This window comes from Streptomyces sp. NPDC058619 (assembly GCF_042717785.1).
Lineage (GTDB): Bacteria > Actinomycetota > Actinomycetes > Streptomycetales > Streptomycetaceae > Streptomyces.
Genome location: NZ_JBHXQN010000048.1, coordinates 1 through 49,223, shown reverse-complemented (window position 1 = coordinate 49,223; position 49,223 = coordinate 1). Strand labels below are relative to the sequence as shown.

Here is a 49,223-nt window from a genome sequence, read left to right as displayed (position 1 = left end):
GGTACCTGGAGGACGTTGCCGGACAGGACGCCGGGGGAGCCGATGGCAGCGCCTTCGGCGGTGGCGTCCGCGGCGGCCATGCCGGCGCCGCCGGCGAGGACGGCAGCGGCTGCGGCGGTGACGGCTACGGCCTGTGCGATACGCGACATCAAGATCTCCTAGAGGAGGGGGCCTGCCGCAGGGATTGCGGCATCGGCTCCGCTCAACAGCGCGAGCAGGCGGCCGGTTACGGGCATACGGCCGACACGGTGACCTCCGGCAACCTCCGCGGCCGGATCTACGCCAGGACCACGACGATCCCCGTCGTGCCCGCGCCGCAGCCGGGCATACGCCGAGCTGGTCGGCGGCCCGCTGGACGGCCTGCTGCTCGACATCACTGCCGTCAAACTGTCCCGCCGGCGGGTCGGGGAGTGTCGCCGAGCCATAGGAACGGGCCGTTGGGATCCGCCTCGATGGGACTGTAGAGCGCCCGGCCGCCGGCTCCGTACAAGCCCAGGCCTGTGATCAGGAGCGCACCTTCCGCCAGCTGCTCGCCGGACCAGCCGGTGACGTCGAGAAGCTGCCCGTCGAGGGGGCCACCAGGTCCGCGTACGTGTGCCCCGGGGCCGGCCCACACTGCGCGTCATCGTCGCTGCCGTGCACCCGTCGCACATTCGTCCCAGCGGCGCCGCTCGCCGGTGCGAGGTCTGGTGACACACCATGAGTGCCCACAGCGACGGGCCGCACGCAAGGGTCCGTGCGACCCGTTGATGACTGCTCCCGGCTGCTCGGGCAATGCCGCGCTTCCCAAGTGAGCGGCTGGACTTGGCGCGCCCGCTCTGGGCGGCGGTGGTATCGGCGAGGGGCAGCAGGTCGCCGGCTATCGCGGGGCGCCCTCGGCCCAGGCGTCCTCGAGACGCGGCTATTTCTTGAGCAGGTGTTCGCGGGCGCCGACGGTGGACGGTCAGGCCTCAGGCCCTCTTCACCAGTGCCGAGTAGGCTCTCTCGAGGCCTTGCGTGTAGCCGGCCCCCATCTCGATGTAGATGTGCCCGCTGGCGGCACAGGCTTCACGTAGGGCAGTGCTCTGCTCCCTGACCCACGCGGCGATCTTCCGGTAGGTAGCGTCATCGGCTCCATCGAGCCAGTCCGGGACTGCCCTCAAGTGTTCGGTGGTCAGCTCCGTGTTTCCGAGGAAGACGCAGCTCCCACAGCGGGCTGCGCGTCTCGGTCTCTCACAGTTACCCCCAGGTCGTCACGGCCACTGAGACGCGATGGCGGCACCACGATCCAGGTGTGACCACGTTCGCGACATCGGACGGCGTCGGGTGAAGCTGGAGCAGGCCCTGCCGGCCCCATGAAACGCCTGTTCTTGAATCTGTGCGGGCGTCGTGACCTGATCCCCGGAGACGGGGAGAGTCTCGGCTTCGTCCTCTTGCAGTCCGCCGGACTGGACAGAGCGGCTCTACGACGCTTCCCGAGGCTGTGCCGGGGATGTCACCGTTGGTGCTGAAGTGCGTCGGCGCCTGCGGCGATGACCTCGGCGAGCCGGTTGGCGAAGTCGGCGTTGCATCCTCCGAGCCGGACGAAGCCGTGGCCTGCCACCGGCCCGTCATTACTCAGGGAGGGAAGGGCCATGTCTGCGAGCGCAAGCGCTGCCTGAAGGTTGCTGACGGCCTCGTTGCCGGCCTGGTAGGCGGCGTCTTGGCGCCGCTTGTACCGGATGCGTTCGGCGTGGGTCATCTCGTACGCCATGTTGCTGACCTCTCGTGATTCATGTGGGTGTGAGCCGCCGGAGCCCGTTGTGGATTCGGTCCAGCGAGTTGTGCCCGTGCCCGTGCGCCAGCCCCTTGCGCGCAAGGTCTGTGGCTGCCGCGCCGCTGATCAACTGACCGCGGCGCGGCAGCCACAGAAACCGAGAGCTCTGTTGCCGGGCAGGGCATGACCATTGCCCGTGGGACGTTGTTCGGGTGTGCCGGGGACCGGACGCTGGTGGGCGACGGGGCGAGGTTCGAGTCGCATCGTGGTGGGCGGGTCCCGGCGCGGCTCATGAGGGGACGGTAGGTAGGCCGTCGGGCTGAGTCTGCGTAGGGCCCGTGACCATCGCTTTCGATCTTCGTTTCAAAGGTGCAGGCGAGCACCCCTTTGACGTGTGGGAAGGACCGGGTTGGCCAAGGAGTCAGCGGCTGCTACCGCCTCAGCTCTTCGCGGTCGCCGCCCGTGTGAAGTCCGATCGACTCGACTGCCAGCCGGCAAGTCCGCACCGACGGTACGTACTTGCGGCCAGCGCCACGGGACTTCACCGGCCTCTCGCGAGCAGGTAATCGGAGAAGGCCCCAGCCCCATCCGCGTGACACCGCTCGTCGGTCCGAGTGACCGCCACCCGTTGCCCGGGCTGGGGCCATGAGACCGACTGGCACGAGTGGTGCTGTCGTCCGCGTACGGCCGATGTGCGTCTCACCCGAACCTGTGACCGGGGGACGCGGGGCGGACAGATCTGTTGTCTGCTGCGGGGTAGCCGGGAGCGATCTTGTCCTGGCTATGTCTGGCCGCAGCCGTCTGCCTGAGTGCCGGGTTTCGGTGTCGTGGAGCGGCTTGGCGTGGCGGTCGGGTGAGGGTGATCTGGCGGACCAGCTGTTGGAAGCATGCCAGTGCCGCGATGGCGGGAAGGGCAGAGGCTGCCCCGGCGGCGATCGTTCTGGGTGCCTGGGCTACGCACAGCAGTGTGGCCATGGTGGAGAACAGCAAGACGATGGACCAGGAGTGGAGTGCGCGGCGCTGGTGCAGAGCGGATCTGAGGATGGACAGGGAGGCAACCATCCAGGGGCCGTAGATCAGTAGGGGCCACCAGATGACCACTTCACGGGCCGTGTGGGGCGCGGCGCTGTGGCGCAGGGCGTCGCAGATGGCCAGCCCGCTGAGGATGCTCACCACAGCGGCGATGGCGGCGACCAGTACCGCGGTGAACAGGCTTCCCGTGTGCAGCAGGGTCCCTACTGGAGACTTCGACCGGTTTCGGCGGTGCCCGCTGGAGGCGTGTACGGGCGAATGCTCGGTCGGGGTGTGCGGCAGCCCCGCGACGAACCCGAGGGTGCCGGCCGTCTCTCCGATGCCGTCGAAGCCGACTCGGGTGAAGGGCTCCGAGAGTCCGAGCGCAGCGTTCTCCTGGAGGAGGCCGGCGAGTTCCGTCGCCGGGTCCCACGGAGGATGCCCCTCACCAGGCCCGCCGAGCGGGTGTTCGGTGGAGGAATGCTGTAGGTGCTCTGGCCGGGCCCAGTAGGCAGAGGGCTCTGTCTGGGGTGAGAGGCCGCGGGGGCCCGGGTATCCGTACGGCTCATACACGGAAGCTGCCACCCGAGCACTCATCGACAGCCGGGGCGCATGGGGCCTTACCCGACCGTCTGCCGAAGTCGATCTGGATCATGCTCATCGTATGGAGGAAGTCTTCAAAGATCGAGGAGGAGTAATGAAGATCGATTTCCAGACTCTCGTGTCCCAGCGTCGCGTTCCGGGGTGCGCCACAGTCGGTTGAGGGTGGAGTGAACATCCACTTCCCGATCCGGGTGGCCCCGGAGTGAAGGCTTCCTCCTCGTCCGTCTTCTCCTGCAGTCTTGCGGAGCGAGACGGCGAGCTTTGCTGTTGTCATATTCCATAAACGCTCTCGATGTTGGTCTGGGTGTGTGCCATTCGGGTGATGGTGGTCGACGGATAAGCGTTGACGCTGGCTTATCGGTTCTGCAAACGAGCCGAAAGTGCGACATCCGCGCCTGCTTTCGCGCCGTCATGCCGCGACACGGAGACGCTGAGCTTCGGATGGATGCAGCCATCGACGGACTTTCTCGCCCTTGGAGATCTCCCGCGCGGTGTAATCGCTGCGCCCGGAGCCTGCTCGTGCGGCATGCCGTCATCCCCCCTCCTCCCCTGATCAGCGGAACCCCAACGACGGCTCCGTCGACCTCTGGGATGCGGACGGTCACGCGCCCACAAGAGCGCGCCGGTCCCCGGCCGGACTCCTGCCGCGCCAACGGCCAGCCTTCCTGTGGCCACGACTTCGCCGACTGATCATAGGTAGATACATCAAGATGCCCGGCGGATTGCTGCGCATGGATGCAATCGGACGAGGGGGCACATCCCTGCATATGCCAGCGCGTTATGCCGGGGGATCGTCGGGCCTGCTTCTGTGGGCTCGTTTGTACCTCAGCCTTCGAAAGGGCGAGTTGTGGGGAGCATCTTCCTGTGGATCATTCTGATTTCGGCTGCACTAGGCACAGGTTTCACCGCGGTGAGATCATCAGGGACTGGCCGACTCTGGGGGGTGGACACCCAGGAACTCAGGCGCCAGCAGCGCTTCGAACGCGTTCTGTCCCTCCATGTGCACGCCGCCCGGTTGTCTGGTGCAGCAGTCGTAGTGCCGGTACAGAGAGGGGAGAGGGCTGTCAGCTCCCCTCGCCTGAGTGCGGAGCCGCTCGGATCGGTCCACGGCGCGTGTCAACCACCGTGCACACCAGGCGGCGACAAGGCGCCTCGCCGGGGCCCGGTGTCACCCGCTAAGCGATCACGCGGCTGACGATCCGCCAACCCCGATTCCTCCCGGCGGCGACGGGTTGGCGCGGCTTGCGGCACGTCCATGCCCCCGCGGCAAGCGCACGATGGCTGCGCAGGGTGGTGCTGGCTCTGGGGTGTGTGCGACTGCAGAGCCAGTGACGGGAGGGCCTGCGGGGGCAAGCCCGCACGCCACTCATTTCCATAAACCCGTAGTCCCTCCATCGCCCCTTCTGATCAAGCGCATCCCAAGGCGGGTTGCCATTGCTGAGAAACCCCGGCAATGCGGCACATTGTCGCGCGTACTAAAACCCCGGCAATACGGACACGGGAAGATGCGCGCGGAAACCCCGGCAATCAGTGCATTGCTCGTTTCTGGATGATAAATGGGTGGTACTAAAGCGCCGGCTGCCTGGTGGCTCCTTCCGGGCGCCCCCGGTGTCGGGCATCAAAGGAAATGTCTAGACGTGTCAAAACCAAAAGAGTTATCATCCTCCTATTGCTGCCGAAGTCCGCTCAGGCAACTGGTGAAAGATCTGGCCCCCCTGCGTCAGGGGCGCCCACGACGGCAAGTCCTGTCCCCACGCCCCGCGGCGGAGGTAAAGTCCATGTCTCGTCCTCCGTGCGACCAAAGCGACTGGCTCTCCCCGAAGAGCCGGCACAGTCCGCGAGGAGGGTTGCGCGAGGATGCCCCCTGGCAGTAGTGGAACCGCTCGCCGTCCATGGTCGGCAACACGGATCGCGCATGCAGTGCGGGCGGCACTGGTGCAGGTCACGCGCCGTCTGGCCGTAGCAGGCACCGCCGGCAAAACCACCCCGCCCCGCACGAACAACACAAGCTCGACATCGGCACTTCAGGATGAGTACAGGGCAGGCTTCTCCCTGCCTTTGCTCCCGCCTTCTTCAGCGACCGCAACGAGCGACCGCCGCGAATGTCCATGGTGCCGACTCCTTCGGGATGCCCCGTAGAGGATCGTTCGGTCGGTGTGGCGGAAGCTGATGCGCCGCCTCGACACAGCGGGCCCGCGGCAGCCGGGCGTGATCCCACACCCTCGACGAGCCGCCCGCTCGAAGAACCGGCGGCCCGCACCCGCTACGACGTCGGACGAGTCCTCGCCACCGGCGAGTCCTACACCCGACCCCACACCACAAGGTCGGCACCAAACCCCGCCGCAGCTCAGAACCAAGTACAGCAGCGTGACCGGACCCCCGCACGGAGGGTCCCAGCCAAGGGTCCCGGCCAAGGGTCCCGGCCACCGGCCCGGGGCGGTTTCGCGCCCGGCGGCGGGCCCGGTTCAGCCCACGAGGTCCGGCGCCCGCAGCACCGCGGACGGGATGCCCCACGCGTCGACCAGGTCGACGGCAAGGGGACGCACCTTGCGGCACAGGTCGTTCACCTCGCGGCTGATCGCCTTGGAACGCTGGCCGGTCAGCCGTCCGTGTTCCATGAACCAGGCCCGGTCCGCCTCGATCGTCGACAGGGCGAACAGGTCGCAGAGGAGTGCGAGCGCCGCCTTCTCGCCCCCTTCGGGCAGCGCGCGCACCTGGTCGACGAAGGCCTCCGTCACCAGTCGCTCGACGTGGGCGCGCGCGAGCGCGATGACGTGGTCCTGCACCTGCGAGAAGACGGCGCCGGGAGCACGCTTCTGGTCGATCCCGCGCTTGATCCGCCGGGCCAGTCCGGCGAGCATGTGCTCCTCGCGGAAGCGGACCATGGCGAGCTGGTACTCGGAGTCGAGCAGACCGGCCTCGCGGTCCCACTCGTCGCCGCCGGGCAGCAGGTCGCGTACCCGTTCGAGCAGCTTGTGGGCCGACGTCCGCTCGATGACCGTCTCGACGGCGAGGCCGGTGACGTAGCGGACCATGCCGAGCTGGTCCAGGTCCTCGAACTCGCTCGCGTGATCGGTGAGCAGCCCCTTGGCCACGAGCTGCAGCAGGACGTGGTTGTCGCCCTCGAAGGTGGTGAAGACGTCGCTGTCCCCCTTGAGGGCGGCGAACCGGTTGACGGCCAGATATCCGGCGCCGCCGCACGCCTCGCGGCACTCCTGGACGACCCGGGTGGCGTGCCAGGTGCCGAGCGCCTTGATGCCCGCGGCGCGCGATTCGAGCCTGCGCCGCGCCAGCGCGTCGTCCTCGGTGCCGGAGAAGACCTCGTGCAGCTGCGTGCGCACCACGTCCTGCGCGGCGTGCAGGGCGTACGTCCGGGCGATGAGCGGCAGCAGACGCCGCTGGTGCAGGCCGTAGTCGAGGAGCACCTGCTCCCCGCCGTCCGAGGCCGCCTCGAACTGACGGCGCCGCACGGCGTACTTCGTGGCGATGGTCAGGGCGACCTTGGCCACGTTGATGCCGGCGCCGGAGACGCTGACCCGGCCCTGCACCAGGGTGCCGAGCATGGTGAAGAACCGCCGGCTGGGGTTCTCGATCGCACTCTCGTAGACGCCTTCGGGCGTGACGTCGGCGAACCGGTTCAGCAGGGCCTCGCGCGGCACCCGCACGCCGTCGAACCAGATGCGGCCGTTGTCCACGCCGTTGAGCCCCATCTTGCGGCCGTCGTCCTCGATCCGGACGCCGGGGACCGGCCGGCCGCCGACCCGGAGGGGGACGACGAAGGCGTGCACGCCCTGAGACCGTCCGTCCACTTCCAGCTGGGCGAAGACGACGGCCAGTTCGGCATGGCGGGCCGCGTTGCCGATGTAGTCCTTGCGCGCCTGGTCGTCGGGGGTGGTGATGACGAACTCGCGGCTCGCGGTGTCGTACCTCGCGACGGTGCCGAGCGCCTGAACGTTGGAGCCGTGCCCGGTCTCCGTCATCGCGAAGCAGCCCATGAGCTTCCCCGTGATCAGGTCCGGGAGGTACGCGTCGTGGTGCCGCGCGGTGCCCAGATGCAGGATCGCGCCGCCGAAGAGCCCGAACTGCACGCCGACCTTCACCAGGACCGACAGGTCGCCGAAGGCCAGCGTCTCGAACGCGGCGATGGAGGCGCCGACGTCGCCGCCACCGCCGTACTCGGCGGGAAAGCCCATGCCGGTCTGGCCCGTCGCGGCCATCTTGACGACGACCTCGCGCACCCGCTCGCGGAACGCGTCGATGCCGAGCTCGTCGGCCTCCTCCAGGACGGAGGCGTACGTCGCCAGGTTGGTACGGACAAGGTCGCGGATCGCGGCGTACTCGCCGTCGAGCACCCCGGTCAGTGAGGAGACGTCGATCTCGGGCTGTACGTAACCGGTCGCGGGCGCGGAAGCGTTCTCGGGAGGCATGCCGCTCCGCTACCCCCCAGCGGGACGATCAACCGGGGACGGGCGGGTGACGGCCGGTACACGAGGCGGCGGACCGCTCCGGCAGCGGGGCCGACACGGTGGGAGGCGGGCGGGGGCCGCCGGACCGATGAGTTCTCGCGCGGCACGATGTCCAAGAGGGAGCGAGCATCCCCGCCGAAGAGAGAGCGGTACGCGATGAGACTGGTACTGCAGGAGTTCCTGTCGCTGGACGGCGTCTACCAGGGCCCGGGGTCCCCGGACGAGGACACCAGCGACGGATTCACCCGGGGCGGCTGGTTCGTACCGCACCTGGACGAGGAGTTCGAGCGGCAGGCCGGTGTCTGGCTCGCAGGGGCGGACGCGTTCCTGTTCGGCCGCCGGACCTACGCGAACTTCGCGCGGGACTGGCCGAAGATGACCGAGCACCCGTTCGCCGGCACCCTCAACGGCCTGCCGAAGTACGTCGCCTCCCGCAGCCTGACCGAGGCCGCGTGGGACCCGACCACGATCCTGTCCGGCGACGTCCCCGCCCAGGTCGCCGAACTGAAGCGGCAGCCCGGCCGAGAGCTGCAGATCCACGGCCGCGGCCGGCTGGCCCGGTCCCTGCTGGCCGCCGGCCTGATCGACGAACTGCGCCTGGCGATCGCCCCGGTGGTCGTGGGCAACGGCCGCCGCCTGTTCCCGGACAGTGGCGCTCCGGCCGGCCTGCGGCTGGTGAGCAACGGGACGACACCGGGCGGACTGGCCGTGCAGGTCTACGCATCGACAGGCCGCCCGGAGTACGGCACCTACGGCTCCGACGCATAGCCACTCCACCCGGCCCGGCCCCGCCCGGTCACCGCCGCGGACGAGGCCGTTCCCCCGAGGGGGGACTGGCCCCTTCGTTGCGCGGGTCCGGCCGAGGGGCAGGCCCGCGCCCGTCGTGCAGGAGTACGGGGTCAGCGCAGGCGGGTGAGCCGGGTGCCGAACGATGGCTCCGCCAGGGCGCCCTCCACCGCCACCGGCACGCTCTTGGCGCCCGCTCCGTCGCCGACGGTCAGCGCGCCGATCTCGGTGCCCGCCTTCGCCGCGTGCGGCACCGCCTCGGACCCGGCCGCGGCGGCGAGCGAGATCCGCAAGGCCTGACCGGGTACGCCGACCACGTTCAGGTCCTTGGTGGCGACGAGCGGGGTGCGCCCGCCGAGCCCGTCGTCCACGTACCCGACCTTCTGCCCCTTGCGGATCACCGGGGCCGGGGCCAGCGCCGCCCGTACGGCCTCGATGATCTTCTTGCTGTTGGCCTTCACCAGGATCAGGCTGTTCGAGGCGTCCGGGTCCGGTCCGCTCGCCACGCGCTGGTCCATCAGGGTGCCGAGGATCAGCGGCGTCTCGTCCCCGACCGACTTGTACGCCGCCCACATCAGGGTGCCGCCGGCGGGCGTGCTCGAACCGGTCTTGATGCCGCGGATGCTCAGACCGGGTGCGGTGAGGAGGTCGTTGTTGTTGTAGATCGGCTCCGGCAGTCCCTTGATCTGGGCGTCGGGCAGCGCGACCACCGCGCGGAACGCCTCGTCCTTCATGACCGCCTCGGCCAGCTTCAACTGGTCCGAGGCCGTGCTGACGGTGCTCGCATCCAGGCCGCTGGGGTCGGTGTAGGTGGTGTCGTTCATGCCGAGCTCCTTGGCGGCGGCGTTCATCTTCTCGACGAACGCGGCCTCGGAGTCGGTTCCCGTGTCCCAACGCGCCAGCAGCCGGGCCACGTTGTTTCCCGACGGGATCATGAGCATCTTGAGCATGTCCTGCTGGGTGTACTTCGTACCGGCGACGAGGCCCGCGATCCGGGACTCGCTCTCGGAGGTGCCGTCCGCCACGGCCTTGGCGTCGACCGCAATGTCGGGGCCGGCCTCGCCCTTGCGCAGGGGGTGGCTCTTCAGGACGACGTACGCCGTCATCACCTTGGCGACACTGGCGGTGGGGACGGGCTTCTGCTCGCCGAAGGTGCCGACGTCACCGGAGCCGGACACGCGGACGGCGCCCTGGCCCTTGGCGGGCCAGGGGATCGTGAACTGCCCGTCGATGGTGTGGAGGGACTCCGTACCGACGATCTTCGTGTCGGGCAGGGGGCGCAGCAGCTGCGCGCCCGCCACGGCTCCCGCCAGCACGAGCAGGATCGGCGTCCAGATCTTGACGCGGCGCAGCGCCGTGCGGCGGGGGGTCTCGTGCGGGGGAGCGGTGTTGGTGAGTTCGGCCAGCAGGTCGAGCGGTGCCTCGGCCGGCGGCCGGGTGACCACGGGCCACGGCGCGGGGGCGGTGGCCGTGCCGGGCGCGGTCGCGGGAGCGGGAGCCGGTGGCGCCGCGAGGGGGAGCGCGACCGTGGGCTGCGGGGCGGGCGGAGGGACGTCGAGCGGCTTGAGGGCGACGAACCGACTCGTCCGCTCGGCGTCAGATTCGGAGTCGGGTTCGGACTGGGGGGTGGACGGGGGCTTGGGGTCGGACCTGGGCTCGGGGTCGGACGGGGGCTCGGGTTCGGGCTCCGGCTCGACACCGGATTCGACGTCGGGCTTCGGCGCTGCCACGGGTTCGGCGCCCTGCGCCCATGACGGCCGCCGGCGCGCCGCGTCGGCCGGTGCCGGCTTCCTCCCGCCGGTCCCGGCCGCCTCCGTGTCCGCGGCCGGCGAACCGGTGCGGTCCGGGTCGTCCTCGGCGCCGGGTTCGCCCTCGGCGGGCGCGTCGGTGTCGTCGGCGGCGTCTTCGCCGGTGTCGGCGTCGGAGACGGCTGCGGCCTCGGGGTCGGCATCGGCCTGGGCGCCGGTCGCGGGGGCCGCGTCGTTCTCGGAAGCGGGGTCCGCATCGGTGCCGGCCTCGGTGCCGGCTTCGGCTTCGGCCTCGGTGCTCGCCTCGGCCGACGGGGTGGTGTCCGGGTCGCTGGGGTCGTCTTCCGCGGTTTCGGTGTCCGCGGTCTCGGTGTCCGGGCCGTCCGGGTCGGTGGCCGCGGAAGCGGGGCCGGAGTCGGCCTCCGCATCAGGGCGTGCTCCGGTCGGGGTTTCGCCCGACCCAGCACCCGACCCGGCGCCTGCGTCGGCTCCGGCCCCGGCGCTGTCCTCGTCGTCCAAGTCCGCCGCTCGGTCCGGCTCCGCCTCGGGCCCTGCGTCCGCCTCGGCGGGCTCGCCGTCCCCGCTTCCGCCGGCCGGGCCGCCCGCGCGTGCGGGACCCGGGTTCCCGTCCGCGTCCTCCGGCGCGTCACGGCCCGTCGCCCCCGCGTCGGCGTCCGTCGCCGCGGCCGTGTCCCCGTCCGGCAGGTCCGCCGTGGACGGGGTGCTCGACTCCTCCGGGGGCTGCGGCCCTTCCTCCGGTACTTCGACCTTCGGATTCTCCGAGGAACCGCCCGCCACCGTTACCGCTTTCATTTAGCCCCGCCTTGCCGTTCGCACCCGGCAGCCCGCCGGTCTCCGCTGATGTCATCACACCGGCGGCACCCGCGCGCGGGCCCGCCTCTCCCCTAGATGACGACCGTGCCCGCCCCGTTCCCGTCGCCGCATCCTGTGACCGTTCGGTCATACTTCACCCCGCCGACCAGCGGATAGCGACCCCACCCCGCGGTGCGCCGGTGGCGGACGCGCGGCGGCCGGTGCGGGATCCGCACCGGCCGCCGTTCACCGCCCGCTCCGCACTACGGGGCGTACACCTCCACTTCGGACAACTGGCCCGCCGGCCAGCCGGTGTTCGCGGTGAAGACGAGGCGTACGTACCGCACACCCGTCGCGGACACCGGGACGGTGACCGTGTTGTTCCCCTCGGTGAAGGTGTGGCCCGCGGACGCCTTCAGGGTCGACCAGGCGGCGTTGTCGGCCGAACCGAGGACCGACAGCGTCTGCGTACGGGTACCCCAGGCCGCGGGCAGCTTCAGCACCAGGCGGCCCACCGTCCGCTGGGTGCCCAGGTCGACCGTCAGCGACTGGGGGAACGCGTTGTTGGCGCTCTCCCAGTACGTGCCGGCGTTGCCGTCGGTGACGTGGGCGGGGACGTACCCCTGGCTCTGCCCGGTCGCCGTGGCGGCCCGCCCGTGCGCCAGGTTCGTTCCGGCCGGGGGCGTGGTCGGGGGCGGGGTGGTCGGCGGGGCCGTCGGGCCGGTCCCGGCGGCGTACACCTCGAACTCCGCCACCTGCCCGGCCGGCCAGCCGGTGTTCCCGGTGACCTGGAGCCGGACGTGGCGCACGGAGGCCGAATCGAAGGTCAGCGTCGCGGTGTTGCCGGACGCGGGGTCGAAGGTGACGCCCGCGGACCCCTTCAGCGTGGTCCAGGAGGAGAGGTCGGTGGAGCCGAGCACCGAGAGGGTCTCGGTCCGTGTCGCCCAGTCCGCGGAGGGCGGCAGCCGGAGCGTCACCTTCCCCACCGGCCGGGCCTCGCCGAGGTCCACGGTCAAGGTCTGCGGGAACGCGCTGCCGGCGCTCTCCCAGTACGTGGCAGCGTTGCCGTCGACCGCGTTCGCCGCGTTGTACGACTGGACCGCGGAGGAGGCGGTGGCGGGCCGGCCCTGGGCCAGGTTGCCGTTCGGGGGAGTCGTGGGCGGCGGAGTCGTCGGAGGAGTGGTGGGCGGGGTCGTCGGCGGGGTCGTGGGCGGTGTGGTGCCCCCGCCGCCACCCGGTACGCCGCCGTTCGTCCACACCGGGGCCGGCCACACCCCGGAGCAGGTCTGGCCGGTGTTCCAGCCGGAGTTCCCGCCGCCGTCGGTGATCTGCAGGCCGGTGCCGATGCAGTTGTGGATCGGGGTCGCGGCCTGTGCGATGTTCTTCGCGGTGACGCGGGTGAACTTCATCGCGATGTTGGCCTGGGCCTGGACGGCGTAGGTGCCCGCGCCGTCAATGGTGATGTCGGTGAAGTTGACCCCGCTGATGGCGCCCTCGATCGAGTGGATCGCGGCGTACGAGGAGTCGAGGATGTCGGTGTCGGAGATGTTGATGGTCGCGCCCTGGACCGGCTCGTTCAGGCCGGAGAACCAGATCGCGCCCACGCCGAAGTTCCAGTTGAAGTCGCTGTTTCCGGCCCGGATCAGGATGTTGCGGGCAGCGGTGATGGTGCCGGCCACCGCCGTGCCCTTGCCGGAGTTGACACCCGGGTAGCGGTTGGCGATGTGCAGGCCGCCGCCGTTGCTGACGGTGTCGGACATGACGTTGTCCGAGATGGTGAAGTCCTTTCCGCCGTAGGTGACGATGTTGTTCGCCAGGATCGGCAGTACCACCGTGTTGTGGTCGAAGCTGATGTTGACGTTCGGCTTGTCCTGCGGCCAGGAGGCCAGGCCGTCGTCACCCGCGTTGCGCACGAACGTGTTGGTCACGCGAGAATTCGTGACACCCGTGTGGAAATTCACGCCGTCGGCGGTCATGTCGAGGAAGCGGCTGTCCTTGATCGTGAAGCGGTCCATCGGGCCGTCCATCCAGGCTGCGACTTTGACGTGCTGGATCCACAGGTTGTCGACCGTGGAGTCCGACATGGCCCCGCCGATGGCGTTGACCTGGTCGTCGTCGATCCGCTCCCGGATGTCGCCGATGATCGCGAAGTCCTTCAGCGTGACGTTCCGGCTCGGCCCGTTCGCCTCGTGCGGCCGCACCGGGCCGGTGTAGCCGCCGCCGGGCACGTACTTGCCGTAGAACCCGGCGGCGCGGTTGCGGTTCACCGGGTCACGGCCGCCGAAGACCGTGTACCAGGGGCCCGCGCCCTGGACGGTGACCCCGTCCACGACGACGTGGTCGTACAGGGTGTAGTTGCCCGGTGGCACGTAGACCGCCTTGCCCTGGGCCTGTCCGGCATTGACCGCGGCCTGCATCCGCGCGGTGGAGTCCGTGGCGCCCGTGGGGTCGGCGCCGAAGTCCGTCATGGCGTCGAGGGCGCCGGCCGGCTTGGCCACGGCCGCGCCGACCAGCTCGAAGTCGGCGAGGTCGACCGTGAACGTGGGCGACTGCGCGGTCGACGTCACCTGCACCCGGACCTTGGTGCCGACCGGGTAGGTGGAGCCCAGCAGGGTGCGGGACTCGTCGTAGAAGTGGTGGGGGTTGGTGTCGCCGGGGTTGTTGTTGAAGGGGTAGCCCCCGTAGTACCAGCTGTACTTGGAAGTGACCGGCAGGGTCCGGACCGACTGGCCGCCGACCCGGACGTCCAGGGAGGCGTCGCGTCCCTTCCCGTCGGCGGTGTCCGGAAGGCTGTAGCGCAGGGTCATCGCGTTGGCGGGCTTGGTCAGCGTGAACTCGACGTACTGGCCGGGGGCGTTCAGCGTCACCGCCTGGCGCCCGGAGGCCTCCGAGGGGAGGTGGCCGTAGTACCGGTCGGGGCCGATGAGCGTGCCGTTCGTACCGGCGTACTCGGCCTCCAGCTCGGTGAACGGGACCTGCGCCCCCCGTCCGGGTATCCCGATGGGCGACGGGGCGGGCACCCCCGCGGCGTGGGCGGCGGGGGCGCTGCCGAAGGTCAGGGCCGTCAGCGCGGCGGTCGCGGTCAACGACAGGGCCAGGAAGACGGCGGCGCCCCGCCGTCTTGTCCGGCGCACGTGGTCAGGGCTCGGAGCTGGGCTTTGCGGCAGTTGGGACACGGGCACGCACGTCCTTGCGGCTCGATCGGCGGGAAAGGCGGGAGGGGTGAGTCGGCTCAACGCAGGAGGCTACGACTCCGCCAGCAGGAAGTCCATGAAGAGTTGCAAGAATTCGACTCTGATACGCAATAAACCCGTAGTTCGATGGCTGGACCGGCTGCTCCGCCGCGACGGGCGGTCGGTTCCCGACCCGGGCGGTCCTGCCGGGCATGATGGGCCGCCGGACCAGCGCGCGGACGGAGCGCGCACGGGAGACGAGGAGCGGCCCATGACGACCGAGACGACGGCCCGGGCGACGGTGCAGTACGAGGACGACCGGGCCCGGGTCACGCGCTGGGACTTCGAGCCGGGCGCGAGCACGGGGCACCACCTGCACGCCTACGACTACGTGGTGGTGCCGGTCGCGGACGGCAGCGTCACCGTGATCGGCCCCGACGGTTCGGCGACCGAGTCGGTGCTGCGCACGGGGGAGACGTACGCCCGACAGGCCGGAGGCGCGCACGAGGTGGTCAACTCCGGCACCGGCCCGCTGGCCTTCGTCGAGATCGAGTTCAAGCAGCCGCCGACCCCCTGACGGCCGCACCCCGTCGGGTGCGGGACACCGGAGTGCGCTGACCCCGGCCGGCCCGTAGCGACCTGCCTCGGCGGCCGTGCACGCGTACTCCCGCGGCCCGGCGGGCGTACTTCCCCGCCTGTGCCGATGGCCCCCACGCCGGTTGAGTACGCCTACTCATGTGGTTGCCGCCCCACCCGCCCGATCATGGGGAGGACCAGCTCAGCGAGCCACAGCACCACCGAACGGGGCCGTCCATGCTCAGCCGAATCGCCGCCGCCGTCGTCCCCGCCTTCGGCCGGCTGACCGTCACCGCCCACCCCGCCGGGGTGCCCGCGGGCGGCGGCATCGTCGTTGCCAACCACACCTCGCTCGCCGACCCCGCCGTCGTCGTCGCGGCCCTGCGCCGGCACGGGATCGAGCCCGTGGTCCTGGCCACCGCGGGCCTGTGGAGGGTGCCCGTGCTCGGGCCCGCGCTCCGGCGCGAGGGCCACATCGCCGTCCACCGGGGAACCGCCCGCGCGGCCGAGTCCCTGGAGGCGGCGGCCGCCGCCCTCGCCGCCGGCCGCAGCGTGCTGCTCTACGGTGAGGGCCGGCTGCCGGGGCGGCGGGACGCGGGGGAGTCCGCACCGGGTCCCTTCCGCAGCGGCCTCGCCCGCCTCGCCGCCGCGACCGGTGCCCCCGTCGTCCCGGTGGGCCAGGCGGGGGTGCGCCGCCTGTGCTCCGGCGGACGCGCGAAGCAGCTCGCCGGTACCGTCACCGCCCCGCTCCGGCGCCCCGGCCTGCACGTCCACATCGGGGCCCCGCTCCGGCTCCCCGCCGGGGTTCCGGAGGCGACCGACCGTGCCCGGGAGGCCGTCACCGAGGCCTGGCGGACCGCGGTGCTCGCCCTCGGCGAGCCCCTCCCCGGTCAGCGCCGGTGCAGCGTCTGCAGCGCCTCGACCAGCACCCTGGGGTCGTGCTGCCCCTTGTAGACGGGCGGGGGCTGCCGGTCGAGTCCGAGCAGGGTGGCCACCGCCGTCCAGGCGGTGCGCACCGAGTACTCGACGGTGAAGACCACGTCGTCCGGGACCTCCGCGTACTGCCCGATGAAGGCCAGGTTCGTCGCCCCCTCGGGAACCACCTGCGGCCGGTCGCCCCCGGAGCGCACCAGGAACTGGCTGGTGATGTAGGGCATCAGGGCCGGGATGACGACTGATCCGTCGAGGATCTGCTGCCGCTGCCCGAACCGCAGGTGCCGGAGCACCTCGTCGAGGATCTCCCGGCCCGTGCACTGCGTCATGGGCTTCTTGACGAAGTCCCCCTCGCGGTCGGGGAACAGCGCGTACCCCCACCACACGAAGGTGTCCTCGGGCTGGTCGCGGAAGTGCGGCTGGTGGTTGAGGACGATGGTCAGCAGCCAGCCGGAGTCCTTGAAGGTGATCAGGCCGCCCTTTCCGGCCTCGCTGCCGCTGAACTCCTGCATCAGCTTGAAGAACGTCGGGTCCTTCGTGGTGACCGTGAAGGACTCCCACGTCGAGTCCGCGACGGAGGAGTGGAAGACCTCGGGCCGTCCCAGTGCCGGCCGCCCGGCGGCGAGGGTCTCCCACAGCGCCCACGACCCGGCCGCTCGGGAGGTGTCCGGGACGGGTGCGGAGTCGGTGGTCCCCAGCGTGGAGTCGGCGGTCATCGACCCGTTGGTGACCATCACGAGGTCGTCAGGCCCGACCTGGGTCTCACCGCGGCGCCCGTCGCTCTCCCATACCAGCGCCTCGACGGTCAGCGCGTCGCCCGCGGCCAGCCGCAGGTCCGTGACCCGGGTGCCGAGCCGTACGGTCACCCCCTGGTCCGTCAGCCACTTCATGAGCGGGCGGACGATGGAGTCGTACTGGTTGAAGCGGGTGCGGTAGATCCCCGACATGGTGTCGAAGGTCTTGAACAGGTGGATGAACCGGTTGAGGTAGCGCCGGAACTCGATGGCGCTGTGCCACGGCTCGAACGCGAAGGTCGTGCACCACATCCACCAGAAGTTGGTGGTGAAGAACTCCTCGCCGAAGCAGTCCGTGATGCGCTTCCCGTCGAGCTGGTGCTCGGGGGTGGCGACGCACCGGACCAGTTCGAGGCGGTCCCGCTCGGAGAAGGTCATCGAATGCGCGTCGACGACCCTGCCCCCGCCGTCGACGAGACGGGCGTGGTCATCCCAGGCGAAGTCCTCGTGGAAGACGAAGGTGTCCTCGGTGACCGACTTGGACGGGTCGTCGAGGGACGGGATCGACCCCAGCAGGTCGTACGTACAGTCGAAATGGATCTCGAACATGCGGCCGCCCCGCATGGTGTATCCCGCCTCCGGAGAGCCCGCCGCGTCCAGGCTCCCGCCCTCGCGGTCCTGTTCCTCCAGGATGGTGATGTCCCGGCCCGCGAAGCCTCCGTCGCGGATCAGGAACGCCGCCGCGGAGAGTGAGGCGATCCCGCTTCCCACCAGATGGGCCTTGGCCATCCCGGTACCTTTCTCGACCGCCAGGGGAGTCCTGGACGACCTCGACAGTACTGATTCATCCCGTTCTGCCCTGGTGTGGCGCGCGTTCCGGCCTGACCTGCCTCATCGGGTCATGTGGACGAGGTTCAAGCCCTCGGCTCGGACCTCCCCGAGGGCGAGCGCCGAGCCGCCCGTGAACAGGGACGGCGGCTTGCGGTCGTTGGCGAGGCGCAGCACGGCCGGTCGCCCGGTGCCGGAGGCCGGGTCGCGCCGTTCCAGGTCGAACCCCGCTCCGGAGCCCGCTGCGCCGCCGGATCCGTCGACGGGGGTTTCCATCTGGAACGAGACCAGGAGGCGCTCCGTCGCGGGGCGCACCGGGCGCGGTTTCGGCAGGATGGGGAGTGCCGCCGGGCCGGTCCGGTTCCCGCCGGTCGAGGAGGCGCCATGTACAGCCTGCAGATCGAGCACCCCGTCACGGACTTCACCGTATGGAAGGGCGCCTTCGACCGTTTCGCACCCGCTCGGCAGGAGGCCGGTGTGCGCGGCCACCGCGTGCTGCGCCCCGTGGACGATCCGGCGTACGTGGTCGTGGAGCTCGACTTCGACACCCCGGAGCAGGCCGAGGGCTTCCTGGAGTTCCTCACGGCCCGGGTCTGGTCCTCGCCCGAGGCCGCCCCGGCCCTGGTGGGCACGCCGCGGACCCGGATCCTGGCGTGCGAGGAACGGCTCTGAGCCTGCCGCCCGGGACACCCGCGCGCATCGCACCCCCCGTACACCCGCCCCGTCAGACGCGCAGGACCGCCTCCAGGACGGTGACCGCGTGCCCGGTGAGGTGGACGCGGTCACCGTGGACCGCGGCCCCGACCAGGCCGGTCCGCGCCGAGGCCTGGAAGCCGGTGAGGCGGTCGGTGCGACCGAGCCGGGCCGCCCAGTACGGGGCCAGGGCCGTGTGGGCGCTGCCGGTGACCGGGTCCTCGGGGATGCCCTCGGCGGGGGAGAAGAACCGGGAGACGAAGTCGTGCGCGGGCCCGCCGGACACCGAGGCCCCGCCGGACTTCGCGGCCGCGGCTGGGGCCGGTGCCGGGGCCTGAGCCGGCGCGGCGGCCGCCGTGACGATGACGCCGCGCAGCTCCTCGCGACGGGTCAGGGCGGCGATCGCCCCGAGGTCGGGCCGTACCGCCCGCACGGCCGCCTCGTCGGGCAGCACCGTGAGCAGGTCGCCGAGCGCCTCGGTGCGCAGGGTCGCGACCGGCGCCACCCCCAGGGCCGCGGCCAGGCCCCGGGGGACCGGTACCTCCGTCCCGGGGGCGGCCGGGAAGTCCAGGGTGATGGACCCGTCCCGCCCGGCGTACGCCGAGAGGTCACCGCTGAAGCGGCTGCGGAAGCGGACCGGGCCGGTCAGCAGCCCCTCCCGCCGCAGGGTGTGCGCCGTGGCCAAAGTGGCATGACCGCAGAGATTGGTTTCGACGAGGGGAGTGAACCACCGGATCTCCCAGTGCGCCCCGGCACTGGCCGGGAGCGGCAGTGCGAAGGCCGTCTCCGAATGGTTCAGCTCGGCGGCGATCCGGCTCAGGCACCGGTCGTCCGGCCATGGCCCGGCCGGGAGCAGGCAGACGCCGGCGGGGTTACCGGTGAAGGGGCGGCTGGTGAAGGCGTCTACGATCTGGATGCGCATGCCGCGAACGTACCGAGGCCAATCCGGATCGGGGGAAGGCCAATTTCCGGAAAGTGGCCCGCGCGGGCGTCAGGCGAGCCGCTTCTCGAAGTTGAAGGCGGTCACGGCCAGCCGCTCCCGGAAGTAGAACCGGTGGGCGTCGGTCCGCTGAGTGCCGGAATCGAGGGTGAGCGCCGTGCACGCGGCGGCCCGGGCGTGCTCCTCCAGGTGGGCGAGGAGCGCGCGGCCCACGCCGGTGGAGCGGGCGCTCTCCCGGGTGACCAGGTCGTCGACGTAGAGCTTGCGGACCTGGTAGGTGTTCGCGACGACCCGCCAGCCGGCCGCGCCCACGCAGCGGCCCTCCGTGTCGTACGCGCCGGAGAAGCGCAGCCCCTGGCTGTGACCCTCCTCCAGGATCGAGCGGAACAGGTCCTCGTTCAGGTGGGTGCGCAGCTCCAGCAGCACCGGGAGCAGGTCCTCGGTCAGCCGGGGATCGCCCGGCTCGAAGTCGATGATCTTCATGGGGCCAGGCTAGTGCGCGTGGGATGCGCGCCCTCTGCCGCTGTGCCGGGGACGGCCTGCCGGCCCTCATGCAGGGGTTCGGCCAATCGGCTTGCTGTTGGCCGGCCCCGGCCGTGCGGCGGGACAGCGGGACGAGTCCTCTCTAGGTTCTGGGGTGCGATTAATCCCCTTCTGTCTCCCTGTGAAAGGTGGAATCATGCGTTCTGCGCGCACCCTGTTCTCCGTCCTCGCCGCCGGTGCCATCGTGTTCGGCGGCGCGTCCGCGGCCGCCGCCGACGTCACGGTCAACGTCGCCCCGCAGAACTCCTACACGCTCGTCTTCGGTGACTGGCTCCAGTTCGCCGGGGACGACGTGTTCAACGCGGGCCACGACAACACGGTCGGCTCCAACAACTGATCCCCCTGCTGTCACGCCTCCCGGCCGCTCGCGCGCTGCCACAGCCGCGGAGCGGCCGGGGGTCAGGGAGTCGGTGGCCGACGGGCCCCGCGGGCTCAGCGGGCCGGGAACGAGGCCCGCGCCGTCAGTCCGCCCTCGGGTCGCCGCCGCCGTGACGGTGCCCCGGTGGGCCACCGCTGTCGAGCGGACGAGCGCCAGCCCCAGCCCGTGCCCCGACGGTGTTCTCCACCTCCAGGACCAGGCCGTCGTCGTGGTACACGGCGAGCTGCGCCTCTCCGCCCGCCACGTTGTGGCCGACCGCGTCGTCGAGCAGGTTCGTCACCAACTGCCGCAGCAGCGCCGCGTTTCCCGTCAGTAGACAGTCGGCCCCCGCATGCGTCCGTACTGCGAGGTCGACCTCCTCTTCGCCGACGAAGCCACAGGGGCACTCGACCACGAGACCGCCGCGGACATCATCGAGGTGTTCCGCAGGTTCGCCGCAGGTGGCCTCGGCCTGCGACGAGGTCCTCCGGCTCGAGCGGGGCAAGCTGTCGCTCCCATAGGCGGCATTCCGACGGAACCGTCGCGCGCGGCCGCGGCCGACGTGTCGAAATGGGAGGAACGGCTCCGACGTCCCGTGCGAAAGGCCCCCGCCCGTGTCGGGGCCCGCGAACAGAAGGAGTGGCACCCCATGAAGTACATGCTGATGGTCCTCGGGAAGCAGTCCGACTACGAGGCCATGGCCGGCCGAGCGAGCGAGGGCAGCCCCGCCTGGTCCGAAGCCGACCTGAAGGCGATGTTCGACCACATGGGCGCCCTGAACGACGACCTCGCCGAAGCGGGCGAGCTGGTCGACGGCCAGGGACTCGCCGAACCCCGGCAGGCCCGTCTGGTCACCGCCGGGGCCGACGGCGCCCCGGTGGTGACCGACGGTCCGTACGGGGAGACCAAGGAGGTCCTGGCAGGCTATTGGATCGTCGACGTCCCGGACTTCGCCCGGGCCGCCGAGATCGCCGCCCGCGCCCACGCCTGCCCCGTGCCCGAGGGCGCACCGAATCCCCCCGTCGTCGTCCACCCCGTCGGCGGTGCCCCGGGGACCGAGATGTGACCGAGGCCCCCGGCCCCGGACGCGGTACCCCCGCGTCCGGGGCGGCCGCCCCGGACGAGGACCTGATGCGCCGGCTGGCCCCGCAGGTCCTCGGCGCGCTCGTCCGCCGCTACGGACACTTCGACGCCGCCGAGGACGCCGTACAGGAGGCCCTGCTCGCCGCCGCACGGCAGTGGCCCGGCGAAGGCCGCCCCCGCAACCCGCGCGGCTGGCTGATCCGGGTCGCCTCGCGCCGGCTCGTCGACCAGCTGCGCGCCGACGACGCCCGTCGGCGCCGCGAGGAGACCGCCGCGGCGCTGACCCCGCGCGACGCGTTCACGGCCCCGCCGCCGGGCGAGGACCGGGCCCCCGCCGAGGAGGACACGCTGGCGCTGCTCTTCCTGTGCTGCGGCGCCGAGCTCTCCACCGAGGCCCGGACCGCGCTCACCCTGCGCGCCGTGGGAGGCCTCACCACCGCCGAGATCGCCCGGGCCCACCTCGTCCCGGAGGCGACGACGGCCCAGCGCATCAGCCGCGCCAAGCGGCAGATCAAGGCCTCGGGGGCGCCGTTCGGCCTCCCGGACGCCCAAGAGCACGCCGACCGGCTCGCGGACGTGCTGCACGTCCTCTATCTGATCTTCAACGAGGGCTACACCGCCACCTCCGGCCGCGACCTCCAGCGCCCCGACCTCGCCGCCGAGGCGATCCGCCTCACCCGCTCCGTCCACCGGCTGCTGCCCGCCGACGCCGAGGTCGCCGGCCTGCTCGCCCTCATGCTGCTCACCGACGCCCGCCGCGCCGCCCGTACCACCCCGGACGGCAGCCTCGTGCCGCTCGCCGAACAGGACCGCACCCGCTGGGACCGCGCGGCCGTCACCGAGGGGGTCGCCCTGCTCACCGACGCGCTCACCCGCGCCCGGCCCGGCCCCTACCAGCTGAGCGCCGCGATCGCCGCCGTCCACGACGAGGCCGCCCGCGATGAGGACACCGACTGGCCGCAGATCCTCGCCCTGTACGAGGTCCTGATCCGGGTCGTGCCCGGCCCCGCGGAACAGCTCGGCCACGCGGTCGCCGTGGCCATGGTGCACGGGCCGCGCCGGGCCCTCGCCCTGCTGTCCGCCCTGGACGGCGACGGCCGGCTGGCCGGCCACCACCGCCTGGAGGCCGTACGGGCCCACCTGCTGGAGCGGGCGGGCGACCTGCCGGAGGCCCGCGCCGCCTATGCCAGGGCGGCCGGGCTCACCCTGAGCATCCCGGAGCGCCGCTACCTCCAAGCCCGGGCGGCCCGTATCGGCGAGTGACCGGCGGCGTCCGCATGACGGACACGGCACCCGGCTGTCAGACCCGCCGCCTACTCTTGATCACGTGAGCCCGACCCCTGACACCACCGCCCCCGAGCGTCCCCTCGCCGAGATCAACGCCGACATCCGCTGCCTCTTCGCCCGCGCCGAGGGCCGCCTCTCCGACGCCGAGCGCGTGCGCCACGCGACGCTGCTCCAGGAGTGGGCCGCGGCGATAAGGGCCTCGGTCGTACCCGCGGCCTGACGACTCCCGGGGAACCGCGCGCCCCGCCCCTCGCGGGCGCGCGCGGGGAAACCCGTACCCGCCGACCTCGCGCCGGACCGATGAATCCACGGCCCGGCGGCAGTCTTCTCCCACGAGTCCTACGCGTCCCACGAGCACCCGTACGCGAGAGAAGCGAGATGGTGGACATGAGCGACCTGCACGGCCTCCTCCGGGCACACGTCGAGGAAGGATCCCTCCCCGGCGCGGTGGCCCTGGTGGCCCACGGCGACGACGTCGAAGTGGCGGCCGCCGGCTCCGTCGACACCGCCGGATCGGCCCCCATGGCCCGCGACTCCCTCTTCAGGATCGCCTCGATCACCAAGCCCGTGACCGCCGCGGCCACGATGATGCTGGTCGAGGACGGCCTGCTCGCCCTAGACGCGCCCGTCACGCGCTGGCTCCCCGAACTCGCCGCACCCGTGGTGGTCCGCACGCCGTCCTCGCCCGTCGACGACGTGGTCCCCGCCGAGCGCCCGATCACCGTCGAGGACCTCCTCACCTTCCGCGCCGGATACGGCTTCCCCTCCGACTTCTCGCTGCCCGCCGTCCAGCTGCTCTTCAGCGAGCTGAAGCAGGGCCCGCCGCAGCCCCAGCAGGTCGCCGACCCCGACGCGTGGACGGCGGCCCTCGCCCGCATCCCGCTCCTCCACCAGCCCGGCCGGGCCTGGCTGTACAACACCTGCTCCGACATCCTCGGGGTCCTCCTCGCCCGCGCCGGCGGGCAGCCGCTCCCGGACCTCCTGGCGGAGCGCGTCTTCGAGCCCCTCGGCATGACCGACACCGGCTTCGCCGTACCGCCCGCCCAGCTCCGCCGACTCACCTCGTACTACCGGTCCGCCCCGGGCGGCGGCGCCCCCGAACTCGTCGACGCCCCCGACGGCCAGTGGGCCCGTCAGCCCGCCTTCCCCTCCGGGGCGGGCGGGCTCGTCTCCACGGCCGACGACTGGCTCGCCTTCGGCCGGATGCTGCTCGCGGACGGCGCGTACGCGGGCGGCCGGCTGCTGTCCCCGGAGTCCGTGCGCCGGATGACCACCGACCACCTCACGGCCGAGCAGCGCGCGGCGGGCGCCCTCTTCCTGGAGGGCCAGGGCTGGGGCTACGGCGGCTCCGTCGACGTGGACCGCACCGACTCGTGGAACGTCCCGGGTCGCTACGGCTGGATCGGCGGGACCGGCACCGCCGCCCACGTGGTCCCCGCCACCGCAACGGTCGCCGTCCTCCTCACCCAGCGGGAACTGAGCGGCCCGTCCTCGCCCGACCTGATGCGGGACTTCTGGAGGTACGCCGCGACACGCCGCTGAGGGGGGTAGCGCCGCGCGGACGGGGCATCCGGAGGGCATGCAGACTTCGACTCAACTCCGCGAAGAACCGGGGAAGTCGGCGAGACCCGGTTCCCGTTGGCTGGTGCGGACGGCCGCCGTGCTCGTGGCCCTCGCCGCGCTGCTCGTCATCGCGGGCCGCTTCAGCCTCGTCCCCGGCTTCGGCGCGCTCTTCGGCGACGAGACCCGTGACCGCACCGGCCCCGCCGTGCTCAAGTCGATCCAGGACATGAGCCGTTACGAGGGCGCGGCCGGGAACTACCAGGTCGTGGTGGACCTGGAGAAGGACGCCAAGCTGCTGCCCGACGCCGTCCGCGGCACCCGCACCCTGTACGTGGGCGCCGGCACGGTCAGCGCTTACGTCGACCTCGGCCGGCTCGGAGAGCAGAGCGTCACCGTCAACGAGGACCGCACCGAGGCCGTCCTGAAGCTGCCGCACGCCGCGCTCGGCGACCCCGCCCTCGATCCCGCCCGGTCCTACGCGGTGTCGAAGGAGCGCGGGCTCCTGGACCGGCTCGGCGACTTCTTCTCCGGCAACCCCTCCGGGGAGCAGGCCGTGCAGAAGCTCGCCGTCCGGCACATCGCCGACGCCGCCCGCGACAGCGGTCTCACCCAGCGGGCGGAGAAGAACACCGCCGCGATGCTGGAGGGGCTGCTGCGCTCGCTCGGCTTCAGCCGGGTCACCGTCACCTACGCCTGAGAGGTCCCTCGGCCGGGCTGGGGAGCGGGAGCCCGCTACGGCTGCGCGCCGCCGCCCAGGCGCTCCCGGAGCAGCCGCTTGTCCGGCTTGCCGCGGGCCGTCAGGGGGATCTCCCGCTCCCAGAACACCGCCGTGGGGCGGTGCGCCGGAGCCAGCGCCTCCTCCACCAGGTCACAGGCCTCCTCGGCCGTCTGCGCGCTCCCGGACCAGCCCGCGGACGGCACGAGGAACGCGCACACCTCCTCGCCCGTCACGTCGCTGTGCCGGCCCACCACCACCGCCCGCGCGACCCCCGGATGCCGGGTCAGCGCCGCCTCGACCGGCACGCAGTACACGTTGTCCCCGTCGACCATCACCACGTCCTTGACCCGGTCGTCGAGGTACAGGTACCCGTCCGGCCCGAGGTGCCCGAGGTCGCCCGTCCGCAGCCACCCCCCGCTCAGCGCCCCCTCCGTCAGGTCGGGCCGGCCCCAGTACCCGGCCATCATCGCCGCCGAGCGCATCCACACCTCGCCCGTACGCCCGTCGGGCACCTCGGCGCCCCCCTCGTCGCGGACCCGGACCTCGACGCCCGCGACGGGCCGCCCGACCGAGCCCAGCAGCTCCGGCCGCCCGGCCACCGCCGCCTCGTGGTCGGCGGGGGAGAGCCGGCAGATCACCGCCGCCTCGTTCATGCCGTAACCCTGCTGCCACCGCCCGCCCCAGCGGGACACCGCCTCCCGCAGCCGCTCGGGGTGGACGGGCGAGTCGCCGTACGAGACCGCCTCCAGACCGGGCACTCCGGCGGCGGTCTCCGGGTCGTCCAGCAGGCGGTAGACCATCGAGGTGGTCAGGTACGTCGAGACCCGCCCCAGGCGCCGGCAGGCCGCGGCGAACTCCCGCGGCCCGAACGGGTCCAGGACCTCCACCCGGCCCCCGGCCCGCAGCTGCTCCATGCACCGCCCGCCGGACCGCTGCGCCAGGGAGGTGACCGACAGGTACACCGGATCCGCCCACCCCGCGCCGCGCACCGAGTTCCGCGCGGCCATCGCGCCGAAGGTGGAGGCCACCCCCTTGGGCAGCCCGGTGGTACCGCCGGTGTAGGTCACCCGCGCCACGTCGTCCTCGCGGGCCCGTACGGGAACCACCGCGCCCTCCCGACCGGCGGCCCGCCCGAGCAGCTCGTCCAGGCCCAGCCGGGGCGCCCCGGTCGCCGACACCGGCACGTCGTGCACCACCAGGCCGGGCCGGCAGTCCCGCAGGATGAAGTCCAGCCCGTACAGGGCCGGTCCGGCGAGCACCTGCGTCAGCCGCGCCCCCAGCACGTGCGCGGCGAGGCGCACCTCCAGCACCTCCGGGCGGTTGCGGCCCGTCACGCAGGCGAGCCCCGTGCCGCGCCGGACTCCCGCCTCCGCGAGCGCCCCCGCCAGCCGGTACGCCGAGTCCAGCACCTCCGCGTACGACGCGACCCGGGGGCCGACGCCGATCGCCGGCCGCTCCGCGTACCGCTCGAACGAGCCCACCAGTTCCGTGACATACCGTGCGGCCACCACCCGCCACCTGCCTTTCCGTGCGTTCCGGCCGACCGTACAGGCCGCCCCGGCCCCGCCGCCCTCCCCGGCGGGGGTACGGCCGCACGGCTGATCGGGTGAAGCGGCGGAACCTGTCGGAGGTCCGGGCGTTGATCAAGGCGCTTACCACCGTGCACTCGCGCAACAGAAAGACCTTGAACCGTGATGATCAAGAAGATGATGGCCACCGCCGCCGCCACCGCGTCGATCCTGGGAGCCGGCGCCGCCGTTGCCGCCCCGGCCATGGCCATCGGCAACGACAACGGCGTCAACACCGTCAACGGCAACGGTGCCCAGCAGATCTACGGCAACCAGAAGACCGCCGGTGACCTGAGCCCGCAGCTCGGCCTGGTCCAGGGCACGCTGAACAAGCCCTGCATCGGCCTGCCGGCCAAGGTCAACGCCCAGTCGATCCTGGCCCTGGTCAACGTCGGTGTCCAGGACATCAACGTCCTGTCCAACCCGCAGAACCAGCAGTGCACCGAGAACTCCACCCAGGCCAAGGGCGACGAGCCGCTCTCGCACATCCTGGACAACATCCCGGTCCTCTCGGGCAACCTCTCCGCCGGCAGCTGACGCAGTCCCCTCTGCGAGCCGGGGCCTCGGACGCCTGCGCGAGTGCCCACGGGGCCCCGGCTTGTCCCACCTGGATCCGCGGATCCGAACCCGCAGCAGGCGTGCGCCGGCCGCAAGGCCGTCCAGGCGGGCATCCACACACCGCACACCGCACACCCCAGAGCCTCCCGTCCCCCGTCAGGGGCAGGAGGCTCTTCGGTGTGCCGTGTGCCGTGTGCCGTGTGCGGTGTGCTCGGCGCGGACGCCGGTGAGGTGTGTCATGGTGCAGCGAGTCGACGACGGGCCCGTCGTGCCCGGGCGAGGCTTCTTCGAGCGGCCGACCCTGGGCAAGGCCGTCCTGGTGATCGCTGCGTATCTGGCGTACTACCTGCTGGTCGGCCTGGCCATCGGGGCCGTCTTCGGTGACGAGATCGACAGGGACAACGTGCTGGCGACAAGCGCCAGCATCTTTCTTCGGCCTCATGCTGCCGATCGGGATCGGTGCCGTGGCCCTGGTCGGCTTCACCGCCTCCATCGGCCGGCTGCGCTCCGTCTTCGGCAGGCAGCCGGCCGTGGGCCGGCCCTGGATGTGGATCGGTCCCGGGCTCGTGCTCATCGCCGTCGTCAGCCACGCCGCGGCGACCGACTGGAGCACCTGGCAGCCCGAGCAGATCCTTCTCCTGGCCCTCCTCGGCGTCTGTGTGGGCCTCGCCGAGGAGCTCGCGACGCGGGGCCGCGCGGTTCAGATGGCGCGCGGTGCGGGTCACTCCGAGCGGTTCGTGATGGTGGCGTCCTCGCTCCTGTTCGCCCTCATGCCCGTGACCAACGTGCTGTCCGGGATGAAGCTGAGCACGGTATTCCTGACGGTCGTCTACACCTTCGGCTTCAGTGTGTGCATGTACCTCGTCATGCGTCTCACCGGCACCATCTGGTCCGCGATCGTCCTCCACGCCCTCACTGACCCGGCGACCTTCCTCGCCAGCGGTGGCGTCGACGAAGCCGTCACGCATCACACCGGTGGCTGGTCCGTCCTCGCCTCGGCGGCCACGATCCTCATGATCGTCTTCTCGCTGGTGGCCGTCTTCCTGGTCCGCGAGGACCGCCGCGCCCCCGCGCACGTGTGACCGCCGAGCCGATGTCACCCGCCGGGCCCCACCGCGTGCCGGCGTTCGCGTGTTCCCGTACGGCGTGCGACGCGGCCGAGGGCACGGCGGTCCTTGCCTGCCCGCCCGCGGCATGTCTAGCTTCGGGGCATGACCACTGATCCGCAGCGCTTCGAGATCCTGCTGGTACCCGGACACATCGAGAACCTGCGAGGCGCCGAACCGGCGGCCAAGGCCTTGCGGTCCGCCGTGGTCGAGGCCACGGGCGAGACGGGCGCCTCGGGGTACCCCCGCTACCGCGGCCAGGGCATGGAGGCCGACATCGATCCGAGCACGCGCACGGTGGAGGCCCTGCTCGTCGACGGCTCGGAGCTGGACTACGGGCTGACCGCGCTGGTCGCCCCGGAGCGCCGGACCTGAGGCTCACCGGCCGGAGGATCCGGCGCCCCGTACGCAGACTCGCGCCGTTCCTCCGGCGCAGTCGCTGCCGCACGGGGTACGACACGGTCGGGGAGCCCGATCGGGATCAGTCCCGCCTGGTAGCGGGTGGCGAGCCGGGGGCTCTGGCCGCCGGAGGCGGCGAGGTCGGCCCGGAAGATCGCGGACGGCGAACCGGGGGTTGGGGCGAGCAGCGGCGCGGTCAGGGCGCAGCAGGCGGCGGTACCGGTGAGGCGTTTGACGGGTGCCGCATGCCGCGTGGGCGCTGATCGGCATCCTCACCACCCTGCGCCCCACCTGGGGCGCGACTGCGCAGCCGGGTCGGCGCGGCCCAGGGGCTGACGGCGGCGAAGACCAGCAGGTGGGCGCCTGAACCTGAGCCGTTACCTGAACCGCACCTGAGCCGGACGCGAGCCGTGACGCGAGCCGGGACCCGAGCCGGACCCCGACCGCCGGACCCGCCCCCGAGCGGGCCCCGAACCGAAGGAAGCGTCCCATGACCGACCTGAGCCTCGACGCGCAGACCGCCCTGGTCCTGATCGACCTGCAGAAGGGCATCCTCGCCCTCCCCACGGCCAAGCCCGCCGACGAGATCCTGCGGCAGGGCATCCGGCTCGCGGAGGCCTTCCGGGCCCGGAAGCTGCCCGTCGTCCTGGTGAAGGTCGCCTGGTCCGCCGACGGGGGCGACCTGCCCACCACCGACGTCGACCGCCCCGGCCCGTCGGCCGCGCCCCCGGCCGCGTTCTCCGAGATCCCTCCGGAGCTCGCCGCCCTCGGCGACGTGGTCGTCACCAAGCGGCACTGGGGCGCCTTCACCGGCACCGAGCTCGACCTCCAGCTGCGCCGCCGCGGCGTCCACCGCATCGTCCTGGCCGGCATCTCCACCAGCGTCGGCGTGGAATCCACCGCCCGTACCGCCTGGGAGAACAGCTACGAGCTGGTCTTCGCGGAGGACGCCACCGCCGACACCGACGCGGAGTCCCACGCGCACAGCTTCGGCAAGATCTTCCCGCGCATCGGCCGCGTCGTCAGCACCGCCGAGGTCATCGCCGCCCTCGACGCCTGAACGCAGGCACCGGCCCGGCCCCCTCGACGAGGGGACCGGGCCGGCACCGTGGGGTCAGGCGGGCCTCGACTCACCTGGAGCGCGACGTCGTCCACGACGTAGGAGGTCTGGAGGGACTGGTCCTCCGCGCCGTTGAACTTGAGCACGACGCTCCGGCCGGCGAACCGGGAGAGGTCGTATGTCTTCTGCGTGTAGCCCGTGTTGGCGTCCAGGGGCGGCGTGGCTGACGGTGCCGGAGCCGGTGACCGTCAGGGTGTAGGTGCCCGGCGCGGTGCCCGCGCCGACCTGCACGGACAGGGTGGAGGAGTTGCCGGACTGTACGGAGGCCGGGCTGAGCGTGGCGCTCACGGCCGCCGGAGCGCCCGAGACGGACAGGGCGACCGTCTGCGCGGTGCCGCTGACCGTGGCGGTGGTGACCGTCGCGGAAGTCGAGCCACCGGGTGCGGCCGTACCGGCGGCCGATCTCGCGGGGGAGTCCTGGATGACGCTGGTGGTGGACGACGAGGCGGCCCCGAGGCGCTCCTCGCCGCGTGCGCGAAGGCCGGATTCACGCCGTCACTGCGCTACCGGATCACCGACCGCAAGATGCACTACGACCTGATCGCCGCCGGCCGCGCCGTGTCCCTCACCCAGCCGACCGCCCCGACGGCCGCGGGCACCGTGATGCGCCCGCTCCTCGGCGCGCCGGTCACCGGGCGGATCCGGCTGGCCTGGAACCGGTCCACGGTCTCGGCCCGGCAGGCGGAGCCGCTGTTCCGGGCCGCGGCCGGCGCCTATGTGGCCGACGTGGCGAACAACGCCTTCCACAAGGCCTGGTGGGACGCGCACCCCGAGGCCCACCCCTTCCTGGGGTGACGCCGCCCGCCGCCGGCGGTCAGCGCCGGTGGGCCGTCAGCAGCAGGTACTCCCAGTCCATCGCGCCGTCCCTCAGGTGGTCGCGGGCGAGCCCGTCGAGGGCGTCGTCCAGGGCGGCCGCCCGGTCGGGATCACCTTCGAGACTCCGGTACACGGCGATCGTCGGCCCGTAGCAGGCCTTGAAGAACTCGCGGAACTCCGCGGGCTGCGCGAAGTGGTCCACGCGGACCGTCCGGCGCTGGGCGACGACGTCGGCGACACGGTCGCCGAGCAGCTCGTGGACGTGCTCCTCGTCCCCCCAGAGCGGCGGCGGCTGGGCCCCGGGCGGCGGCGGGGGAGCGTAGGGCTTCATCGTGGCGAACATCCGGCCGACGAACCCCTCCGGGGTCCAGCTGACCAGCCCCACGGTTCCGCCGGTGCGGCAGACCCGGAGCAGCTCGTCGGCAGCGGCCTGGTGGTGCGGGGCGAACATGACGCCCACGCAGGACATCACGATGTCGAACTCGCCGTCCGCGAACGGCAGGGCCTCGGCGTCCGCCTCCCGCCACTCCAGCTCGGCGCCGCGTTCGGCGGCGAGCGCGCGGCCGATCTCCAACAGCTCGGGGGTGAGGTCGGACGCCACCACGTCGGCCCCGGCCAGGGCGGCCGGAACGGCGGCGTTGCCGGTGCCCGCTGCGACGTCCAGCACCCGGTCGCCGGTCCGTACGCCGCACTCGTCGACGAGCACGGCTCCGAGCTGCGGGATGACGTGCGTGGCCACGGACGGATAGTCGCCGAGGGCCCACATGGCGCGGTGCTTGGCCTTGAGGGCCAGGTCGGTCCGGTCCGCTTCGTTCGCCTCGGTCATGACAGCCGCCCTCCAGGGGTAGCAGCAGCCCCTTCACCGAGCATAGGCCAGCCTCGGCGACCGCACAGCGCACCCGCTATGAGAAATGAAAACGATTGTAGATAACGTCGGTCTGGGTTCGGTCCGGACGGCTGCCGCCAGGCGTCCGGCTTCACACGCATGCCCGTGACGGTCATGCCCTCCGAAGGAAATCCCTGGGGACACCTGCTGGTTGTCGAGAGCTGGGTGGGGTCGATGAGTCGGCTCCCGCCCCGCGCGATCCGCGAAGGCGGACACGACTTGACCTTCCTCACCCGGGACCTGCACCACTAGCTGCGCCCCACGGCGCCCGCGGACGGGCCGCACCCGCTGCTATCCGCGCTCCATGTCGTGACCGCCGACACCAACGACACGCAGACGCTGCTGCCCTTCGTCGAGCGGCTGCACGGACTGCTCGGCTTAGACGGGGTCCTCTCCTCCTGCGACTACTACCTGTCCGCCGTGGCGCGCACAGCCGGGCGCCTCGGGCTGCCCGGCCCGACCCCCCGTGCCGTGGAGAACGCCTGCCGCAAGGACCGGACCCGCCGGGTCCTCCCGGAGGCGGAGGTGCCCGGCCCGCGGTTCGCCGTCTGAGCTCTCCGGCGGGGAGCTCCCCCGGGCAGCGCTGGCGCGGGCCCTGCTGGCCCGGCCGCAGGTACTCGTCTGCGACGAGATAACCTCGGGCCTCGACCCGGCGGCCCGGGGTGCGGTCCTCGAGGGCCCTGCGCACGATCGGACTGCGCCGGGCGAGCTGCGACCCCGACGAGATGCCCTGACCCGGCCCGCCCCGGGCCCGCCCTCCCCGTGATGCGTGGGCGGGGCCACGGCGGAGGACGCGGGCACCCGGTGGCGGACCGGGCGGAATGCGGGGGCACGCGATCGGTGCGGGGGTCGTGCATCGGTGGGCGGTACCGGCTGTACGAGCGGCTCGGCAGGGGAGCGGCTGCCGCCCGGCCACCCGTGACGCGCGTACCGGCGTACGTCAGCGGACGGAGGCGACGCGTTCCGCCTCCGGTGCGCCGGGCTGGGCCGGAATCCCGGTGAGGCCCTCCGGCGGGCCGGGGGTGCCCTCCCGGATGTCCCGGACCCCGCGGCGCAGGCCGTCGCGCAGCAGGCGGCCCAGGGGACGTTCGACGAACCGGTGGACGCACCAGGCGAGGGCCAGCATGAGGGCGGTGACGCCCAGGACCAGCGGGACGGGGGCCACGTCGTTCCTGAACCGGTGGATGAGGGTGAGCCCGGCCATCATGTGGATCAGGTAGAAGGGGTACGTGACCGCGCCCGCGTGCGGGAGCCAGCGCCACTGGACCCGGTCGAGGGCGCCCAGCGCGATGGCCGCCATGACCAGGAAGCCGAGCGCGATGATCACGTGGGCGGGCCAGGGCGGCGTGCGGTCGGTGACGGCGCGGCCGAGGCTGGAGATCATCCGGCCGTGCACGTAGTGCTGTGCGAGCAGGAACTGGACGCCGATGACGACCCACAGGACGGCGTTGGGGCGGAAGCGTCGCATGAGGTGGAAGGCGATGCCGGCGATGAAGTACGGGGAGTACGAGGGGATCGCGAAGAAGTACAGCGCGGTGCTGTCGGCGGTGGGGGCCACGACCCCGGCCACGGTCCAGAGCCCGCAGAAGAGCACGCAGTTGCGGTAGGTCACCCCGCGCAGGACGACGAGCGCGAACAGGACGTAGAACTTGAGCTCGACGAAGAGGGTCCAGTAGGCGTCGTCGACGTTCGGGACGCCGACGCCGCCCTGGAGCATGGAGAGGTTCACCACGACGTCCGAGAACGACTTCAGGGGACGCACCTCGGGCCAGGTCCACAGGACGAGGCAGGTGAACGCGATGCCCGCCCAGTAGGCGGGGAAGAGCCGGGAGATCCGGGAGACCGCGAAGTCCCCGACGGTGCGGCCCCAGACGCTCATGCAGATGACGAAGCCGCTGACGAGGAAGAAGACCTCGACACCGAGCCAGCCGTAGACGGCGAAGGGGCGGAGGCCGGGGAAGACGGCCACGGACGGCCGGCCCCAGGCGCTGTCCAGGGCGACGTAGTGGTAGAACACCACGCCCAGTGCGGCGAAGATCCGCACGCCGTCGAGGGCCGCGAGCCGACGCGGCATCTTGTCGGCCGCGGATATGCCCACACTCATCCTTCGACAGCCTCCGTGAACGCACGGCCGTCCGGTGACCGCCGCAGGTCCGCGGAACTCTACCGTTCACTCTCGGTCATGCTCCGGGGGTTGCCTTGCCTCCCGTGGGGGCCGGGAGGTCCGGGCAGCCTAGGCCGCCCGGGTGCCCGCACCGCCGGGGCCGAAGTCGCGGGCGAACCCCTCGCGGAATCCCGGCCGTTCGACCGCCCGCTCGAACGCGCTCGCGGCGCGGGCCAGTCCGGCCTCGTGCTCCTGGGCCGCCGCCAGCTCGGCGAGGTAGTCCGGCAGACTCAGGCCGCGTGCCCCGGCGAGCGCGGCGAGCCGGTCGTGGACGTCGGTGTCGAGCTCGACCGCGGTGGTGTCAGCCATACCCCGAGTATGCCGTGCCCGCCGGCCGGCGCGGGGGCGGTTCGCCGCCGCTGGAGCGGGCGGGCCCGTACGAGGCGCCCCGCCCGCTCCCGCCCGCCCGGGAAGCCCCGCGGGGTGGCGCTCAGTTCTCCGGGTGATCCCCTTGCGGAGGGGCCCCGGCGGCGGGTTCGAGCAGGCGGGCGCGCAGCGCCTCGACGAGGGCGGCGTCGGCGCCGAGCAGGTCCGCCGCGTAGGCGTGCACGGAGCCGTGCTCCGCGGCGAGGGCCGCGAGGAACAGGCTCATCACCTCGGCGGGCGCGCGGCCGTACCCGGGCCAGACCCGGGTGCGGCCCGGGTGGCCGGCCCGCCAGTCGTCGAGGAGACGGTCGCCGGCGAGACCGGTGAGCGCGAAGTCGGCCACGATGTCCTGCTCGGAGACGCCCAACAGGGCCAGCACCAGCGCGGCCAGCAGTCCGGTGCGGTCCTTCCCGGACGCGCAGTGGAAGACCGCGGGGCCGTCCTGGTACGCCAGTACCTCCAGGGCCAGGCGGAGTTCGGCGACGCCGTCGTGGGCGACCTCCGCGTAGCGCTCGGCGAGGTAGGGGCCCGGTTCCACGTCGGGGCCGAGGGCGGCCTGGTCGTAAGGCCGGTGCTCGACGCTGAGGTTGTGGTAGGCGAACGACGGATGCCCGGGCACCCGGCCCTTGGCCTCGATCTCCCAGGGGTAGCGCAGGTCGATGACGGTCTCGATGCCCAGGCTGAGGAAGCGCTCCCAGTCGCCGCCCTCCAGCTTGCCGAGCGAGTCGGACCGGAACAGCAGCCCCCACCGCACCGTTCGGCCGTCCGCGGTCGGATAGCCGCCCAGGTCACGGAAGTTGTGGAGCCGTTCGAAAGGTATGTGTCGGTTCACCCCCGGTACCCTACGAGGGAAACCGAGGTGCCCGCCGTCCGCGGGCCGCCTACGGTGTGCAGGGTGCACACGAACCGCAGACGCGACCGCCGACCGGCCCGGCGCCCGGGACGCCACGGGTCTCGGCTCGACGGGGCTGCGCGCAGTGCCCCCGGCCCGGTCGTCCCGGGCGCGGACGTGGTGATCGCGGGCTTGTTCTCCGCCAAGGAGAAGGCGTTCGCCGCGCTCATGGCGGAGGCCTCCGCCGTGGTCGAGGCACGTGGGGCACGGGTGGTGGGCCGCGTGGTCCAGCGTCGAGGGGTGTCGGCCGGCGGGGTGCGGAGGATGACCCTCCCGTACTCCTCGCGCACGCTGATCGGTTCCGGGAAAGTACGCGAGACCAGCGCGCTCGCCGCGCTGACCGGTGCCGACGCGGTGGTCTTCCTGAACCCGCTGACGCCCTTGCAACAGGACGTGCTCTCGGGGCTTTTGGGATGTCCCGCGCTCAGCCTCGCGGAGTTCCTCTCGGGCCCCGACCGCCGACCGCCGGTCTGATCCGGCCCCGAACCGACCTCTGGGAGAACGCCCCATGCGCTTGCGTGCGGTACGCGCCGACGAGCTGCCCCTCCTCCAGGACATCGAGCGGGCCGCCGGCCTCTGCTTCCGGGACGTCGGCATGCCGGAGATCGCCGACGACGAGCCGCTCCCGCTCGGGGAACTCGCCCGCTACGAGCGGGCCGGCCTGGCCTGGGTCGCGGTCGGCGGGACCGGCCTGCCCGCCGCCTACCTGATCGCCGACCGGGTGGACGGGTGCCTGCACGTCGAGCAGGTGTCGGTGCACCCGGCGTACGCCCGCCGCGCCGTGGGCCGCTCGCTGCTGGAGCACCTCGCGGGGCGGGCCCGCGGCAAGGGGGTGCCCGCACTGACCCTGACCACGTTCGCGGACGTCCCCTGGAACGCCCCGTACTACGACCGCTGCGGGTTCCGGCGGCTGGCCGAGGACGAGCTCACCCCGGGTCTGCGGCGGATCCGCGCGCAGGAAGCGGCGCACGGCCTCGACCGATGGCCGCGCGTCTGCATGCGCCGCGCGCTGTGACCCCGCGTGCGCACGCGCCGCGCCGCCGGGAACGGGGCGCGGTCACGGGCGGCCGATCCGGACGCGGGCGGCGACCGGCAGGTGGTCGCTGCCCGTGGCCGGCAGGGTCCGGACGTCGCGCACGGTCGCCCCGCGGGCCAGGACCTGGTCGATGCGCGCGACGGGGAACGCCGCGGGCCAGCTGAAGGCGAGGCCCCGGCGCGGGGCGCCCACGCGCGAGGTGACCGGGGCGAGCCCGCGGTCGTCCACGGTGCCGTTCAGGTCGCCGAGCAGCACCACGGTGTCCAGGCGCTCGGCCGCGACGGCCGCGCCCAGCAACCCGGCGCTCTCGTCCCGGGGCCCGGAGCCGAAGCCGCTTACCCCGAGGCGGACCGACGGCAGGTGGGCCACGTACACCGCGACCTCGCCGTGCGGCGTGCGGACCGAGGACCGCAGCCCGCGGTTCCAGCCCTCCCCGATGCCCCGCGGCCGGATGTCGAGGTGCCGTACGTCCGTCAGCGGGTACTTCGACCAGAGTCCGACGGTGCCCTCGACCGCGTGGTGGGGGTAGTCGGCCGCCAGGACCGACGCGTAGACCGGCAGCGCGGCGGGCGTCAGCTCCTCCAGGGCGATCAGCTCGGGCGACGCCGCGGCCAGCGCGCGCGCCGTACCCGCGGGGTCGGGGTTCTCGTCGCTGACGTTGTGCTGGACCGCGACGAGGTCGCCCGCCGCCCGCTCCGCCGGCAGCAGCAGCCCGCCGAAGAGGTACGTCCACACGGCCGCCGGCAGCGCCACGGCCACGGCAGCGGTCGCCGAGCGGCGCCACAGCGCGAGCCCGGCCAGTACCGGGACCGCCGTCCCGAGCCAGGGCAGGAACGCCTCCAGCAGGCTGCCCGGGCGGCCCACGGCGTTCGGCACGGCGGAGTGGAACGCCAGCAGCGCGGCCGTCAGCACGGCGGACGCGGCGAGCGCCCGTCCCCTCGTCCAGGACCATTCACCCCGCATGCGGTGCATGCCCCGCCCCCGTTCATCCGCCTCGAACGCCGCTTACGACGCGTGGGGCGGTGATCGGGTTCCCGCGGGGCCGGGACGGCGGGCGCGCCCCGCTGACCGCCCGACGGCTCGGGTGTGCTCCGTACGAGTTCACTTGGCGGGCCCGTTCGGCCGCAAGGCCGAGTTCATGATCATCATTTTGGCTCCCGATCGTTTTGATGCTGCCATCCGGCCGGGTGAGATCTGGGAGTGCTGCGTGGCCATGTCACGAACGCAACGAACGCAACGAACGCAACGGGCTGGTACGGGGCGGACGCTAGAGCCGCGGCGACCGGAGCAACAGGTCCGGTCGGCGCGGCCGCGTCGCACCCGGGCCTGGGGCGCGGCGGCCGCCGCCACGGGGATCATGCTGCTCGTCGCGGCGGCCCCGGGCCGGGCCACCGGACCGGACACCGCGGACGGAGCCCTTGGCGCCCAGCGGCGGGAGGCGGCGGTCACCCTGCTGGTCGGCAGGGCGCTCGACGACGGAAGCCGGGACGCCGACGGGTGGTGCACCGTGCACACCTTCCGGCCCGCGCTGTGCAAGCGCTGGCGGGAGCAGCGGGTGCTGGCCACCGAGGCCGGGGCGGCGTCCGTACTGCGCCGTCCGCCGCTCGGCGACGCCGCCCGCGCGGCCCGGGCGGACGCGCTGCCCACCGACGCCGCAGCGCCGCTGGAGATCGGCCTGGCGGACCAGGGCCTGCTCACCGACGTGACCGTACGGGACGGCCGCGGCCGCCACCTCGCGGGGAAGCTGACCCAGGAGGGCCGGCGCTGGCTGAACACCGAGCCGCTGCGGGCCGGGGAGTCCTACACCCTGCGGGTCGGCGCGCAGGACGCGGCCGGGACCCCCGTCGCCGCGATCCTGCACTTCCGGACCGCGCCGCCCGCCGACGGGGGACGGCTCACGGTCGCCTTCGGACCCCGCCCGGGAACGTACGGCGCCGGGCAGATCGTGACCGCCGCCCTCAGTCACCCGGTCCCCGCCGGCGACGTCCTGGCCCGCGCCCGGCTGGAACAGGCGCTCCAGGTGACCTCCGAGCCGCAGGTCGAAGGGGCCTGGCACTGGGTCGACGAATCGACCCTGCACTTCCGGCCCCGCACGTACTGGCCCGCCCACGCGGTCGTCAGCGTCCGCAGCGGGCTCGACGGGGTCCGGGTCGGTGACGACCTCCACGGGGGCCCCTCCGAGGGGCTCGCGTTCACCGTCGGGGACCGGATCGAGGCCGTCACCGACGCCGCGGCCCACGAGATGACGGTGCGCCGCAACGGGCAGGTCGTCCGGACGATCCCCGTCACGACGGGCAAGGCCGGCTTCCTGACCCGCAGCGGCGTCAAGGTCGTGCTGCGCAAGGAGTACAAGGTCCGCATGCGCGGGGACTCCATCGGCATCAAACGCGGCACCAAGGAGTTCTACGACCTGCCCGTCCTCTACGCGACCCGGGTGACCTGGAGCGGGGAGTACGTGCACGCCGCGCCCTGGTCGGTCGAGGCGCAGGGCGTGGAGAACGTGAGCCACGGCTGCACCGGCATGAGCACGGAGGACGCGGCCTGGTTCTTCCACACGGTCCGCGAGGGCGACATCGTCGAGGTGGTCAACAGCGGCGGTGAGGAGATGGCCCCCTTCGCCAACGGCGTCGGGGACTGGAACGTTGACTGGCGCAGCTGGCTCGCGGGCAGCGCCCTGGCCGGCGCGGACGCCCGCCGGGCGGGCCCGCCGCCCGCACCCGCCCGCCTGCACCCCACGACCTGAACCGGGCCCGGTTCGGGCCCGAACCGGGCCCGAACCGGGCTTGAACCCGGCCCGGTCCGCGCCCGAACCCGGCCCGGTCCGCCCGGCCCCCGGGATGGGCCGGGCGGACCGGACCGAACGGGCGCGGCCGCCGGACCGGGCCGGTGGCCCCGAGCGGCTACTCGAACCTGGACGGGTCGCCGGCCCCGCGCCGCACGATCTCGGCCTCACCGCTGGAGAAGTCGACGACCGTGGTCGGCTGGGTGCCGCAGTCACCGGAGTCGACAACGGCGTCCACCACGTGGTCGAGCCGTTCCTTGATCTCCCAGCCCTGGGTCAGGGGCTCGTCCTCGTCGGGCAGCAGCAGGGTGCTGGAGAGCAGCGGCTCGCCGAGCTCCGCGAGCAGGGCCTGCGTGACGACGTGGTCGGGGATGCGGACGCCGACCGTCTTCTTCTTCGGGTGCAGCAGCTGGCGCGGCACCTCCTTCGTCGCCGGGAGGATGAAGGTGTAGCTCCCCGGGGTCGCCGCCTTGATCGCGCGGAAGACGTCGTTGTCGAAGTTCACGAACTGGCCCAGCTGCGCGAAGTTCTGGCACACCAGGGTGAAGTGGTGACGGTCGTCGAGGTTCCGGATGGACCGGATCCGGTTGATGCCGTCCCGGTTGCCGAGGCCGCAGCCCAGCGCGAAACAGGAGTCCGTCGGGTACGCGATGAGCGCGCCGGACCGGATGAGGTCAGCCACGCCGCCGATGGTGCGCTGCTGGGGGTTATCGGGGTGCACGTCGAAGTACTTCGCCATCCGCCGAGCCTACGGGACCCAGAGCCGTCCCCGGCACGCCGGCTGCCGCCGAACGCAGGAGCCGACGGCATTCGTTCGGGGGAAACGGGCCGCAGGGTCCCCGCCCGCCGGGCAACCTGATCCAGATCCCGGTGCACATCCCGATCAACGTCTGCGGCGACAGCGTCAACGTGGTCGGCCTGCTGAACCCGGCCGTCGGCAACACCTGCGTCAACGCCTGACCGAGCGCGTCCCGGCCCGCCCCGCCACCGGCGGGGGCGGGCCGCACCCTCACCCCGCGGACGACCGCAGTGCCGCCGTGTGGGCCCGCACCTCGGCGGGAGTGAGGTAGGAGTCCGTGTACTCGAACTCCCGCAGGCTCGGCGGCCGGGTCCGCTGGAAACCGGTACGGACGAAGTCGTCCCCGGCCACCGCGTTCAGCATCCAGTTCGTCAGCACCCTGGTCTTGGCCACGTTCGTCCGCAGCGCCGACCAGTGGTACCCGCGGGCCACCGCCTGCGCCGGAAGACCGCGCAGCGGGATGCCCAGCGGCTTGGACACGGCGTCCGTGCCGCCGAGGTCGACGACGAGCCCCAGGTCCCGGTGGGAGTACGGCCGCAGCGGCTGCCGGCGCAGCGTCGCGATCAGGTTGTCGGCCAGCGTGCGCCCCTGCCGCAGCGCGTGCTGCGCCGTCGGCGGGCAGATCGCGCCGTCCTTGCCCGACGCGAGGTCCGGCACGGCGGCGGCATCGCCCAGGGCGAAGACCCCGGGAGCCCCCGGCACGGTCAGCTCGGGGGTCACCACCAGACGCCCCCGCTCGGTCTCCGCGCCCAGGGTCGCGACCAGCGGGCTCGCGGCCACTCCGGCCGTCCAGATCAGCGTCCGGCTCGACAGCACCCGCCCGTCCGTCAGGGTCACCTCGTCCGGGCCCGCCTTCGCGACGCTCACCCCGAGGGACACCTCGATGCCGCGCCGCCGCAGGATCTCCAGGGCGGCCCTCCCGAGGGAGTCGCCGAGCTCGGGCATCAGCTTGGGAGCCAAATCCAGCAGGTGCCAGCTGATCTGCCGGGGGTCGAGGCGCGGGTAGCGCTTGACCGCCTGGTGGGTCAGCCGCTGCAGGCAGGCGGCCGTCTCGGTGCCCGCGTACCCTCCGCCGACCACGACGAAGCACAGCCGGGACGCGCGCTCCGCCTCGTCCTGGCTGGCGTCGGCCAGGTCCAGCTGCGCGATGACGTGGTCGCGCAGGTAGGCGGCCTCGGCGAGGGTCTTCATGCCCCGCGCGTGCTCGACGAGGCCGGGGATGTCGAACGTACGGGTGACGCTGCCGGGCGCCAGCACCAGGTGGTCGTACTCCCGGTCGGTCACCTCGCCGGTGATCGTGCGGATGACGCAGACCTTCGCCACCGGATCCACGCCGATCGCGCCCCCGGGCACGATCCGGGTGCGGTGCCGGCTGCTGCGCCGCAGCGAGACGGCGATGGACTGCGGGGTCAGCACACCGGACGCCACTTGCGGCAGCAGGGGCAGGTACAGCTGGTAGGAGGTCGGAGTGACGAGGGAGATGTCCGCCTCCTCCGGTGTCAGCCGGCGCTCCAGCCTGCGGACGCACTCCACTCCGGCGAAGCCGGCGCCCACCACGAGAATCCTCGGTCGTGTCACGGTGTCCGTCCTCTCTCGGGCGGCCCGGTGATCGGGCCGGACCGGTCACCGCGCCCCTTCCCCGTCCGGAGCGCTCTGCACACGGGAAACGCGTACGGCCGCGTATACGACCCCGGCTTCCGCGTTCCGACGGCCCGGCGCCGCGCCCCGTGGGACAGTGGAGGGCATGTGCGGCCGATACGCCTCCACCCGGGGCCCGGGCGACCTCGCCGACCTGTTCGGGGTCACCCGTTGGGACCCCGCGGAAACCCTGGCGCCCAGCTGGAACGTCGCCCCGACCGACCCGGTGTGGGCCGTCCTGGAGCGCCCCGACCGCGAGAGCGGCGTCGTGGAGCGGGGACTGCGGCCGCTGCGCTGGGGACTGGTCCCCTCCTGGGCGAAGCGTCCGGACACCGGGGCCAAGATGATCAACGCGCGGGCGGAGACCGTGCACGAGAAGCCCGCCTACCGCCGCGCCTTCGCCAAACGCCGCTGCCTGCTTCCCGCGGACGGCTTCTACGAATGGGAGCCCGTTCCGGCCACGGACACGGCGAAGGCGTACAAGCAGCCGTACTTCATCACGCCCGAGGACGCCTCCGTGCTGGCCATGGCGGGCCTCTACGAGTTCTGGCGCGACAAGACGGTGGCGGACGACGACGATCCGGCGGCCTGGTGGACCACCTGCACGATCATCACCACCGAAGCGGCCGACGCGGCCGGCCGCGTCCACCCCCGCATGCCGCTCGCCATCGCGCCGGCCGACTACGAGGCCTGGCTCGACCCCACCCACCAGGACCCGGACGAGCTCCGCGCCCTGCTCGGCACGCCGGCCGCGGGCCGCCTGAACGTGCGCGCGGTCTCCACCGCCGTCAACGACGTCCGCAACAACGGCCCCGAGCTGCTGCACGACCCGTCCTGACCGGGCGCCGACCCCGAACCCGGGGGAGTCCGTACCCGCGTGCGCCGCGCTCGCGTTGCGGGTGGGCGGCCACCGGGGGAGGGTCGGGAGGCGAGCCCGCCCCCAGGGAGGAACCGAGCCATGCCCATCGCCACCGTGAATCCCGCCACCGGCGAGACCCTGCGCACCTTCCGGGCCCAGGACCCCGACGAGGTCGAGCAGTGCCTCGCCGAGGCCGCCGCGGCGTTCGCCGACTACCGCACCACCGGCTTCGCCGAGCGGTCCGCACTCCTGCTCGCGGCCGCCGACCTCCTGGAGGCGGACAACGAGGACATCGCGCGGACCATGACCACCGAGATGGGCAAACCCCTCGCGGCGGCCCGCGCCGAAGCCGCCAAGTGCGTGAAGGCCATGCGCTGGTACGCCGCGCACGCCGAGTCGCTGCTCGCCGACGAGCACCCCGCCGAGAGCGACGTCCGCGACTCCGGGGCCGACTCCGTACTCGTGCGCTACCGGCCGCTCGGCGTGGTCCTCGCCGTCATGCCGTGGAACTTCCCGCTCTGGCAGGTCGTACGGTTCGCCGCGCCCGCGCTGATGGCCGGGAACACGGGCCTCCTCAAACACGCCTCCAACGTGCCCCAGACGGCGCTCTACCTGGGCGACCTGTTCCACCGGGCCGGCTTCCCCCGCGGCTGCTTCCAGACCCTCCTGATCGGCTCCGACGGCGTGGAGCGGGTCCTGCGGGACGGCCGCGTCGCCGCCGCGACGCTGACGGGCAGCGAGCCCGCCGGCCGGGCGGTCGCCTCCGTGGCCGGGGACGAGATCAAGAAGACCGTCCTGGAACTGGGCGGCAGCGACCCCTTCGTCGTGCTGCCCACCGCGGACGTCGCCCGGGCCGTCGAGACCGCCGTCACCGCGCGCGTGCAGAACAACGGCCAGTCCTGCATCGCCTCGAAGCGGTTCATCGTGCACACCGACGTGTACGACGAGTTCGCCGCCGGGTTCACCGCGGCCATGGCCGCGCTCACCGTGGGCGACCCGATGGACGAGGCCACCGACGTCGGCCCGCTCGCCACCGAACAGGGCCGCGCCGACCTGGAAGAGCTCGTCGAGGACGCCGTGCGCCGGGGCGCCACCGTCCTGTGCGGGGGCGGCCGGCCCCGGGGCCGGGACGCCGGCTGGTTCCACGAGCCCACGGTCCTCGCCGACGTCACCGCGGCCATGCGCATCGACCAGGAGGAGACGTTCGGGCCGGTCGCCACGCTCTACCGCGTCGGCAGCCTGGAAGAGGCGATCGAACGGGCCAACCACACTCCCTTCGGCCTGAGCTCCAGCGTCTGGACCGCCAGCGACGCGGACGTGGAGGCCTGCGTCCGCGACATCCAGGCCGGCGGGCTCTTCGTCAACGGCATGACCGCCTCCCACCCCGCACTGCCCTTCGGCGGCGTCAAGCGCTCCGGGTACGGACGCGAGCTGTCGGGGCACGGCATCCGCGAGTTCTGCAACGCGACCACGGTGTGGCGGACGGGCGCCTGACGTGCCGACCCGCTTCCTCGAACCGGGCGGACCGTACGGCGAAGCGGACTTCGACCGGCCCGGGGGAGTAGTGGTCAAGCCCGCCGTGTCCGCCGGGGCCCGGGACACCGCCCGCTACGAGCCCGGCCGGCACGCGGGCGCCGCACGCCACGCCCGGATGCTGCTGGACCGGGGCCGCACGGTCATGGTCCAGCCGTACCTGCGCCGGGTCGAGGAGGGCGAGCGGGCGCTGGTCTTCCTCGGCGGTGCGTACAGCCACGCGATCCGCAAGGGGCCGCTGCTCACCGAGGCCGGCGTGATCGACAACTTCCGCGTCGCCCACCCCGGCGTCACCGCGTACGACCCGACCGACGCGGAACTCCGCACGGCGCGGGACGCCCTGGCGGCGGTCCCCGCACCGGGTGCGCTGCCGTTCGCCCGGGTCGACCTGGCGCTGGGCGAGGACGGGGAACCCGTGGTGAGGGAACTGGAGCTCATCGAACCCAACCTGTTCCTGCGGGACGCCCCGCACGGGCCGGAGCGCTTCGCGGAGGCGATCAGGGCGGCCGCGTCGGTCGCCGCGGCGGGGTAGGGCGGCGCCGACAGGGCAGGGCAGCGGGACGGGGCAGCCGGGCAGGGCGGCGCCGGCGGGCCGGTGCGGACAGGGCTGCCGCGGCCCACCCCCGGGGCACGGGGCCGACCACCGGTACGGGGCCGGCGTACGGGTACGGGGCCGGCGTGCCGGGGCCGATCTGCTGAACCCGCGTCCCGCCGGGCATCCCGGCCGCCCGGAACGGGCAGCCAGCACGGGTGACCCCCTCCGTAGCGAGCCCCGCGCCGCCCGCCGCCACCCGCCCGCGCCGGGCGCTGCTCGCCGGCTCGGCCGGCAATTTCGTCGAGTGGTACGAGTTCGGCGTGTACGGCTGCTTCGCCACGGTCATCGCCGCCCACTTCTTCACCCCTGCGACCCAGGCCGGCGGGGGCGGCGCCGGGCCGCTGATCACCACCTACGCCTCCTTCGCACTGGCCTTCTTCTTCCGCCCCGCCGGCGCGCTGCTGTTCGGCCGGCTCGGCGACCGCATCGGCCGCCGTCCCGTCCTGGTCCTCGTCATCTGCCTCATGACGTGCGCCACCACCCTGATCGGACTCCTTCCGACCCAGGCGACGGCGGGCGCGGCCGCTCCCTGGCTGCTCACCCTGCTGCGCGCCCTCCAGGGCCTCTCCGCCGGAGGGGAGTTCGGCGGCGCCGTGGCCCTGATGACCGAATCCGCGCCGCCCGGGCGGCGCGGGCGCTACGGCGCCTGGCAGTCGTTCACCGTCGCGCTCGGGCTGCTCGCCGGTGCCGGGACGGCCGCGCTGCTGGCCACGGTCCTCTCCCCGGCCACCCTGCACGACTGGGGCTGGCGCGTCCCGTTCCTGCTCGCCCTGCCGCTCGGGCTGGCCGCCCTGTGGCTGCGCACCGGTCTCGTGGAACCGCCCGGGCGCGGGGAACCGCCCGGTCTCGTGGAACCGTCCAGGGCCGTAACGGCGGCCGCCCCCGGTGCCGGCAACCCCGACGCCGGTGCCCGGCCCACCGCCGGGGCGACCGTCCGCGCCGTCGTCCTCGGCATCGGCCGGATCACCGGCTGGTCGGCGGCCGGCTACACCTTCCTCGTCGTCCTGCCCTCCTACCTCCAGTCCACGCTCGGCGCGTCCTTCCAGGAGGCCCTGATCGCCACCACGTTCGCCAACCTCGGCTTCGCCGCGTCGATCCTCCCCGCCGGAACGCTCAGCGACCGGATCGGCCGCCGCCCCGTCATGCTCTGCGGCGCCCTCGCCGTCGCCCTCCTCGCCCTGCCCCTGCTCCACCTGCTCCAGGACCCCGGCACCTCCGCACCCGCCAAGGCGGCCGCCCTGGTCTGCGCGGGCGCCACGGTCGGCCTGCTCGCCGGACCCGGGCCCGCCATGCTCGCGGAGATGTTCCCCGCACGCGTACGGTGCACCGGGCTCGGGGTGGCGTACGCCCTGGCCAACGCGGTCTTCGCCGGCTGCGCGGGCCTCGTCATCACCACCCTGACCGACCTCACCGGATCCACCGACATCCCCGCGTACTACGCCGCCGGCGCCTGCGCCCTCAGCGCCGCGGCCCTGGCGACCCTGCGCGGCGACGACCACCTCGGGCCGCTGCGGTGAAGGTCGTCGGCCTGATGTCGGGCACCTCCTACGACGCCGTCGACGCCGCCGCCGCGGAACTCACGCTCGACGGCGCGGGCGACACCCTGCACCTGGACCCGCTCGGCATGGTCAGCGCCCCGTACGACGACGCCCTGCGTCGCGCCCTCGCCGCGGCCCTGCCGCCCTCACCCACCACCCTGGCCGACGTGTGCCGCCTCGACACCCGCATCGGACAGGCCTTCGCCGCCCTCGCCGTCCGCGCCGACCGCGAACTGTGCGGCGGCCGCGCCGAGTTGATTGCCTCCCACGGCCAGACCGTCTACCACTGGGCCTCCGGGGGCCGAGTCCACGGCACCCTCCAGCTCGGCCGGCCCGCCTGGATCGCCGAAGCCACCGGCTGCCCGGTCGTCTCCGACTTCCGCCCCGGCGATGTCGCCGCCGGCGGGCAGGGCGCCCCGCTCGTCAGCCTGATCGACACGATGCTGCTGCGCGGGCGCCCCGGAGTCCCCACCGCCCTGAACATCGGCGGCATCGCCAACCTCACCGCCCTCCCCGCCGCGGGCCCGCCCGTCGCCTTCGACACCGGACCCGGCAACGCCCTGATGGACGCCGCCGTCCACGCGGCGACCTCCGGGCGCGCCGGCTACGACCACGACGGGGCCCTCGCCGCCTCCGGCCGGGTCCACGCCCCGCTCCTGCGGCGACTGCTCGACGAGCCGTACTACCGGCTGCCCGCCCCCAAGACGACCGGCAAGGAGCTGTTCCATCCGGGCTACCTGCGCACGGCCCTGGACGGCTTCGGCTCCGTCCCGCCGCCCGACCTCCTCGCCACGCTCACCCGGCTCACCGCCCGCACCGTCGCCGACGCGCTGCGCGCGCTGGGCGCCACCGAGGTCGTCGCCTCCGGCGGCGGCACCCGCAACCCCGTCCTGATGGCGATGCTGCGCGAGGAACTGGCCGCCGGAACGGCCCTGCTGGACTCCGGCGCGTTCGGACTGCCCGCCGCCGAGAAGGAGGCGTACGCCTTCGCCGTCCTCGGCTTCCTCACCCTGCACGGCCTCCCCGGCAACGCCCCCGAGTGCACCGGAGCGCGCGGCCCGCGCGTGCTGGGTTCGCTCACCCCCGGCCTGCGCCCCCTGCGCCTGCCCCCGGTGCCCGCGCGTGCGCCGGTCTCCCTCGTGGTGGGCCGGGGGTGAGGGCGGCCGCCGCTCCCGGCCGGAGCCGCTGTTGGCGTACGGACATGCGCGCTCCCCTCGGCCCCTTCGACGACGCCCGCCCCGCCCCGGACTGCCCGGCCGAGCTGACCCGGCCCGTGGCCGACGCGGTCGTCGGCCTGCCCTGCGGCCTCCCCGCGGAGCAGGCGCAACAGATCGTCTACGTCGGCACCGACCCGGCCATCGCGGACACCGCCGCCTTCGTCGCGCACTACGGGCAGGACCTGCTGGACCGGTCGGCGAACTGCGTGATCGTCGCCGCCAAGCGCGGCGGCGACGATCACCCTCGCGGCCTGTCCGGTCCCCTCCGGCGGCAGGGTCGACATGAACGGGGTCGTGCGACGCCACCCGGGCGCCCGGCAAGGTGTCGTTCGCGGCGGTGGAGACGGCGGTGGAACTGACCGGCATGGAGTACGGCGGCATCACCCCGGTGGGCCTGCCGGCCGGGTGGCCGCTGCTGGTCGACCCGGCGGTCGCGGACACGGCGTACGTCCTGGTGGGCACCGGCCGGCGGCGCGGCAAGCCATCGCCCCCGGGAAGCTGTTCGCGCTCCTGCCGGGCGCCGAACTGGTCGAGGGGCTGTGCGTCTGACGCCGTGACGCCGTGACGCCGTGACGGCATGCCGGCCCGCTGTGCCACGGGCCTGCCCCGGAACGCGGCCCGGTCGTAGGATGAACCGGCGATCACGCCCGCCGGGCCGTGCGCGAGCGGACGGAGACCCCCCGTGCACCAGCAGCCCGTCACCGTCGTCACGGGCGGCAGCCGCGGCATCGGCGCCGCGATCTGCGCGCGCCTCGCGGCCGACAGCCACGACGTCGTCCTCGGCTACCACTCCGACGACCGGGCCGCCGAGAAGGTCGCCGGGACCGTCCGGAACGCGGGCCGCCGCTGCAGCACCGTCCGCGTCGACACCGCCGACGAGGCCGCGGTCGACCAGCTCTTCGACACCGCCGCCCTGCTCGGCACCGTCACCGGCCTGGTCAACAACGCCGGCGTCAGCGGCCCCAACGGCCCCCTGGCCGAAGCCGACGCGGCAGGCATCCGCCGCTCCCTCGACGTCAACGTGCTCGGCTACCTCCTCTGCGCGCGGCGCGCCGTCCGGGACATGGCGCGCACCGGCGGCGGGGCCGTCGTCAACATCTCCTCGGCCGCGGCCACGCTCGGCGCCCCCGGCCAGTACGTGCACTACGCCGCGGCCAAGGCGGCCGTCGACGCCATGACCGTGGGACTGGCCAAGGAGGTCGCCGCCGACGGGATCCGCGTCAACTGCGTCGCACCGGGCACGGTGTGGACGGACTTCCACGAGGACCCCCAACGACCGGCCCAGGTGGCGCCCCGCATCCCGATGGGCCGGGCCGGAGAGCCGGACGAGATCGCCGGCGCCGTGTCCTGGCTCCTCTCCGCCGACGCCTCGTACACGACGGGCGCTGTCCTGCGCGTCGCCGGCGGCCTGTAGCACGCCCGGAAGAGCCCCACGCCGCCCCCGCCCCTCGGGCCCGTGACGGCGGTACGGCACGACGGCGCCCGCACCTTCCGGTGCGGGCGCCGTCGTCGGGCGGGGTGGGGCGGGGCGGGGGCTCAGGCGCGGATGATGTTCTCCGCCTGGGGGCCCTTCTGGCCCTGCGTGATGTCGAACGACACCGTTTCGCCCTCGGTCAGTTCGCGGTATCCGTTGCCGGAGATGTTGGAGTAGTGGGCGAAGACGTCCGGTCCGCCCCCGTCCTGGGCGATGAAGCCGAAGCCCTTTTCGGAGTTGAACCACTTCACGGTGCCACTGGCCATGCTCGCCCCTCTGATCATCCGTCGAGCGGCCCGGGCTCGGGCCGCCGCGGGCGCCGTCTCGCGGACCACCCGCCCCCACTACTCCCCGGGGACGACAGCAACTACACCCGTGGGGAACGGTCTTGTGGGATTCGCCGGGCCCGTGGACCGAACAGATCCACCCCATCCGGCAGGAACCCGGCGGACAGCGTGGGTGCCCGCACTGGCCGGAGAGGCGCCGATGACCGGTCCGGGGTCGTACGCTCGGTACCGGTCCGCACGACGGCGGCAACGCCGTCGCCCTCCACGTGAACACCGGGCAGGCGATGAGCTCTCAGACGTTTCAGGCAGGACAGACGGGCCTCATCGTGCGGGTCCCGGAGGCCGAACCCGCCGTCCGCGGGTGGCGCGAGCGGCTCGACCCCTCGGCGCACGACGGGGTGCCGGCCCACGTCACCGTCCTCTTCCCCTTCCTCGACGAGAGCCGCCTCGACGCGGACGTGATCGCCGCCCTCGCCGGGATCGTGGCCGGTTACGGCGCCTTCGACCTGTGCTTCCGGACGTGCGGACGCCTCCCCGAGGTGCTGTACCTCGCCCCCGAACCGGCCGACCCGCTGCGGGAGCTCACGGAGGCCGTCGTCGCCCGGTGGCCCGAAGCCCCGCCCTACGGAGGCCGGTTCACCGAGATCATCCCCCACCTGACCATCGCCCAGGGGCAGGACGACGCCACCGCGGACGAGATCGAAGCCGGCCTCCTCGGCCGGCTGCCCATCGCCTCCCGCATCACGTCGGTCGTCCTGATGGCCCACGACGGAACGACGTGGCAGGAGCGCGAGGTGTTCCCCCTCGGCGACGAGGCTCCGCCCGGCTGTCCGGGAGCCGGGGAGCACACCTGAGACCGGCGGAAACGGAGGAGGGGCGGGGGGGGCCCCCGCCGGGGGGCCCCCCCCCCCCCGGGGGGGGGTTGGGTGCGGGGGGAGGGGGGGGGGGAGGGGGGCGTAAGGGCCGGGCGGGGCGCCGGCGCCGGGGGGTTGTACGATT

At 73.1% G+C, this 49,223-nt stretch carries 44 protein-coding genes and 6 pseudogenes; 29 read left to right on the top strand and 21 right to left on the bottom strand.

All coding sequences use genetic code 11. The annotated features are described in order from the left end of the window. The 4 genes and pseudogenes from ACFWTC_RS30865 to ACFWTC_RS30850 form a co-directional block, all read right to left on the bottom strand. Positions 1–149: chaplin family protein (locus ACFWTC_RS30865; RefSeq protein WP_384074860.1), on the bottom strand; the 149-nt coding region annotated here is incomplete at its 3' end. A 233-nt stretch (positions 150–382) separates the two neighbouring features. After that, a pseudogene (locus ACFWTC_RS30860) lies at positions 383–651 on the bottom strand (hypothetical protein). Between the two features lie 823 nt (positions 652–1,474). Continuing rightward, entirely contained in the window at positions 1,475–1,732 is a 258-nt protein-coding gene (locus ACFWTC_RS30855; RefSeq protein WP_383924669.1) for a hypothetical protein, read from the bottom strand. Between the two features lie 4,082 nt (positions 1,733–5,814). Next, positions 5,815–7,776 carry an acyl-CoA dehydrogenase gene (locus ACFWTC_RS30850; protein WP_384074851.1) on the bottom strand — a complete coding sequence of 654 codons (1,962 nt, stop codon included), beginning with the start codon at positions 7,774–7,776 and terminating at the stop codon, positions 5,815–5,817. 195 nt (positions 7,777–7,971) lie between these two features. Here ACFWTC_RS30850 and ACFWTC_RS30845 point away from each other — a divergent pair, with 195 nt between their 5' ends. Continuing rightward, positions 7,972–8,583 (top strand): dihydrofolate reductase family protein, encoded by a 612-nt coding sequence (locus ACFWTC_RS30845; protein ID WP_384074848.1) that lies wholly within the window; start codon positions 7,972–7,974, stop codon positions 8,581–8,583. A 131-nt stretch (positions 8,584–8,714) separates the two neighbouring features. Here the strand turns inward: ACFWTC_RS30845 and ACFWTC_RS30840 are convergent, their stop codons facing one another. From ACFWTC_RS30840 to ACFWTC_RS30830, 3 genes and pseudogenes are all read right to left on the bottom strand, one after another. Then, positions 8,715–11,162 carry a serine hydrolase gene (locus ACFWTC_RS30840; protein WP_384074845.1) on the bottom strand — a complete coding sequence of 816 codons (2,448 nt, stop codon included), beginning with the start codon at positions 11,160–11,162 and terminating at the stop codon, positions 8,715–8,717. Positions 11,163–11,425: 263 nt separating this feature from the next. After that, positions 11,426–11,902, bottom strand: coding sequence for a discoidin domain-containing protein (locus ACFWTC_RS30835; RefSeq protein WP_384074857.1), 477 nt, complete (start codon positions 11,900–11,902; stop codon positions 11,426–11,428). Then, positions 11,891–14,329: pseudogene (locus ACFWTC_RS30830) on the bottom strand (discoidin domain-containing protein); the annotation flags it as partial. The pseudogene ACFWTC_RS30830 and the gene ACFWTC_RS30835, both read right to left, overlap by 12 nt. A 277-nt stretch (positions 14,330–14,606) precedes the next feature. Between ACFWTC_RS30830 and ACFWTC_RS30825 the strand changes: the two are divergent. Further along, complete coding sequence (locus tag ACFWTC_RS30825; protein ID WP_383924680.1) at positions 14,607–14,912, top strand: cupin domain-containing protein; 306 nt, start codon at positions 14,607–14,609, stop codon at positions 14,910–14,912. A 236-nt stretch (positions 14,913–15,148) separates the two neighbouring features. Next, positions 15,149–15,865, top strand: coding sequence for a lysophospholipid acyltransferase family protein (locus ACFWTC_RS30820; RefSeq protein WP_383924683.1), 717 nt, complete (start codon positions 15,149–15,151; stop codon positions 15,863–15,865). Here ACFWTC_RS30820 and ACFWTC_RS30815 read toward each other — a convergent pair. Both ACFWTC_RS30815 and ACFWTC_RS30810 read right to left on the bottom strand, forming a co-directional pair. Continuing rightward, the gene (locus ACFWTC_RS30815; protein WP_384074842.1) at positions 15,802–17,367 is read right to left on the bottom strand and encodes an oleate hydratase; all 1,566 of its coding nucleotides are present in this window, start codon (positions 17,365–17,367) and stop codon (positions 15,802–15,804) included. The two genes, ACFWTC_RS30820 and ACFWTC_RS30815, sit on opposite strands and share 64 nt — an antisense overlap. A gap of 102 nt (positions 17,368–17,469) precedes the next feature. Beyond that, positions 17,470–17,721, bottom strand: coding sequence for a hypothetical protein (locus ACFWTC_RS30810; RefSeq protein WP_384074839.1), 252 nt, complete (start codon positions 17,719–17,721; stop codon positions 17,470–17,472). Between the two features lie 69 nt (positions 17,722–17,790). Between ACFWTC_RS30810 and ACFWTC_RS30805 the strand changes: the two genes are divergently transcribed. After that, on the top strand, positions 17,791–18,078 hold the full coding sequence (locus ACFWTC_RS30805; RefSeq protein WP_384074838.1) for a hypothetical protein: 288 nt from the start codon (positions 17,791–17,793) through the stop codon (positions 18,076–18,078). A gap of 52 nt (positions 18,079–18,130) precedes the next feature. On the opposite strand, the gene ACFWTC_RS30800 is transcribed toward ACFWTC_RS30805, so the two are convergent. Both ACFWTC_RS30800 and ACFWTC_RS30795 read right to left on the bottom strand, forming a co-directional pair. Beyond that, complete coding sequence (locus ACFWTC_RS30800; protein ID WP_383924695.1) at positions 18,131–19,021, bottom strand: PhzF family phenazine biosynthesis protein; 891 nt, start codon at positions 19,019–19,021, stop codon at positions 18,131–18,133. Positions 19,022–19,090: 69 nt separating this feature from the next. Continuing rightward, a complete protein-coding gene (locus tag ACFWTC_RS30795) occupies positions 19,091–19,522 on the bottom strand; it encodes a GNAT family N-acetyltransferase (protein ID WP_384074835.1) in 432 nt (143 codons plus the stop codon). Positions 19,523–19,718: 196 nt separating this feature from the next. On the opposite strand from ACFWTC_RS30795, the gene ACFWTC_RS30790 reads away from it, so the two are divergent. Continuing rightward, complete coding sequence (locus ACFWTC_RS30790; RefSeq protein WP_383924701.1) at positions 19,719–19,919, top strand: hypothetical protein; 201 nt, start codon at positions 19,719–19,721, stop codon at positions 19,917–19,919. Between the two features lie 124 nt (positions 19,920–20,043). Here ACFWTC_RS30790 and ACFWTC_RS30785 read toward each other — a convergent pair whose 3' ends face one another. Continuing rightward, positions 20,044–20,445 (bottom strand): hypothetical protein, encoded by a 402-nt coding sequence (locus tag ACFWTC_RS30785; protein WP_383924704.1) that lies wholly within the window; start codon positions 20,443–20,445, stop codon positions 20,044–20,046. Positions 20,446–20,589: 144 nt separating this feature from the next. Here ACFWTC_RS30785 and ACFWTC_RS30780 point away from each other — a divergent pair, with 144 nt between their 5' ends. The 5 genes from ACFWTC_RS30780 (at position 20,590) to ACFWTC_RS30760 (ending at position 24,570) form a co-directional block, all read left to right on the top strand. Then, positions 20,590–21,006, top strand: a complete 417-nt coding sequence (locus ACFWTC_RS30780; protein WP_384074832.1) for a YciI family protein — start codon at positions 20,590–20,592, stop codon at positions 21,004–21,006. 65 nt (positions 21,007–21,071) lie between these two features. Continuing rightward, on the top strand, positions 21,072–22,286 hold the full coding sequence (locus ACFWTC_RS30775) for an RNA polymerase sigma factor (RefSeq protein ID WP_384074854.1): 1,215 nt from the start codon (positions 21,072–21,074) through the stop codon (positions 22,284–22,286). A 64-nt stretch (positions 22,287–22,350) separates the two neighbouring features. Next, complete coding sequence (locus ACFWTC_RS30770; RefSeq protein ID WP_383924713.1) at positions 22,351–22,530, top strand: hypothetical protein; 180 nt, start codon at positions 22,351–22,353, stop codon at positions 22,528–22,530. A 167-nt stretch (positions 22,531–22,697) separates the two neighbouring features. Further along, positions 22,698–23,852, top strand: coding sequence for a serine hydrolase domain-containing protein (locus ACFWTC_RS30765; RefSeq protein WP_384074829.1), 1,155 nt, complete (start codon positions 22,698–22,700; stop codon positions 23,850–23,852). A gap of 37 nt (positions 23,853–23,889) precedes the next feature. After that, positions 23,890–24,570: a DUF4230 domain-containing protein gene (locus tag ACFWTC_RS30760; RefSeq protein ID WP_384074826.1), complete on the top strand. Its 681-nt coding sequence runs from the start codon at positions 23,890–23,892 to the stop codon at positions 24,568–24,570. A 35-nt stretch (positions 24,571–24,605) separates the two neighbouring features. Here ACFWTC_RS30760 and ACFWTC_RS30755 read toward each other — a convergent pair whose 3' ends face one another. After that, positions 24,606–26,099, bottom strand: coding sequence for a class I adenylate-forming enzyme family protein (locus ACFWTC_RS30755; RefSeq protein WP_383924722.1), 1,494 nt, complete (start codon positions 26,097–26,099; stop codon positions 24,606–24,608). Positions 26,100–26,285: 186 nt separating this feature from the next. On the opposite strand from ACFWTC_RS30755, the gene ACFWTC_RS30750 reads away from it, so the two are divergent. The 5 genes from ACFWTC_RS30750 (at position 26,286) to ACFWTC_RS30730 (ending at position 30,137) form a co-directional block, all read left to right on the top strand. Then, positions 26,286–26,696: a rodlin gene (locus ACFWTC_RS30750; protein ID WP_383924725.1), complete on the top strand. Its 411-nt coding sequence runs from the start codon at positions 26,286–26,288 to the stop codon at positions 26,694–26,696. Positions 26,697–27,157: 461 nt separating this feature from the next. Further along, the gene (locus tag ACFWTC_RS30745) at positions 27,158–27,799 is read left to right on the top strand and encodes a type II CAAX prenyl endopeptidase Rce1 family protein (protein ID WP_384074823.1); all 642 of its coding nucleotides are present in this window, start codon (positions 27,158–27,160) and stop codon (positions 27,797–27,799) included. Between the two features lie 129 nt (positions 27,800–27,928). After that, a complete protein-coding gene (locus tag ACFWTC_RS30740; RefSeq protein WP_383924731.1) occupies positions 27,929–28,198 on the top strand; it encodes a hypothetical protein in 270 nt (89 codons plus the stop codon). 514 nt (positions 28,199–28,712) lie between these two features. Further along, a complete protein-coding gene (locus ACFWTC_RS30735) occupies positions 28,713–29,282 on the top strand; it encodes a hydrolase (RefSeq protein WP_384074820.1) in 570 nt (189 codons plus the stop codon). Between the two features lie 585 nt (positions 29,283–29,867). After that, the gene (locus ACFWTC_RS30730; RefSeq protein ID WP_383924737.1) at positions 29,868–30,137 is read left to right on the top strand and encodes a hypothetical protein; all 270 of its coding nucleotides are present in this window, start codon (positions 29,868–29,870) and stop codon (positions 30,135–30,137) included. A gap of 19 nt (positions 30,138–30,156) precedes the next feature. Here ACFWTC_RS30730 and ACFWTC_RS30725 read toward each other — a convergent pair whose 3' ends face one another. Continuing rightward, a complete protein-coding gene (locus tag ACFWTC_RS30725) occupies positions 30,157–30,984 on the bottom strand; it encodes a class I SAM-dependent methyltransferase (RefSeq protein WP_384074817.1) in 828 nt (275 codons plus the stop codon). 174 nt (positions 30,985–31,158) lie between these two features. Between ACFWTC_RS30725 and ACFWTC_RS30720 the strand changes: the two are divergent. Beyond that, a pseudogene (locus ACFWTC_RS30720) lies at positions 31,159–31,593 on the top strand (carboxylate--amine ligase); the annotation flags it as partial. Further along, positions 31,589–31,717 (top strand): annotated as a pseudogene (locus ACFWTC_RS30715) (ATP-binding cassette domain-containing protein); the annotation flags it as partial. The pseudogenes ACFWTC_RS30720 and ACFWTC_RS30715, both read left to right, overlap by 5 nt. A gap of 267 nt (positions 31,718–31,984) precedes the next feature. Here the strand turns inward: ACFWTC_RS30715 and ACFWTC_RS30710 are convergent. The 3 genes from ACFWTC_RS30710 to ACFWTC_RS30700 all read right to left on the bottom strand — a co-directional run bounded on the left by ACFWTC_RS30710 (position 31,985) and on the right by ACFWTC_RS30700 (position 34,406). Next, positions 31,985–33,148 carry an acyltransferase family protein gene (locus tag ACFWTC_RS30710; RefSeq protein ID WP_383924743.1) on the bottom strand — a complete coding sequence of 388 codons (1,164 nt, stop codon included), beginning with the start codon at positions 33,146–33,148 and terminating at the stop codon, positions 31,985–31,987. A 129-nt stretch (positions 33,149–33,277) separates the two neighbouring features. Then, a complete protein-coding gene (locus tag ACFWTC_RS30705; protein ID WP_383924746.1) occupies positions 33,278–33,517 on the bottom strand; it encodes an antitoxin MazE7 in 240 nt (79 codons plus the stop codon). Positions 33,518–33,638: 121 nt separating this feature from the next. Beyond that, positions 33,639–34,406, bottom strand: coding sequence for a tyrosine-protein phosphatase (locus tag ACFWTC_RS30700; RefSeq protein ID WP_383924749.1), 768 nt, complete (start codon positions 34,404–34,406; stop codon positions 33,639–33,641). 63 nt (positions 34,407–34,469) lie between these two features. Here ACFWTC_RS30700 and ACFWTC_RS30695 point away from each other — a divergent pair, with 63 nt between their 5' ends. Together ACFWTC_RS30695 and ACFWTC_RS30690 are read left to right on the top strand one after the other, a co-directional pair. Then, positions 34,470–34,940 carry a hypothetical protein gene (locus ACFWTC_RS30695; RefSeq protein WP_384074814.1) on the top strand — a complete coding sequence of 157 codons (471 nt, stop codon included), beginning with the start codon at positions 34,470–34,472 and terminating at the stop codon, positions 34,938–34,940. A 34-nt stretch (positions 34,941–34,974) separates the two neighbouring features. Continuing rightward, positions 34,975–35,481 (top strand): GNAT family N-acetyltransferase, encoded by a 507-nt coding sequence (locus tag ACFWTC_RS30690; protein ID WP_384074812.1) that lies wholly within the window; start codon positions 34,975–34,977, stop codon positions 35,479–35,481. A gap of 42 nt (positions 35,482–35,523) precedes the next feature. Here ACFWTC_RS30690 and ACFWTC_RS30685 read toward each other — a convergent pair whose 3' ends face one another. Further along, entirely contained in the window at positions 35,524–36,474 is a 951-nt protein-coding gene (locus ACFWTC_RS30685; protein WP_384074809.1) for an endonuclease/exonuclease/phosphatase family protein, read from the bottom strand. A 385-nt stretch (positions 36,475–36,859) separates the two neighbouring features. On the opposite strand from ACFWTC_RS30685, the gene ACFWTC_RS30680 reads away from it, so the two are divergent. Continuing rightward, positions 36,860–38,245 (top strand): Ig-like domain-containing protein, encoded by a 1,386-nt coding sequence (locus ACFWTC_RS30680; RefSeq protein ID WP_383924772.1) that lies wholly within the window; start codon positions 36,860–36,862, stop codon positions 38,243–38,245. A gap of 157 nt (positions 38,246–38,402) precedes the next feature. On the opposite strand, the gene ACFWTC_RS30675 is transcribed toward ACFWTC_RS30680, so the two are convergent. Further along, the gene (locus ACFWTC_RS30675; protein WP_383924775.1) at positions 38,403–39,023 is read right to left on the bottom strand and encodes an L-threonylcarbamoyladenylate synthase; all 621 of its coding nucleotides are present in this window, start codon (positions 39,021–39,023) and stop codon (positions 38,403–38,405) included. Between the two features lie 110 nt (positions 39,024–39,133). Between ACFWTC_RS30675 and ACFWTC_RS30670 the strand changes: the two are divergent. After that, a pseudogene (locus tag ACFWTC_RS30670) lies at positions 39,134–39,244 on the top strand (chaplin); the annotation flags it as partial. Positions 39,245–39,293: 49 nt separating this feature from the next. Here ACFWTC_RS30670 and ACFWTC_RS30665 read toward each other — a convergent pair. Continuing rightward, positions 39,294–40,661, bottom strand: coding sequence for an NAD(P)/FAD-dependent oxidoreductase (locus tag ACFWTC_RS30665; protein ID WP_383924778.1), 1,368 nt, complete (start codon positions 40,659–40,661; stop codon positions 39,294–39,296). A 166-nt stretch (positions 40,662–40,827) separates the two neighbouring features. On the opposite strand from ACFWTC_RS30665, the gene ACFWTC_RS30660 reads away from it, so the two are divergent. From ACFWTC_RS30660 to ACFWTC_RS30630, 7 genes and pseudogenes are all read left to right on the top strand, one after another. Beyond that, positions 40,828–41,559 (top strand): SOS response-associated peptidase, encoded by a 732-nt coding sequence (locus ACFWTC_RS30660; RefSeq protein WP_383924781.1) that lies wholly within the window; start codon positions 40,828–40,830, stop codon positions 41,557–41,559. A gap of 120 nt (positions 41,560–41,679) precedes the next feature. Beyond that, a complete protein-coding gene (locus ACFWTC_RS30655) occupies positions 41,680–43,074 on the top strand; it encodes an NADP-dependent succinic semialdehyde dehydrogenase (RefSeq protein ID WP_384074806.1) in 1,395 nt (464 codons plus the stop codon). 1 nt (position 43,075) lies between these two features. Further along, positions 43,076–43,645, top strand: coding sequence for a hypothetical protein (locus tag ACFWTC_RS30650; RefSeq protein WP_384074803.1), 570 nt, complete (start codon positions 43,076–43,078; stop codon positions 43,643–43,645). Positions 43,646–43,863: 218 nt separating this feature from the next. Next, a complete protein-coding gene (locus ACFWTC_RS30645; protein WP_384074800.1) occupies positions 43,864–45,225 on the top strand; it encodes an MFS transporter in 1,362 nt (453 codons plus the stop codon). Next, positions 45,222–46,403, top strand: a complete 1,182-nt coding sequence (locus ACFWTC_RS30640; protein WP_384074797.1) for an anhydro-N-acetylmuramic acid kinase — start codon at positions 45,222–45,224, stop codon at positions 46,401–46,403. Before ACFWTC_RS30645 ends, ACFWTC_RS30640 begins: the two co-directional genes overlap by 4 nt. Positions 46,404–46,447: 44 nt before the next feature. Further along, positions 46,448–47,012, top strand: a pseudogene (locus tag ACFWTC_RS30635) (YbaK/EbsC family protein). Positions 47,013–47,145: 133 nt separating this feature from the next. Continuing rightward, positions 47,146–47,877 (top strand): SDR family NAD(P)-dependent oxidoreductase, encoded by a 732-nt coding sequence (locus ACFWTC_RS30630; RefSeq protein WP_384074794.1) that lies wholly within the window; start codon positions 47,146–47,148, stop codon positions 47,875–47,877. A 122-nt stretch (positions 47,878–47,999) separates the two neighbouring features. Here ACFWTC_RS30630 and ACFWTC_RS30625 read toward each other — a convergent pair whose 3' ends face one another. Continuing rightward, positions 48,000–48,203, bottom strand: a complete 204-nt coding sequence (locus ACFWTC_RS30625; protein ID WP_267719484.1) for a cold-shock protein — start codon at positions 48,201–48,203, stop codon at positions 48,000–48,002. 305 nt (positions 48,204–48,508) lie between these two features. Here ACFWTC_RS30625 and ACFWTC_RS30620 point away from each other — a divergent pair, with 305 nt between their 5' ends. Beyond that, positions 48,509–49,078, top strand: a complete 570-nt coding sequence (locus ACFWTC_RS30620; protein WP_384074792.1) for a 2'-5' RNA ligase family protein — start codon at positions 48,509–48,511, stop codon at positions 49,076–49,078. The last annotated feature ends 145 nt before the right edge of the window (positions 49,079–49,223 follow it).

What these genes read in the sequence shown, in the direction of transcription:
- ACFWTC_RS30740 (WP_383924731.1), top strand. Translation starts at nt 27,929, where the DNA reads ATGACCACTGATCCGCAGCGCTTCGAGATCCTGCTGGTACCCGGACAC.
- ACFWTC_RS30815 (WP_384074842.1), bottom strand. Translation starts at nt 17,367, where the DNA reads ATGGCCAAGGCCCATCTGGTGGGAAGCGGGATCGCCTCACTCTCCGCG.
- ACFWTC_RS30845 (WP_384074848.1), top strand. Translation starts at nt 7,972, where the DNA reads ATGAGACTGGTACTGCAGGAGTTCCTGTCGCTGGACGGCGTCTACCAG.
- ACFWTC_RS30850 (WP_384074851.1), bottom strand. Translation starts at nt 7,776, where the DNA reads ATGCCTCCCGAGAACGCTTCCGCGCCCGCGACCGGTTACGTACAGCCC.
- ACFWTC_RS30800 (WP_383924695.1), bottom strand. Translation starts at nt 19,021, where the DNA reads ATGCGCATCCAGATCGTAGACGCCTTCACCAGCCGCCCCTTCACCGGT.
- ACFWTC_RS30685 (WP_384074809.1), bottom strand. Translation starts at nt 36,474, where the DNA reads ATGCACCGCATGCGGGGTGAATGGTCCTGGACGAGGGGACGGGCGCTC.
- ACFWTC_RS30750 (WP_383924725.1), top strand. Translation starts at nt 26,286, where the DNA reads ATGATCAAGAAGATGATGGCCACCGCCGCCGCCACCGCGTCGATCCTG.
- ACFWTC_RS30655 (WP_384074806.1), top strand. Translation starts at nt 41,680, where the DNA reads ATGCCCATCGCCACCGTGAATCCCGCCACCGGCGAGACCCTGCGCACC.
- ACFWTC_RS30725 (WP_384074817.1), bottom strand. Translation starts at nt 30,984, where the DNA reads ATGACCGAGGCGAACGAAGCGGACCGGACCGACCTGGCCCTCAAGGCC.
- ACFWTC_RS30660 (WP_383924781.1), top strand. Translation starts at nt 40,828, where the DNA reads ATGTGCGGCCGATACGCCTCCACCCGGGGCCCGGGCGACCTCGCCGAC.
- ACFWTC_RS30775 (WP_384074854.1), top strand. Translation starts at nt 21,072, where the DNA reads ATGCGCCGGCTGGCCCCGCAGGTCCTCGGCGCGCTCGTCCGCCGCTAC.
- ACFWTC_RS30795 (WP_384074835.1), bottom strand. Translation starts at nt 19,522, where the DNA reads ATGAAGATCATCGACTTCGAGCCGGGCGATCCCCGGCTGACCGAGGAC.
- ACFWTC_RS30745 (WP_384074823.1), top strand. Translation starts at nt 27,158, where the DNA reads ATGCTGCCGATCGGGATCGGTGCCGTGGCCCTGGTCGGCTTCACCGCC.
- ACFWTC_RS30675 (WP_383924775.1), bottom strand. Translation starts at nt 39,023, where the DNA reads ATGGCGAAGTACTTCGACGTGCACCCCGATAACCCCCAGCAGCGCACC.
- ACFWTC_RS30620 (WP_384074792.1), top strand. Translation starts at nt 48,509, where the DNA reads ATGAGCTCTCAGACGTTTCAGGCAGGACAGACGGGCCTCATCGTGCGG.
- ACFWTC_RS30765 (WP_384074829.1), top strand. Translation starts at nt 22,698, where the DNA reads ATGAGCGACCTGCACGGCCTCCTCCGGGCACACGTCGAGGAAGGATCC.
- ACFWTC_RS30690 (WP_384074812.1), top strand. Translation starts at nt 34,975, where the DNA reads ATGCGCTTGCGTGCGGTACGCGCCGACGAGCTGCCCCTCCTCCAGGAC.
- ACFWTC_RS30735 (WP_384074820.1), top strand. Translation starts at nt 28,713, where the DNA reads ATGACCGACCTGAGCCTCGACGCGCAGACCGCCCTGGTCCTGATCGAC.
- ACFWTC_RS30760 (WP_384074826.1), top strand. Translation starts at nt 23,890, where the DNA reads ATGCAGACTTCGACTCAACTCCGCGAAGAACCGGGGAAGTCGGCGAGA.
- ACFWTC_RS30680 (WP_383924772.1), top strand. Translation starts at nt 36,860, where the DNA reads ATGCTGCTCGTCGCGGCGGCCCCGGGCCGGGCCACCGGACCGGACACC.
- ACFWTC_RS30710 (WP_383924743.1), bottom strand. Translation starts at nt 33,148, where the DNA reads ATGAGTGTGGGCATATCCGCGGCCGACAAGATGCCGCGTCGGCTCGCG.
- ACFWTC_RS30730 (WP_383924737.1), top strand. Translation starts at nt 29,868, where the DNA reads ATGCACTACGACCTGATCGCCGCCGGCCGCGCCGTGTCCCTCACCCAG.
- ACFWTC_RS30805 (WP_384074838.1), top strand. Translation starts at nt 17,791, where the DNA reads ATGTACAGCCTGCAGATCGAGCACCCCGTCACGGACTTCACCGTATGG.
- ACFWTC_RS30625 (WP_267719484.1), bottom strand. Translation starts at nt 48,203, where the DNA reads ATGGCCAGTGGCACCGTGAAGTGGTTCAACTCCGAAAAGGGCTTCGGC.
- ACFWTC_RS30790 (WP_383924701.1), top strand. Translation starts at nt 19,719, where the DNA reads ATGCGTTCTGCGCGCACCCTGTTCTCCGTCCTCGCCGCCGGTGCCATC.
- ACFWTC_RS30825 (WP_383924680.1), top strand. Translation starts at nt 14,607, where the DNA reads ATGACGACCGAGACGACGGCCCGGGCGACGGTGCAGTACGAGGACGAC.
- ACFWTC_RS30855 (WP_383924669.1), bottom strand. Translation starts at nt 1,732, where the DNA reads ATGGCGTACGAGATGACCCACGCCGAACGCATCCGGTACAAGCGGCGC.
- ACFWTC_RS30780 (WP_384074832.1), top strand. Translation starts at nt 20,590, where the DNA reads ATGAAGTACATGCTGATGGTCCTCGGGAAGCAGTCCGACTACGAGGCC.
- ACFWTC_RS30840 (WP_384074845.1), bottom strand. Translation starts at nt 11,162, where the DNA reads ATGAAAGCGGTAACGGTGGCGGGCGGTTCCTCGGAGAATCCGAAGGTC.
- ACFWTC_RS30820 (WP_383924683.1), top strand. Translation starts at nt 15,149, where the DNA reads ATGCTCAGCCGAATCGCCGCCGCCGTCGTCCCCGCCTTCGGCCGGCTG.
- ACFWTC_RS30705 (WP_383924746.1), bottom strand. Translation starts at nt 33,517, where the DNA reads ATGGCTGACACCACCGCGGTCGAGCTCGACACCGACGTCCACGACCGG.